General features: G+C 71.8%; 58 protein-coding genes (2 of these 58 cut by a window edge). 28 read left to right on the plus strand and 30 right to left on the minus strand.

Translation table 11 applies throughout. The features are described 5' to 3' along the window. Positions 1-349, minus strand: partial view of a helix-turn-helix domain-containing protein gene (locus ACYVDO_RS17015; RefSeq protein ID WP_460938064.1) — the 5' portion only. It extends 272 nt beyond the left edge of the window; 349 of the gene's 621 nt are visible here — the first part of the coding sequence; the start codon lies at positions 347-349; the stop codon falls past the left edge of the window. Positions 350-584: 235 nt separating this feature from the next. Between ACYVDO_RS17015 and rplM the strand changes: the two genes are divergently transcribed. From rplM to glmM, 3 genes are all read left to right on the plus strand, one after another. Continuing rightward, positions 585-1,028, plus strand: coding sequence for a 50S ribosomal protein L13 (rplM, locus tag ACYVDO_RS17020; protein ID WP_460938066.1), 444 nt, complete (start codon positions 585-587; stop codon positions 1,026-1,028). Positions 1,029-1,040: 12 nt separating this feature from the next. After that, a complete protein-coding gene (gene rpsI / locus ACYVDO_RS17025) occupies positions 1,041-1,556 on the plus strand; it encodes a 30S ribosomal protein S9 (RefSeq protein ID WP_460938068.1) in 516 nt (171 codons plus the stop codon). A gap of 244 nt (positions 1,557-1,800) precedes the next feature. Continuing rightward, positions 1,801-3,147, plus strand: a complete 1,347-nt coding sequence (gene glmM, locus ACYVDO_RS17030; protein WP_460938070.1) for a phosphoglucosamine mutase — start codon at positions 1,801-1,803, stop codon at positions 3,145-3,147. A gap of 51 nt (positions 3,148-3,198) precedes the next feature. Here glmM and ACYVDO_RS17035 read toward each other — a convergent pair whose 3' ends face one another. The 4 genes from ACYVDO_RS17035 to lhgO all read right to left on the minus strand — a co-directional run bounded on the left by ACYVDO_RS17035 (position 3,199) and on the right by lhgO (position 6,509). After that, the gene (locus ACYVDO_RS17035; RefSeq protein ID WP_460938072.1) at positions 3,199-3,891 is read right to left on the minus strand and encodes a hypothetical protein; all 693 of its coding nucleotides are present in this window, start codon (positions 3,889-3,891) and stop codon (positions 3,199-3,201) included. Further along, positions 3,888-4,805: an ATP-binding cassette domain-containing protein gene (locus ACYVDO_RS17040; protein WP_460938074.1), complete on the minus strand. Its 918-nt coding sequence runs from the start codon at positions 4,803-4,805 to the stop codon at positions 3,888-3,890. The genes ACYVDO_RS17035 and ACYVDO_RS17040 overlap by 4 nt, the downstream gene beginning before the upstream one ends. Beyond that, entirely contained in the window at positions 4,802-5,164 is a 363-nt protein-coding gene (locus ACYVDO_RS17045; RefSeq protein ID WP_460938076.1) for a GntR family transcriptional regulator, read from the minus strand. The genes ACYVDO_RS17040 and ACYVDO_RS17045 overlap by 4 nt, the downstream gene beginning before the upstream one ends. 151 nt (positions 5,165-5,315) lie before the next feature. Then, positions 5,316-6,509 (minus strand): L-2-hydroxyglutarate oxidase, encoded by a 1,194-nt coding sequence (gene lhgO / locus ACYVDO_RS17050; RefSeq protein WP_460938078.1) that lies wholly within the window; start codon positions 6,507-6,509, stop codon positions 5,316-5,318. 195 nt (positions 6,510-6,704) lie between these two features. Here lhgO and ACYVDO_RS17055 point away from each other — a divergent pair, with 195 nt between their 5' ends. Continuing rightward, positions 6,705-7,127 carry an Ohr family peroxiredoxin gene (locus tag ACYVDO_RS17055; RefSeq protein ID WP_460938080.1) on the plus strand — a complete coding sequence of 141 codons (423 nt, stop codon included), beginning with the start codon at positions 6,705-6,707 and terminating at the stop codon, positions 7,125-7,127. A 6-nt stretch (positions 7,128-7,133) separates the two neighbouring features. Here ACYVDO_RS17055 and ACYVDO_RS17060 read toward each other — a convergent pair whose 3' ends face one another. The 4 genes from ACYVDO_RS17060 to glpX form a co-directional block, all read right to left on the minus strand. Beyond that, entirely contained in the window at positions 7,134-7,652 is a 519-nt protein-coding gene (locus ACYVDO_RS17060; protein WP_460938082.1) for a beta-class carbonic anhydrase, read from the minus strand. Positions 7,653-7,727: 75 nt separating this feature from the next. Beyond that, positions 7,728-9,464, minus strand: coding sequence for a fumarate hydratase (locus ACYVDO_RS17065; RefSeq protein ID WP_460938084.1), 1,737 nt, complete (start codon positions 9,462-9,464; stop codon positions 7,728-7,730). Positions 9,465-9,514: 50 nt separating this feature from the next. Next, complete coding sequence (locus tag ACYVDO_RS17070) at positions 9,515-10,432, minus strand: carbohydrate kinase family protein (protein ID WP_460938086.1); 918 nt, start codon at positions 10,430-10,432, stop codon at positions 9,515-9,517. Beyond that, a complete protein-coding gene (gene glpX, locus ACYVDO_RS17075; protein WP_460938088.1) occupies positions 10,429-11,472 on the minus strand; it encodes a class II fructose-bisphosphatase in 1,044 nt (347 codons plus the stop codon). The genes ACYVDO_RS17070 and glpX overlap by 4 nt, the downstream gene beginning before the upstream one ends. Positions 11,473-11,570: 98 nt before the next feature. On the opposite strand from glpX, the gene ACYVDO_RS17080 reads away from it, so the two are divergent. Next, positions 11,571-12,131 (plus strand): DUF4245 domain-containing protein, encoded by a 561-nt coding sequence (locus ACYVDO_RS17080; protein WP_460938090.1) that lies wholly within the window; start codon positions 11,571-11,573, stop codon positions 12,129-12,131. 73 nt (positions 12,132-12,204) lie between these two features. Here the strand turns inward: ACYVDO_RS17080 and ACYVDO_RS17085 are convergent, their stop codons facing one another. Continuing rightward, positions 12,205-12,471, minus strand: coding sequence for an exodeoxyribonuclease VII small subunit (locus tag ACYVDO_RS17085; protein WP_460938092.1), 267 nt, complete (start codon positions 12,469-12,471; stop codon positions 12,205-12,207). A gap of 10 nt (positions 12,472-12,481) precedes the next feature. Beyond that, positions 12,482-13,732, minus strand: a complete 1,251-nt coding sequence (xseA, locus tag ACYVDO_RS17090; protein ID WP_460938094.1) for an exodeoxyribonuclease VII large subunit — start codon at positions 13,730-13,732, stop codon at positions 12,482-12,484. Between the two features lie 161 nt (positions 13,733-13,893). Between xseA and ACYVDO_RS17095 the strand changes: the two genes are divergently transcribed. Both ACYVDO_RS17095 and ACYVDO_RS17100 read left to right on the plus strand, forming a co-directional pair. Continuing rightward, on the plus strand, positions 13,894-14,907 hold the full coding sequence (locus ACYVDO_RS17095) for a 4-hydroxy-3-methylbut-2-enyl diphosphate reductase (protein WP_460938097.1): 1,014 nt from the start codon (positions 13,894-13,896) through the stop codon (positions 14,905-14,907). A gap of 58 nt (positions 14,908-14,965) precedes the next feature. Continuing rightward, positions 14,966-16,252: a cytochrome P450 gene (locus tag ACYVDO_RS17100; RefSeq protein WP_460938099.1), complete on the plus strand. Its 1,287-nt coding sequence runs from the start codon at positions 14,966-14,968 to the stop codon at positions 16,250-16,252. Here the strand turns inward: ACYVDO_RS17100 and ACYVDO_RS17105 are convergent. Continuing rightward, positions 16,189-17,385 carry a DNA recombination protein RmuC gene (locus ACYVDO_RS17105; RefSeq protein WP_460938101.1) on the minus strand — a complete coding sequence of 399 codons (1,197 nt, stop codon included), beginning with the start codon at positions 17,383-17,385 and terminating at the stop codon, positions 16,189-16,191. The genes ACYVDO_RS17100 and ACYVDO_RS17105 overlap by 64 nt on opposite strands. 144 nt (positions 17,386-17,529) lie before the next feature. Here ACYVDO_RS17105 and ACYVDO_RS17110 point away from each other — a divergent pair, with 144 nt between their 5' ends. The 8 genes from ACYVDO_RS17110 to ACYVDO_RS17145 all read left to right on the plus strand — a co-directional run bounded on the left by ACYVDO_RS17110 (position 17,530) and on the right by ACYVDO_RS17145 (position 25,414). Beyond that, positions 17,530-18,420, plus strand: a complete 891-nt coding sequence (locus ACYVDO_RS17110; RefSeq protein WP_460938103.1) for an NUDIX hydrolase — start codon at positions 17,530-17,532, stop codon at positions 18,418-18,420. Between the two features lie 121 nt (positions 18,421-18,541). Continuing rightward, a complete protein-coding gene (locus ACYVDO_RS17115) occupies positions 18,542-19,264 on the plus strand; it encodes a peptidoglycan-binding protein (RefSeq protein ID WP_460938105.1) in 723 nt (240 codons plus the stop codon). A gap of 132 nt (positions 19,265-19,396) precedes the next feature. After that, a complete protein-coding gene (locus ACYVDO_RS17120) occupies positions 19,397-21,745 on the plus strand; it encodes a zinc metalloprotease (RefSeq protein ID WP_460938107.1) in 2,349 nt (782 codons plus the stop codon). Between the two features lie 82 nt (positions 21,746-21,827). Beyond that, on the plus strand, positions 21,828-22,691 hold the full coding sequence (locus ACYVDO_RS17125) for a thioesterase family protein (protein ID WP_460938109.1): 864 nt from the start codon (positions 21,828-21,830) through the stop codon (positions 22,689-22,691). An 86-nt stretch (positions 22,692-22,777) separates the two neighbouring features. Then, positions 22,778-23,863 carry a redox-regulated ATPase YchF gene (gene ychF, locus ACYVDO_RS17130; RefSeq protein WP_460938111.1) on the plus strand — a complete coding sequence of 362 codons (1,086 nt, stop codon included), beginning with the start codon at positions 22,778-22,780 and terminating at the stop codon, positions 23,861-23,863. A gap of 137 nt (positions 23,864-24,000) precedes the next feature. Then, positions 24,001-24,333: a DUF3024 domain-containing protein gene (locus ACYVDO_RS17135; RefSeq protein ID WP_460938113.1), complete on the plus strand. Its 333-nt coding sequence runs from the start codon at positions 24,001-24,003 to the stop codon at positions 24,331-24,333. A gap of 116 nt (positions 24,334-24,449) precedes the next feature. Beyond that, a complete protein-coding gene (locus tag ACYVDO_RS17140; RefSeq protein WP_460938115.1) occupies positions 24,450-24,965 on the plus strand; it encodes a helix-turn-helix domain-containing protein in 516 nt (171 codons plus the stop codon). Beyond that, complete coding sequence (locus ACYVDO_RS17145; protein WP_460938117.1) at positions 24,956-25,414, plus strand: hypothetical protein; 459 nt, start codon at positions 24,956-24,958, stop codon at positions 25,412-25,414. Before ACYVDO_RS17140 ends, ACYVDO_RS17145 begins: the two co-directional genes overlap by 10 nt. Before the next feature lie 226 nt (positions 25,415-25,640). On the opposite strand, the gene ACYVDO_RS17150 is transcribed toward ACYVDO_RS17145, so the two are convergent. After that, complete coding sequence (locus ACYVDO_RS17150; RefSeq protein ID WP_460938119.1) at positions 25,641-26,402, minus strand: hypothetical protein; 762 nt, start codon at positions 26,400-26,402, stop codon at positions 25,641-25,643. 477 nt (positions 26,403-26,879) lie between these two features. On the opposite strand from ACYVDO_RS17150, the gene ACYVDO_RS17155 reads away from it, so the two are divergent. After that, positions 26,880-27,389, plus strand: a complete 510-nt coding sequence (locus tag ACYVDO_RS17155) for a hypothetical protein (protein ID WP_460938121.1) — start codon at positions 26,880-26,882, stop codon at positions 27,387-27,389. A gap of 105 nt (positions 27,390-27,494) precedes the next feature. Here the strand turns inward: ACYVDO_RS17155 and ACYVDO_RS17160 are convergent, their stop codons facing one another. Then, positions 27,495-27,701 carry a hypothetical protein gene (locus tag ACYVDO_RS17160; RefSeq protein WP_460938123.1) on the minus strand — a complete coding sequence of 69 codons (207 nt, stop codon included), beginning with the start codon at positions 27,699-27,701 and terminating at the stop codon, positions 27,495-27,497. A 124-nt stretch (positions 27,702-27,825) separates the two neighbouring features. Continuing rightward, positions 27,826-28,014 carry an antitoxin gene (locus ACYVDO_RS17165; protein ID WP_460938125.1) on the minus strand — a complete coding sequence of 63 codons (189 nt, stop codon included), beginning with the start codon at positions 28,012-28,014 and terminating at the stop codon, positions 27,826-27,828. Positions 28,015-28,234: 220 nt separating this feature from the next. On the opposite strand from ACYVDO_RS17165, the gene ACYVDO_RS17170 reads away from it, so the two are divergent. Together ACYVDO_RS17170 and ACYVDO_RS17175 are read left to right on the plus strand one after the other, a co-directional pair. Next, a complete protein-coding gene (locus tag ACYVDO_RS17170) occupies positions 28,235-29,077 on the plus strand; it encodes an alpha/beta hydrolase (protein WP_460938127.1) in 843 nt (280 codons plus the stop codon). A 157-nt stretch (positions 29,078-29,234) separates the two neighbouring features. Next, complete coding sequence (locus ACYVDO_RS17175; protein ID WP_460938129.1) at positions 29,235-29,411, plus strand: hypothetical protein; 177 nt, start codon at positions 29,235-29,237, stop codon at positions 29,409-29,411. Positions 29,412-29,432: 21 nt separating this feature from the next. Here ACYVDO_RS17175 and ACYVDO_RS17180 read toward each other — a convergent pair whose 3' ends face one another. Further along, positions 29,433-30,716 carry a hemolysin family protein gene (locus ACYVDO_RS17180; RefSeq protein WP_460938131.1) on the minus strand — a complete coding sequence of 428 codons (1,284 nt, stop codon included), beginning with the start codon at positions 30,714-30,716 and terminating at the stop codon, positions 29,433-29,435. 142 nt (positions 30,717-30,858) lie between these two features. Between ACYVDO_RS17180 and ACYVDO_RS17185 the strand changes: the two genes are divergently transcribed. Next, entirely contained in the window at positions 30,859-31,830 is a 972-nt protein-coding gene (locus tag ACYVDO_RS17185) for an ABC transporter ATP-binding protein (RefSeq protein WP_460938133.1), read from the plus strand. Continuing rightward, positions 31,820-32,620, plus strand: a complete 801-nt coding sequence (locus ACYVDO_RS17190; protein ID WP_460938226.1) for an ABC transporter permease subunit — start codon at positions 31,820-31,822, stop codon at positions 32,618-32,620. The genes ACYVDO_RS17185 and ACYVDO_RS17190 overlap by 11 nt, the downstream gene beginning before the upstream one ends. A gap of 47 nt (positions 32,621-32,667) precedes the next feature. Here the strand turns inward: ACYVDO_RS17190 and ACYVDO_RS17195 are convergent, their stop codons facing one another. The 12 genes from ACYVDO_RS17195 to ACYVDO_RS17250 all read right to left on the minus strand — a co-directional run bounded on the left by ACYVDO_RS17195 (position 32,668) and on the right by ACYVDO_RS17250 (position 46,150). Continuing rightward, complete coding sequence (locus tag ACYVDO_RS17195) at positions 32,668-33,378, minus strand: VIT1/CCC1 transporter family protein (protein WP_460938135.1); 711 nt, start codon at positions 33,376-33,378, stop codon at positions 32,668-32,670. Positions 33,379-33,388: 10 nt separating this feature from the next. After that, positions 33,389-33,697 carry a 4a-hydroxytetrahydrobiopterin dehydratase gene (locus ACYVDO_RS17200; protein ID WP_460938137.1) on the minus strand — a complete coding sequence of 103 codons (309 nt, stop codon included), beginning with the start codon at positions 33,695-33,697 and terminating at the stop codon, positions 33,389-33,391. A gap of 128 nt (positions 33,698-33,825) precedes the next feature. Then, complete coding sequence (locus tag ACYVDO_RS17205) at positions 33,826-34,995, minus strand: ABC transporter ATP-binding protein (RefSeq protein WP_460938139.1); 1,170 nt, start codon at positions 34,993-34,995, stop codon at positions 33,826-33,828. Beyond that, positions 34,992-36,026 (minus strand): ABC transporter ATP-binding protein, encoded by a 1,035-nt coding sequence (locus ACYVDO_RS17210; protein WP_460938141.1) that lies wholly within the window; start codon positions 36,024-36,026, stop codon positions 34,992-34,994. Before ACYVDO_RS17210 ends, ACYVDO_RS17205 begins: the two co-directional genes overlap by 4 nt. 8 nt (positions 36,027-36,034) lie before the next feature. Beyond that, positions 36,035-37,042, minus strand: coding sequence for an ABC transporter permease (locus tag ACYVDO_RS17215; RefSeq protein WP_460938143.1), 1,008 nt, complete (start codon positions 37,040-37,042; stop codon positions 36,035-36,037). Beyond that, entirely contained in the window at positions 37,039-38,049 is a 1,011-nt protein-coding gene (locus ACYVDO_RS17220; RefSeq protein ID WP_460938145.1) for an ABC transporter permease, read from the minus strand. The genes ACYVDO_RS17215 and ACYVDO_RS17220 overlap by 4 nt, the downstream gene beginning before the upstream one ends. A 98-nt stretch (positions 38,050-38,147) precedes the next feature. Further along, the gene (locus tag ACYVDO_RS17225) at positions 38,148-39,824 is read right to left on the minus strand and encodes an ABC transporter substrate-binding protein (protein WP_460938147.1); all 1,677 of its coding nucleotides are present in this window, start codon (positions 39,822-39,824) and stop codon (positions 38,148-38,150) included. A 207-nt stretch (positions 39,825-40,031) separates the two neighbouring features. Next, a complete protein-coding gene (locus ACYVDO_RS17230; protein WP_460938150.1) occupies positions 40,032-41,072 on the minus strand; it encodes an ABC transporter ATP-binding protein in 1,041 nt (346 codons plus the stop codon). A 4-nt stretch (positions 41,073-41,076) separates the two neighbouring features. Then, the gene (locus tag ACYVDO_RS17235) at positions 41,077-42,210 is read right to left on the minus strand and encodes an ABC transporter ATP-binding protein (RefSeq protein ID WP_460938152.1); all 1,134 of its coding nucleotides are present in this window, start codon (positions 42,208-42,210) and stop codon (positions 41,077-41,079) included. After that, positions 42,207-43,214 (minus strand): ABC transporter permease, encoded by a 1,008-nt coding sequence (locus tag ACYVDO_RS17240; RefSeq protein ID WP_460938154.1) that lies wholly within the window; start codon positions 43,212-43,214, stop codon positions 42,207-42,209. Before ACYVDO_RS17240 ends, ACYVDO_RS17235 begins: the two co-directional genes overlap by 4 nt. A gap of 113 nt (positions 43,215-43,327) precedes the next feature. Beyond that, positions 43,328-45,064, minus strand: coding sequence for an ABC transporter substrate-binding protein (locus ACYVDO_RS17245; RefSeq protein WP_460938156.1), 1,737 nt, complete (start codon positions 45,062-45,064; stop codon positions 43,328-43,330). A 90-nt stretch (positions 45,065-45,154) separates the two neighbouring features. Beyond that, the gene (locus ACYVDO_RS17250) at positions 45,155-46,150 is read right to left on the minus strand and encodes an ABC transporter permease (RefSeq protein WP_460938158.1); all 996 of its coding nucleotides are present in this window, start codon (positions 46,148-46,150) and stop codon (positions 45,155-45,157) included. Between the two features lie 224 nt (positions 46,151-46,374). Here ACYVDO_RS17250 and ACYVDO_RS17255 point away from each other — a divergent pair, with 224 nt between their 5' ends. The 6 genes from ACYVDO_RS17255 (at position 46,375) to ACYVDO_RS17280 (ending at position 53,664) form a co-directional block, all read left to right on the plus strand. Further along, entirely contained in the window at positions 46,375-46,821 is a 447-nt protein-coding gene (locus ACYVDO_RS17255; RefSeq protein ID WP_460938160.1) for a (deoxy)nucleoside triphosphate pyrophosphohydrolase, read from the plus strand. Between the two features lie 64 nt (positions 46,822-46,885). Then, positions 46,886-48,769, plus strand: coding sequence for a translational GTPase TypA (gene typA, locus ACYVDO_RS17260; RefSeq protein ID WP_460938162.1), 1,884 nt, complete (start codon positions 46,886-46,888; stop codon positions 48,767-48,769). 17 nt (positions 48,770-48,786) lie between these two features. Then, entirely contained in the window at positions 48,787-50,532 is a 1,746-nt protein-coding gene (locus ACYVDO_RS17265) for an ABC transporter substrate-binding protein (protein WP_460938164.1), read from the plus strand. Then, positions 50,529-51,482: an N-acetyl-1-D-myo-inositol-2-amino-2-deoxy-alpha-D-glucopyranoside deacetylase gene (gene mshB, locus ACYVDO_RS17270; RefSeq protein WP_460938166.1), complete on the plus strand. Its 954-nt coding sequence runs from the start codon at positions 50,529-50,531 to the stop codon at positions 51,480-51,482. The genes ACYVDO_RS17265 and mshB overlap by 4 nt, the downstream gene beginning before the upstream one ends. Next, entirely contained in the window at positions 51,479-51,973 is a 495-nt protein-coding gene (locus ACYVDO_RS17275; protein ID WP_460938168.1) for a flavin reductase family protein, read from the plus strand. Before mshB ends, ACYVDO_RS17275 begins: the two co-directional genes overlap by 4 nt. A gap of 11 nt (positions 51,974-51,984) precedes the next feature. Beyond that, positions 51,985-53,664 (plus strand): VanW family protein, encoded by a 1,680-nt coding sequence (locus ACYVDO_RS17280; protein ID WP_460938170.1) that lies wholly within the window; start codon positions 51,985-51,987, stop codon positions 53,662-53,664. Positions 53,665-53,671: 7 nt separating this feature from the next. On the opposite strand, the gene ACYVDO_RS17285 is transcribed toward ACYVDO_RS17280, so the two are convergent. Next, on the minus strand, positions 53,672-54,082 hold the full coding sequence (locus tag ACYVDO_RS17285) for a VOC family protein (RefSeq protein ID WP_460938172.1): 411 nt from the start codon (positions 54,080-54,082) through the stop codon (positions 53,672-53,674). A gap of 40 nt (positions 54,083-54,122) precedes the next feature. After that, on the minus strand, positions 54,123-55,166 hold the full coding sequence (locus ACYVDO_RS17290) for a GNAT family N-acetyltransferase (RefSeq protein WP_460938174.1): 1,044 nt from the start codon (positions 55,164-55,166) through the stop codon (positions 54,123-54,125). Between the two features lie 21 nt (positions 55,167-55,187). On the opposite strand from ACYVDO_RS17290, the gene fdxA reads away from it, so the two are divergent. Next, a complete protein-coding gene (gene fdxA / locus ACYVDO_RS17295) occupies positions 55,188-55,514 on the plus strand; it encodes a ferredoxin (protein ID WP_460938176.1) in 327 nt (108 codons plus the stop codon). 16 nt (positions 55,515-55,530) lie between these two features. Then, on the plus strand, positions 55,531-56,248 hold the 5' portion of the coding sequence (dapC, locus tag ACYVDO_RS17300; protein WP_460938178.1) for a succinyldiaminopimelate transaminase. Its footprint extends 401 nt past the window's final position; the window shows 718 of its 1,119 coding nt (coding positions 1-718); it begins with the start codon at positions 55,531-55,533; the stop codon falls past the right edge of the window.

Consider the following 56,248-nt stretch of genomic DNA (forward strand, 5'->3'; position numbering starts at 1 on the left):
AGTCGCGGACCAGCCAGTTGAGGGCCGTCTCGGAGTCCTCGTCCCCGGCGAAGTCGCTGGGGTCGTAGGTGTGGAAGTCGGTCGCGGCCCGCCACAGGCGGCGCTTGCCCTCGCCCTCGTCGGTGTCCTCGACGAGGCCGACGGACTCGAGCTTGCGCAGGTGGTAGGACGTCGCGCCGGAGTTGGTGCCCAGGCGGGTCGCGAGGTCGGTGGCGGTCGCGGGACCGCCGACCCGCAGGGCGCTGAGCAGCCGCGAGCGCAGGGGGTGGGCCAGGACCTTGAGGGCCGCGGCGTCGAGCCGCAGGCCGGTCATGTCGCCGATGCGCTCGCGTGGAGTGGAGGGGGTCATGGGTGCACAATACCTTTGCACAGTTCGTTTGCACAAGAAGTGTGCAGAAGTATTGTGCATGCGCGTCCGCGCAGGTCAGGTGCCGTTTCGAGGCCGGCAGGCGGCGATTTGGGCCAGCACCACCCGGCCCCTAGACTTGAGCACTGTTGTGCCGTGCGCCCTCGCGGGCGAACCGCCAGCGCCTCGGGCGCCCACGGCATACGCACCATCCGACCCGTTGTAAAGGCACAGAACTTTGCGCACCTTCACCCCGAAGCCGGCCGAGGTCACTCGCACCTGGCATGTCATCGACGCGACGGACGTGGTCCTCGGTCGCCTGGCCAGCCAGACCGCGATCCTCCTGCGCGGCAAGCACAAGACCACCTTCGCCCCGCATGTCGACGGTGGTGACTTCGTCATCATCATCAACGCCGACAAGGTCGCCCTCACCGGCGCCAAGCTCGAGCAGAAGAAGGCCTACCGCCACTCGGGCTTCCCGGGCGGCCTGCGCAGCACCTCGTACACCGAGCTGCTCGCGAAGCACCCGGAGAAGGCCATCGAGAAGGCCGTCCGCGGCATGATCCCGAAGACCACCCTGGGCCGCCAGCAGCTGACCAAGCTCAAGGTCTACGCCGGCGCCGAGCACCCGCACGCCGCCCAGAAGCCCGTCCCGTTCGAGATCTCCCAGGTCTCCCAGTAAGGAACGCCCCACGTGACTGAGAACAACACTTCAACGGACCTCGAGACCGTGCTGGACTCGAATGAGCCCGAGCTGACCGAGTACACCTCCGAGTCCGAGGGCCCCGTCTCCGGCGAGTCCGCTCCGCGCCCCACCGCGTCCGCCCCCGGCGGCGCCACCGGTCGACGCAAGCAGGCCATCGCCCGCGTGCGCATCGTCCCCGGCACCGGTGAGTGGAAGATCAACGGCCGCACGCTCGAGGACTACTTCCCGAACAAGGTCCACCAGCAGATCGTCAACGAGCCGCTCAAGGTGCTCGAGCTCGACGGCGCCTACGATGTGCTCGTCCGCGTGCACGGTGGTGGCCCCTCCGGCCAGGCCGGTGCCGTCCGCCTCGGCGTGGCGCGCTCGCTCAACGGCGTCGACGAGGAGCTCAACCGCCCGGCGCTGAAGAAGGCCGGCTTCCTCACCCGCGACGCCCGCGTCCCGGAGCGCAAGAAGGCCGGTCTCAAGAAGGCCCGCAAGGCTCCGCAGTACTCCAAGCGCTGATCCGGCTGGCGCCGGCTCACCGCTTGGCTCCATCGCGCTGATCCGGCTGGCGCCGGCTCACCGCTTGGCTCCACAAGCGCTGATCCGGCTCCTGCCAGGCAGTACCGCCCGGAGGCGGCACCCGGTTTGCCCACGGGTGCCGCCTCCGGCGTATTGGGGGTAGTTTCGCAAGGCGCCTCCCGCCGACCGCGGGGAACCGGTGGGTATGCCGCGGGCGCACGTTCGTTCGAAAGGTTTCCTCTCCATGGCACGACTGTTCGGGACCGATGGGGTCCGGGGGCTGGCCAACGTCGACATCACGGTCGAGCTCGCACTGCGGCTCAGCGTCGCCGCCGCCCACGTGCTCGGCCGGGAGGCGCGGGAGTCGGGGCGGCGCCCCAAGGCGGTCGTGGGTCGCGACCCGCGTGCCTCGGGTGAGTTCCTCAGCGCCGCCGTCGTGGCAGGGCTGGCCTCGGCGGGCATTGACGTACACGACGTCGGGGTGCTGCCGACCCCGGCCGTCGCCTTCCTCACGGCCGACATGGACGCCCACTTCGGCGTCATGCTCTCGGCGTCGCACAACCCCATGCCCGACAACGGGATCAAGTTCTTCGCCGCCGGGGGCCACAAGCTGCCCGACGCGGTGGAGGACGAGATCGCGGCCAGCCTGGACCGCGACGGGGAGCGGCCCACCGGTGCCTCGGTCGGTCGCGTGCACCAGAACCGCGCCGGGCAGGCCCGCTACGTCGCCCACCTGCTCGAGGCCCTGCCGCACCGGCTCGACGGGCTCAAGGTCGTCATCGACGGCGCCCACGGCGCGGCGTCGGCCGTCTCGCCGGAGGTGTTCCGCCTGGCCGGTGCCGAGGTCGCGGAGATCGGCACGGAGCCGGACGGCCTCAACATCAACGACGGCTACGGCTCGACCCACCTCGACCACCTCAAGGCGGCGGTGGTCGCGAAGGGCGCCGACCTGGGGATCGCCCACGACGGCGACGCCGACCGCTGCCTGGCCGTGGACGCCTCGGGGACCGAGGTCGACGGCGACCAGATCATGGCGATCCTCGCCGTCGCGCTCAAGGCCCGTGGCGCGCTCGCCGAGGACACCCTCGTCGCCACGGTGATGAGCAACCTCGGGCTGCTGCACGCCATGCAGCGAGAGGGGGTGACGGTGCGGCAGACGGGCGTGGGCGACCGCTACGTCCTCGAGGACATGCGCGCGGGGAAGTACACCCTCGGCGGGGAGCAGAGCGGCCACGTCATCTTCCTCGACCACGGCACCACGGGTGATGGCGTGCTCACCGGCCTCATGCTCGCCGCGCGGGTGGCCGAGACCGGCCGGAGCCTGGCCGAGCTAGCCACCGTCATGCACCGGCTTCCGCAGGTGCTCGTCAACGTCAAGGGCGTCGACAAGAGCCGGGTCGAGTCCGATGAGGAGCTCCAACAGGCCGTCAAGGCCGAGGAGGAGGCCCTCGCCGGCTCCGGACGGGTGCTGCTGCGCAAGTCCGGCACCGAGCCCGTGGTGCGGGTCATGGTCGAGGCGACCGACCACGAGCTGGCATCCGCGGTCGCGGACCGCCTCGTCGCCGTCGTCCGGGAGCGCCTCGCGCTCTGAACGGGCCTCGTCCCGGGCCCCCCCACCGTGGGATGCCGGTCCGTCAGGGAGTCAGGCTGGGGCGCGGCGCAGGCCGAGCCAGGCGAAGCCCATCGCGGCCACCGCCACGAGCAGGGGGTACCCGGCGACCAGCGCCACCGGGTCGGTGTCGGTGAAGAACCGGAGCACCGGGCCCCACCAGTCGCGCCACCCGATCAGCGCCATGGTGGCGCCCACCAGCACGATCGAGCCGATGCTCAGCCAGTACATCCCCGTCGCGCCCCACCGCTTGAGCACCGTCCCGAGGCCCAGGCCGAGGCAGCTCATCGCCAGGAACGGCACGGCATACACCGCGAACTGGGCGACGGGGTTGTCCTGGTGGACGAAGCCGGGGGTGAAGAACCGCATCGAGATGCCCCAGCCGTCCGTGGCGCGCTCGAGGACGGCCAGGAGGGTGAGCACGAGCCCCGCACCGAGTGCCTGAGCCACCAGGTAGAGCGCCGTGCCGGCCACGAAGGCACGGCGGGTGATCCCCAGCCCGAGGGCGAACGGGAACGACTGGGTGCAGAACGCCATCGTCGCGAAGAGCACCACGCCGTAGATCGAACCCAGGCCCCCGGTGCTGCGGTCCGTTGCTGCGATGTCGGAGAGCGAGAAGATCGCGAGGTTGACCACGAACGAGATGGCCAGGATGAGCCAGGGCCACAGCACGGCCAGCGGGCCGGGGACGAGGTGCAGGCGCAGGACCCTCAGGGCGTGGTTCATGGTCGTCCGATCCTCTCGAGCGTGTCGTCGTGGTTCTCCGGGGTGGTGGCCGCGGTGGTGGCCGCGGTGGTGGCCCGGACCACGAGCTGCTGCAGCGAGACCGGCTCCACGGCGAGGCCCAGCCGCGCCGCCTCGTCGCAGTCGGCGCCCCGGACCGTCAGGCGGCTGAAGCCCCCCAGCGCCTCGCGGTGCAGGACCTCGTGTCCCCGGGCGAAGTCCTCCACGGCGGCACGCGGGCCGCTGACCACGACGGCCGTGCCGCGCAGGGCGTCCGCCTCGCTGTCCACGACGATGCGTCCGTGGTCGATCACCACCACGTGCTCGAGGAGGTCGGCAACCTCGTCGATGAGGTGGGTGGACAGGACGACCGTCCGCCGGTGCTCGGCGAAGTCCGCCACGAGGCGGTCGTAGAAGAGCTGACGGGCGACGGCGTCGAGGCCCAGGTAGGGCTCGTCGAAGAACGTCAGCGGTGCCCGGGACGCCAGCCCCACCACCACGCCGACGGCCGAGCGCTGCCCTCGGCTGAGCCGGCGGACCTGCTGGCCGGTGGGGAGGCCGAAGTCGCCGACGAGGTCGCGGGCGAGCTCCTCGTCCCAGCCGGGGAAGACGAGCTGGGCCGACTCGAGGACGTGGCGCACCTTGTGGGTCGTCGGGTACGCCTGGGCCTCGCTGATGAAGCACACGCGGCCCTGCACCAGGGCGTTCTCGTACGGGTCCTGCCCGAAGACCCGGACCGTCCCCGAGTTGGCGAAATCCCGGGCTGTCGCGACCTGCATGAGCGTGCTCTTCCCGGCGCCGTTGCGCCCCAGCAGCCCGGTGATGCGGTGCTCCCCGAAGGTGACGCTGACGTCGTCCAGGGCGGTCACGTCGCCGTACCCCTTGGTCACGGCCTCGAGCTCCACGACGGCGGTCACCGGTTCTCCTCCCACACGTCGATGAGCTTCTTGACGTAGTCAGGCTCGATCCCGAGCTTGTGCGCCTCCGCCATGAGTGGCGAGACGAACTGCCGGGCGAAGTCCTCGCGGCGCCGTTCCAGCAGCCGCGCCCGCGCCCCGGTGGCCACGAACATCCCGATCCCCCTCTTCTTGTAGATGGTCCCGTCGGCCGCCAGCTGGGCGACTCCCTTGGCTGCCGTGGCCGGGTTGATCCGGTGGAAGGCGGCGAGCTCGTTCGTCGAGGGGACCTGGCTCTCCTCCTCGATCGACCCGTCGACGATCGAGGACTCGATCTGCTCGGCGATCTGCAGGAAGATCGGCCGACCGTCGTCCCTCACGGGAGGCGAGTCCGGTTAGCCGGTTCATTAGTCATGTAATTAACCATGCAACCGGTGTCGCCGCCCTGTCAAGGCCGGGCGGTGACTCTGCGCGCCGCCCCCCGCCGGTGCGCCGCCCCATCGCGTACCTGCGTCGGCAGCTCAGGGGCACTCAGGCGTCCTGCGCCACCAGCCCGGCGATGTGGCGGGCGATCTCGAGCGCGCTCGTCGCGGCCGGCGACGGGGCGTTGAGGACGTGCACGACGTTGCCGGAGCGCTCGATCAGGAAGTCGTCGACGAGGGTGCCGTCGGCCTTCATGGCCTGGGCGCGCACGCCGGCCGGCGCGGGGACCAGGTCCTCGTCGCGGACCTCGGGGACGAGCCGGCGCAGGCTCTCGCCGAACTGGTGGCGTGAGGCGGACCGCACCATCTCGCGCGCCCCCTCGCGGTAGTAGCGGCGGGCGAGGCGCCAGAACCCGGGGTAGGTCAGCGTCTGCCGGAGCTCGCCGGGGACGACCGTCCCCCAGGAGTAGCCCTCGCGGGCGAAGGCCAGCACCGCGTTGGGGCCCGCGTGGACGTGCCCGTCGACGCCACGGGTCAGGTGCACCCCCAGGAAGGGGAAGGCTGGGTCGGGGACCGGGTACACCAGGTTGCGCACTAGGTGCGAGGCCCGCGGGGCGAGCTCGTAGTACTCACCGCGGAAGGGGATGACCTGGGCGGACGGCTGGTGGCCCAGGCGCCGGGCGACGACGTCGCAGTGCAGGCCGGCGCACGCCACCACGGTGTCGGCCTCGAGGTCGCCACGCGTGGTCCGGACCACGGTGGTGCCGCCCTGCTCCTCGGACGACAGCACCTCGGCCCCGAGGAGGAGGGTGGCCCCGCGATCCTCGAGACGGCGCACGAGGGCGGCGCAGACGGCCCCGTAGTCGATGATCCCGGTGGCCGGGACGTGCAGCGCGGCGACGCACTGCACGTGTGGCTCCACCTCGTGCGCCTGCTGCGGCGTGAGCTCCTCGACCACGAGCCCGTTGGCGCGGCCCCGGTCGCGAAGCCGGGCCAGGCCGGGCAGCTCGGAGGCATGGGTCGCGACGACCAGCTTGCCGCAGACCTCGTGCGGGATCCCTTCCTCCCGGGCGAGCTCGATCATCGACTGCGACCCCGCTCGGCACATGAGTGCCTTCTGCGACCCGGGCGCGTAGTACAGCCCCGAGTGGATGACGCCGCTGTTGCGTCCGGTCTGGTGAGCGGCCCAGGTCGGCTCCTTCTCGACGACGGTGACCTCGGTGGCGTGCTCCCGGGAGAGCCGGTCCGCCACGGACAACCCGACGATGCCTCCACCGATGACGACGACCCTGCGCGCGGACATGCCCGTCAGCGTAGGCGTGCCGCCGGCTGCGGGGGGTCGGGCAACTGGTGGAGGTGCCGTTGCCGTGATGCCGTGCCCGACGGCGCGGACACCGGGGGCGTGGCTCCCACCCGGCTCGGCCGGGCCGGGTGGGAGCCCCCCGGAAGCCCGTGGTGGGATGACGAGGACCACACCCCCAGAGCCCGAGGACGTCCCATGCCGTACGAAGCCCTGACCTCGACCCTCTACACCACCGCAGCGACCGCCAGGGGCGGACGCGGCGGTCGTGTGCGCAGCGAGGACGGGGTGCTCGACCTCGAGCTCGGCAAGCCCGGCTCCAGGGCCAACCCGAAGGCGAACCCCGAGACGCTCTTCGCCGCGGGCTACGCAGCGTGCTTCGGCAACGCGATCCTGTCGATCGGGCAGGCGCAGGGCCTGGACCTGTCGGAGTCCACGGTCACGGCGCAGGTCAGCCTGGGCAACACCGAGACGGGCGTCGGTCTGGCCGTCGCGATCACCGCGCACCTGCCGGGTGTGGACCCCGAGTCGGCGCAGAAGATCGTCGACGCGGCGCACGAGCGGTGCCCGTACTCAAAGGCGACGCGCGGCAACATCGACGTGACCGTCAGCGTCGACTGACCCGACTCAGGCGAGCTGCTCGAGCAACCCGCTGTCGACGTCGTAGAGGAAGCCGCCCACCGCGACCGACTCCGGCACCAACGGGTGCGTGCGCACCGCGCGCACGTCCTGCAGCAGGGCGGCCCGCTGGTCGGTGACCACGTTGAACTGCTGCCACGTGGCATCCTGCCCGGCCGAGGCCCCGACGCGCTGGCGCAGCTCGGCCTCGCTGTTGGACGCCATCGCGCAGCGGGTGTGGGGGACGACCAGCACGCGGTCGACACCGAGCAGGTGGACGCCGAGGACGAGAGCCTCGAGCGCGGCCGCGGTGACGCGGCCGCCGGGGTTGCGGAAGATCTTGGCGTCGCCCGGCTTGAGGCCGACGAGGCGCAGCGGGTCGATCCGCGAGTCCATGCAGGTCACGATCGCCACCCCCGCGTGGGCGATGCCGTCGAAGCCGCCGGTCGAGAACTCGGTCTCGGCGTATCGCCGGTTCGCCTCGAGCAGGTCGTCGAATCCCGGTGCGACGGAGGATGGTTCGGTCACGGCAGCGATCTCCTTGGTTGGTCGGCCCGGTCCTCGGGATGGTGGTCGGTGAGCGCTGCGCGGTGCGCGGCCCTGTCAGAGCAGCCCGGGGCGCTTGGGGATGGACATGGCCATGGGCTTGGTGGTGGTGGCGAAGAAGTCGTTGCCCTTGTCGTCCACGACGATGAACGCGGGGAAGTCCTCGACCTCGATCTTCCAGACGGCCTCCATGCCGAGCTCGGGGTACTCCAGCACCTCGACGCTCTTGATGCAGTCCTGGGCCAGGCGCGCGGCCGGGCCGCCGATCGAGCCGAGGTAGAACCCGCCGTGGGAGGCGCACGCGTCGGTGACCTGCTTGCTGCGGTTTCCCTTGGCCAGCATCACCATCGAGCCGCCGGCCGCCTGGAACTGGTCGACGTAGGAGTCCATCCGGCCGGCCGTCGTGGGCCCGAAGGAACCACTGGCATACCCCTGGGGAGTCTTGGCCGGCCCGGCGTAGTAGACCGCGTGGTCCTTGAGGTACTGCGGCATGCCCTCACCCGCGTCCAGGCGCTCCTTGATCTTCGCGTGCGCGATGTCGCGGGCGACGACGAGCGGGCCGGTGAGCGACAGCCGCGTCTTGACGGGGTACTTCGTCAGCTCTGCGCGGATCTCGTCCATCGGCCGGTTGAGGTCGATGCGGACGACGTCGTCCTCGCCCTCGAGGTGCTCGTCGGTCGTCTCGGGCAGGAACCGCGCGGGGTCCTTCTCGAGCACCTCGATGAACACGCCCTCGGGCGTGATCTTGCCCAGGGCCTGCCGGTCGGCGGAGCAGGAGACCGCGATCGCGACCGGGAGGGAGGCGCCGTGGCGCGGGAGTCGCACGACGCGGACGTCGTGGCAGAAGTACTTGCCGCCGAACTGGGCGCCGATGCCGAAGTTGCGGGTCAGCTCGAGCACCTGCTCCTCGAGCTCGGTGTCACGGAAGCCGTGCGCCGCCATCGACCCCGAGGTGGGGAGGTCGTCGAGGTACTTCGCCGAGGCGTACTTGGCCGTCTTCAGCGCGAACTCGGCGCTCGTGCCGCCGATGACGATGGCCAGGTGGTACGGCGGGCACGCGGCGGTGCCGAGCGAGCGGAGCTTCTCGTCGAGGAAGGCGAGCATCCGCTCGGGGTTCAAGATCGCCTTGGTCTCCTGGTACAGGAACGACTTGTTCGCCGAGCCGCCGCCCTTGGCCATGAAGAGGAACTTGTAGGCCGTCTCGTGGCCGGGCGTGGTGTCGGCGTAGAGCTCGATCTGGGCCGGGAGGTTGGAGCCGGTGTTCTTCTCCTCCCACGTCGTGAGCGGTGCCATCTGGGAGTAGCGCAGGTTGAGCCGGGTGTAGGCGTCGAGGACGCCCTGGCTGATGGCGCGCTCGTCGGGGCCCTCGGTGAGGACGTGCTGGCCACGCTTGCCCATGACGATCGCGGTGCCGGTGTCCTGGCACATCGGCAGCACCCCGCCGGCGGCGATGTTGGCGTTCTTGAGCAGGTCGAGCGCGACGAACTTGTCGTTGTTGCTGGCCTCCGGGTCGTCGATGATCCCCCGCAGCTGGGCCAGGTGCGCCGGGCGCAGGTAGTGCGCGATGTCGTGCATGGCGGTCTCGGTGAGGGTGCGCAGTGCCTCGGGCTCCACTTGGAGGAAGGTGCGGCCACCGGGACCCTCGACCGTGCTGACACCCTCTGTGGTGAGCAGGCGGTACTCGGTGCGGTCCGCACCGATGGGGAGCAGGTCGACGTACTCGAGGCCGGGGGTGGGGTCGCGCCGCTCCGTCGCGTCCGTCACGGGTGCTGCGTCGGTGTCGGTCTGCGCCATGGGTCCTCCGGTTGCTCCTTCGTCGTCGCGCGCGGTCCTCGCCGCGCGGGTCACAGCTCGTCGAGGCTGGGGGCGTACGCCCCGGCCCGGCCGACCGTCACCCCGCTGGTGGCCTCGCCGCGCTCGACGGCGGGCCGCACCTCCTCCAGTGTCGCGCGCCGCAGCCGCTCCCGGGCACCCGGGTCCCCGAGCAGCCCGGCGACGACGAGGCCGGACACCAGGCCGGCCATGAACGAGTCGCCCGCGCCCACCGTGTCGACGACGTGCTCGGCGACAGCCGGGACGCGCTCGACCTCCTCGTCGGAGGCCACGCGGTAGGCGACGCCGTCGGCGCCCAGGGTCACCAGCGCCAGCAGGGCGCCGAGCCCGACCCAGTGCGCCATGACCTGCTCGGGCGTCCGGCCCGGGTAGAGCAGCTCGAGATCGTCCTCGCTGGCCTTGACCACGTCGCTCAGCGCCACGAGCTCCTCGACCCGCACGCGGACGGCGGCGAGGTCTCCCATGATGCTGGGGCGGATGTTGGGGTCGTAGGAGGTCGTGCCGACCTCCCGCACCGCGCGCATGACCTCGGTGACGGACGCGGCCCCCGGCTCGAGCACCGTGCCGATCGACCCGGTGTGCAGGTGGCCGGTGCCCTGGGGGAGCGGGAGGGACGGGAGGCTCCAGTGCAGGTCGAACTCGTAGGTCGCCGCGCCGGTCGCGTCGAGCGTCGCCACCGCCGTGGACGTCCGGTCCTCGCCGAAGCTCTCGGGCAGGACCGTGACGCCGTGGCGGCGCAGGTGGGCGGCGATCCGCTCACCACGCTCGTCGTGGCCCAGCCAGCAGGCGAAGTCGACGGGGTGGTCGAGCCGGGCCAGGCCGACGGCGACGTTGGCGGGACTGCCGCCGACGTGCTCGACCGGCTCACCGGCACCGTCCACCACGATGTCGACGAGGGCCTCCCCGACGACGAGCAGCCGGGGGTTCATGCCCGGCCCGCTGCGGCGTGCTCGAAGTCGATCGCGGAGTACGCGCGCAGCTTGGCGAGCTGGTGGTGGCTCTCGATGATGCGGATGGTGCCCGACTTCGAGCGCATCACCAAGGAGTGGGTGGTCATGCCACCGGCCCGGTAGCGGACGCCCTTGAGCAGCTCGCCGTCGGTGATGCCCGTGGCGACGAAGAAGCAGTTCTCGCCGCGGACGAGGTCGTCGGTGGACAGGACGCGGTCGAGGTCGTGACCGGCGTCGACGGCGCGCTGGCGCTCCTCGTCGTCGGTGGGCCACAGCCGCCCCTGGATCACACCGCCGAGGCACTTGATCGCACAGGCGGTGATGATGCCCTCGGGCGTGCCCCCGACCCCCAGCAGCAGGTCGATGCCGGTGTCGTCGCGCGCGGCCATGATCGCCCCGGCGACGTCCCCGTCGGAGATGAAGCGCAGGCGGGCGCCGGCGTCGCGGACCTCCTGCGCGAGCTTCTCGTGCCGCGGGCGGTCCAGCATGACGACGGTGACGTCCTCGACGCCCTCGCGCTTGGCCCGCGCGATCCGCTTGACGTTCTCGGCCACGGGGAGCCGGATGTCGACGACGTCCGCCGCCTCCGGGCCCGTGACGAGCTTGTCCATGTAGAAGACGGCGCTGGGGTCGTACATCGCCCCGCGCTCGGCGACGGCGAGCACCGACACGGCGTTGGACTGCCCCTTGGCCGTGAGCGTGGTGCCGTCGATCGGGTCGACGGCGACGTCGCACTCCGGGCCGTTGCCGTCCCCGACCTCCTCGCCGTTGAAGAGCATGGGGGCGTCGTCCTTCTCACCCTCGCCGATCACGACGACGCCCTTCATGGACACGGTGGAGATCAGCGTCCGCATGGCCGCGACGGCCGCTCCGTCGGCACCGTTCTTGTCGCCGCGGCCGACCCAACGACCGGCAGCCATGGCGGCGGCCTCGGTGACGCGGACGAGCTCGAGCGCGAGGTTCCGGTCGGGCGCCTCCCCACCCACGCGCAGGGAAGAGGGCAGGTGCTGCTCGGACATGCATCGATCCTTCGCGCGGCGTCGGGGAAGTGCGTCCGAGCCTATCGGGGCGTGGGGGCGGTTGGCGCCTGGCGGTCCACGTCAGGGACGATGGTGCCGTGAGCACCCCCGCCCCCCGCAGTTCGTACGCCAACGGGTCCGTGGCCAACATGATCCGCTCGCTGGTCGTCGTCGGCGCGATCGTCGCCGTGCTCATCGCCGTCGTCCCTCGCGTCAACCAGGTCAGCCAGCCGCCGGTGGACGTCGGCTCGGTCGCCACCCAGGTGGCCACCGACACGAAGTGGCCGATCGAGGCCCCCCAAGGCCTGCCGAACGGCTGGAAGGCCACGAGCGTGCGGTACGTCCGCTCCACCGACGGCCTCATGACCTGGCACGCTGGCTACCAGTCGCCCACCGGCAACTACGTCGCGCTCGAGCAGACCAAGGACGCCACGGCGGGCTGGCTGTCGGCACAGACGAACCGCGCCCCCCGGACGGGGGAGGTGCAGGTCGCGGGCCTGACGTGGGGGACCTACGTCCGTACCGGCAAGGTGCAGAACAGCCTGGTGCACCAGGCCGAGTCGCCGGGGCAGCTCACGACCATCGTGACCGGCACCGGGACGTTCGAGGAGCTGTCGACGTTCGCCGAGTCGCTCCGCCCGGTCGCCGCCGGCAGCTGAGACGCCGGGGCCGCGTGCTCGCCGCGGTGACGCGGCTCATCCTGTGCGGAGGCGCCCGGACCGCCTCGGCGGGTCAGTCGCCGGCGAGCGCCTCGTCGCTGTCGGCGAGGGCGGACTCGGCGCCGTCGAGCCACGTGCTGCAGTGCGCGGCCAGCGCCTCGCCCCGCCGCCACAGCCGCATGCTCTCCTCGAGGCCGCTCTGGCCGCCCTCGAGCTGGGCCACGATCGAGATGAGCTCGTCGCGGGCGTCCTCGTAGGACAGCTCGGCGACGTCGGCGAACTCCTCGGTGTCTGAGGCGTCGTCCGCCGGTGCCGCTGCCGCCCGCTCGCTCCTGGCCATGACCGCCACCCTAGGACAGCCCGACGACACGCACGCCGAAGTCCCCTCGGGCCACCCGCACGCGCAGCAGCTCGTCCACCTCGAGCTCGGACTGGTCGAGGACCACGCGTCCGTCACGGTGCTGCACCACGGCATAACCCCGCTCGAGGGTGGACTGTGGCGACAGGGCGCGCACCTGCGCCCGCAGGTGGCCCACCTGGTCGCTCGCCCGGTGGACTGCCGCCTGGACCCGGCGCCGTGCCCGGTCGCGCAGGGCGTCGAGCTCCCGCCGGCGCACCTCCAGCATCGCCGAGGGGTCGGCCATGACCGGCCGTGAGCGGATCGCGACGAGGTGCCGCCGCTCGGCCTCGACGCGCCGGCGCAGGGCCCCTCGGGCGCGCTCGGCCGCTTGTCGTACGCCCTCGCGCTCGGCGTGCGCGTCTGGGACCACCCGCTTGCCCGCGTCGGTCGGGGTGGAGGCCCGCCAGTCGGCGACGTGGTCGAGCAGGGGGGTGTCGACGTCGTGGCCGATCGCGGAGACGACCGGCGTGCGGGCGGCCGCGACGGCCCGCACGAGCGCCTCGTTGCTGAAGGGCAGGAGGTCCTCGACCGACCCGCCACCGCGCGCGATGACGATGACGTCGACCTCGGGGTCGGCGTCGAGCTCGGTCAGGGCCGCCGTGACCTCCTGGACCGCCGTCGGGCCCTGGACCGCGACCTCGCGGATGGCGAAGCGGACGGACGGCCAGCGGCGCCGGGCGTTCTCGACCACGTCCTTCTCCGCGGCGCTGGCCCGGCCGCAGACCAGCCCCACGGTGCGGGGCAGGAAGGGCAGTTGCTTCTTGCGGTCGGGGTCGAAGACACCCTCGGACGCCAGCAGCTGCTTGAGGTGCTCGACCCGCGCGAGCAGCTCGCCGACGCCGACCGGCCGGATCTGGCGGGCGTCGAGCATGAGCGAGCCGCGCTGGGTCCAGAAGACGGGCTTGGCCTGCAGGACGACGCGCGCGCCCTGGCTGAGCGGCGTCGGCATGGCGTCGAGCGCGTTGACCTGGATCGCGACGGAGAGGGACATGTCGACGTCCGGGTCGCGCAGGGTGAGGTATGCCGTGCGCGCACCGGGGCGGCGGGTGAGCTGGACGACCTGCCCCTCGACCCACAGGACCGACATCTTCTCGACGTACTCGGCGATCTTCATGCTGAGCAGGCGCACCGGCCACGGCTGCTCGGGCGAGGTGTCGGCTGCCCGCTCCGGCAGGGGGGCGCGCGGCGCGGGGCTGCTCACGCGCCAACTCTAGGAGGTCCCTGGGACGGTCCTTCGGGAAGAAGTGCCCAATCTCCCCCCAGGATGGGTATCTTCCCCTCGATTCCGGAGAGTGGGCACTTCTTCGCGGGGTGGGGCCGGGCAGTTCTTCGAGGTGGGGACGCTCGACCTACGATGGGGGCATGAGCGAACCGACCAAGCGAGTGCTGCTGGCCGCTCCGCGCGGGTACTGTGCGGGCGTCGACCGGGCCGTCGTCACGGTCGAGAAGGCGCTCGAGCTGTACGGGCCCCCGGTGTACGTGCGCAAGGAGATCGTGCACAACAAGCACGTGGTCACGACGCTGGAGAAGCGCGGGGCCATCTTCGTGGAGGAGACCGACGAGGTGCCCGAGGGCGCGACGGTCATCTTCTCGGCCCACGGTGTGGCGCCGGTGGTCCACGAGGAGGCCAGGACGCTCAACCTCAAGACCATCGACGCCACCTGCCCGTTGGTCACCAAGGTGCACCGCGAGGCGGTCCGCTTCGCCGGTGACGACTTCGACATCCTGCTCATCGGCCACGAGGGGCACGAGGAGGTCGTCGGCACCTCGGGCGAGGCGCCGGAGCACATCACGCTCGTGGACGGCCCGGACGACGTCGCCAACATCACCGTCCGCGACCCGAAGAAGGTCGTCTGGCTGTCGCAGACCACCCTGTCGGTCGACGAGACCATGGAGACGGTGCGCCGGCTGCGCGAGCGGTTCCCCGCCCTGCAGGACCCGCCGAGCGACGACATCTGCTACGCCACGCAGAACCGCCAGCTCGCGGTCAAGCAGATGGCGCCGCAGTGCGACCTCATGATCGTGGTGGGCTCGCGGAACTCCTCGAACTCCGTGCGGCTCGTCGAGGTCGCGCTGGAGCACGGCTCGCGGGTGGGGCACCTGGTCGACTACGCCGACGAGATCGACGAGGCGTGGCTCGACGGGGTGTCCACCGTTGGCGTCACGTCCGGCGCCTCCGTGCCCGAGGTGCTGGTCCGCGACGTGCTGACCTACCTCGCCGAGCGCGGGTTCGCCGACGTCCAGCCGGTCGTGGCCGCCGAGGAGAGCCTCCTCTTCGCCCTGCCCAACGAGATCCGCCGCGACCTCAAGGCCCGGGGCATGAGCGACAAGATGCGCCACGACGCGGCGTTCGAGGAGGCCGGCTCACTCCACTGAGCCGCGGCGCGACCGGATATGCGGTGGATGAGACCACCGGCGCCGGTACGGTCTGACCATGATCGGCTTGGCTGACGCGCGCACCCGGATGACGAGACGGCTCGTCGCGCGGGCGACCGGCGGGGGCCCGGTGGACCTGAGCACCCTCGAGGCGGTGCCGCGCCGGCTGCTGCGGCCGCTGCGCCGCACCGGGCTGGACCCGGTGGCCCGCCTCGGTCGGACCACTCCGGAGCCGGTGCACCGGTTGGCGCACATGTTCGGGATGAACATCTGGCTGGTGTCCGGGCACGCCGAGGCCAAGGCGGTCCTGGCCGACCAGGCCAGCTTCAGCAACGACATCCGGCCGTACGTCGGCCTCGCCGGTGCGCGGGTCGGCGGCCTGGGCTTCACCGACCCGCCCGAGCACACCCGGCTGCGCTCGCTGCTCACCCCGGAGTTCACGATGCGCCGGATCGAGCGGCTGGCCCCGCGGGTCCAGGCCATCGTCGACGCCCAGCTCGACGACCTGGCGGCACGCGGACCGGTCGTCGACCTCGTGGAGGCCTTCGCGTTCCCCGTGCCGTTCCTGGTGATCTGCGAGCTCCTCGGCCTGCCCCCCGAGGACCGCGACAAGTTCCGCGCCCTCAGCCACGCGCGGTTCGACGTCACGGCGGGAGGCTCCGGCGCCTTCGGTGCCATCTCGGAGAGCCAGGAGTTCCTGCTGGCCGCCACCCGCCGTCAGCGGCGCGAACCCGGGGACGGCCTGCTCGGCCGGATCATCGCCGCCCTGGGGGACGACGTCTCCGACGAGGAGATCGCCGGCCTCGCCGACGGTGTCTTCACCGGCGGCTACGAGACGACGGCGAGCATGCTGGCCCTGGGCTCGCTGGTCCTGCTGCGGGACCGACGCCACTTCGACCTCGTGCGCGACGACGACGCCGCCATCGACCGGGTGGTCGAGGAGATGCTGCGCTACCTCACCGTCGTCCAGATCGCCTTCCCCCGCTTCGCCAAGGTCGACGTCGAGCTCTTCGGCCAGCAGGTCAGCAAGGGCGACGTCGTCATCGCCGCCCTGAGCCGGGCCGATCGCGACCACCGCGTCGGACCCGACCTGGACACGTTCGACCCGCACCGGCCGCCGTCGCCCCACCTGGCGTTCGGGTACGGCTTCCACCGCTGCGTCGGGGCGGAGCTCGCGCGGCTGGAGCTGCGGACCGCCTTCCCCCGGCTGGTCCGACGTTTCCCGGAGCTCTCGCTGGCGGCGGACCCGTCGGACCTGCGCTTCCGCGACCAGTCGATCGTCTACGCGGTGGACTCCCTGCCGGTCCACCTCGGGCCGTCCTCAGGCACGTCCAGGCTGAGCTGAGGACGCTCGTCCTGCGCGGTCGCGGCCTCGATCAGCTCCATCGCCGTGAGCACGCGTGGGCCGGCCTCGACCGGGCGCACCACGGGCAGCTCGTCCTCGACCACCTCGAGCGAGTGCATCCGCCGGGCGGACACCAGGACCCGGGACTCCAGCGCACCGACCATCTGGTTGTACGCCTCGACGGACCGCTGGAGCGACCCACCCATCCGTGAGACGTGGCTGCCCAGGGTCCCGAGCCGGTCGTACAGCTCACGGCCCACCGCCATCAGCTCGCGGGCCCCGGCCGTCAGGGCGTCCTGCTGCCAGGTGAACGCGACGGTGCGCAACAGCGCCAGCAGGGACCCCGGACCCACGAGCACGACCCGGCGTGCCATCGCCGCCTCGTGCAGGCTCGGGTCCGCGGCCAGGGCGGCGGACAGCATGGCCTCGCTCGGCACGAAGCAGACCACCATCTCCGGGGAGGTCTCGAACGCCGACCAGTAGTCCTTCTCGGCCAGGCCGCGTACGTGCGACCCGAGGTGGGTCGCGTGCTCGCGCAGCAGACGGGTGCGCTCCCCGGCCTCGAGGTCGTCGGCCTGCGCCCGCAGGAACGCCACCATCGGGGCCTTGGAGTCGACGACGAGGAACTTCTCTCCGGGCAGCCTGACCACGACGTCCGGGCGGACCCGCCGCTGGTGCCTGCTGACCCGGCTCACCTGCTCGTCGAAGTCGCACCGCGCGAGCAGGCCGGCGTGCTCGAGCACCCGGCGCAGCTGCACCTCGCCCCACGCGCCGCGGACGGTGGACGCGTTGAGCGACCCGGCCAGGCTCTGCGTCTGGCGGTCCAGCGAGCTGGTCGAGGCCTGCACCTGCGCGATCGTCTGCTCGAGCGCGGCGTACTGGCTCGTCCGGTCGCGCTCCAGCACGCCCACCTGCTGCTCGACACGACCGAGGGCCTCCCGCAGGGGGCCGAGGGCCGCGGCGGTCTGGGCGTCCTCGGTGACGGCGGCCTCGAGGTCTACCACGCGCTCGCGCAGGAGGTCGGCCTCGGTGCTCGCGGCCGCAACCCGTGCGGCTGCCGCGGAACGGGCCAGCCAGGCGCCCAGGGCAGCGCCGAGCAGGAGTCCGGCCACCAGCGCGAGCACGAGTTCCATGGCCGCGACCATGCCACCTGCCACCGACAGGCAGCCACCGATAGCGTCAGGACATGCCGGAGACCGCAGCCGAGTACGACGCCCGCATCCGCCAGCACTCCGACGGCGGCGGCCGGCTGGACCTGCTGGCCGGCGGCACGGTCCATGTCTGAGACCGTGACGCCGCTCGTCGACGGCGACCTCGCGCTGCACCCCACCGAGGGGGATGCCGGCACCCACGCCTTCGCGCTCGTCTGGGAGGGCGCGCAGGTCGGTCGGGTGGAGCTGCTGGTCGACGAGGAGGATGCCGACGTCCTGTGGGTGGTCGTCCCCGAGTACCGCGCGGTCGGCATCGCCGAGCGCGCGCTGCGCCTGCTGCTCGACTGGGCTGTCGAGGAGCTCGGGCTGGCGAGAATCGAGGCGCGGGTGCCCGACTCCGACCGCGACTCGGTGCGCGCCGCCGTCCGGTCCGGTATGCGACGCGAGGGCATCGCTCGCGCCGCCCGCGTCGGCGGGGACAGCAGGGGAGACGTCGTGGTGCTCGCGCGCGTCGCCTCCGACCCGCCGCCGGACAGCCGAGAGGGCTTCATCGGCATCCTCAACGCCACCCTGCCGACCAAGCGCGCGATCGCCCAGGGGGTGCTCCGTGACGCCGAGGGCCGGGTGCTGCTGTGCGAGCTGACCTACAAGGACGAGTGGGACCTGCCGGGCGGCGTCGTCGACCCGTCGGAGTCGCCGGCGCAGTGCCTCGTCCGTGAGGTGCGCGAGGAGCTCGGCCTCGACGTCGAGGTGCGCCGGCTGCTCGCGGTCAACTGGCTGCCGCCGTGGCGCGGCTGGACCGACGCCACCGTGTTCGTCTTCGAGCTGGGGCTCGAGGACGTCGACGGCATCAAGGACCGGGCGACCCTGCAGCGCAGGGAGATCCGCGCCCTCCACTTCGCGGACGAGGAGGCCTGGGAGGGGCGGGTCGCCGCCTACAACCAGCGCCTGCTGGCCTTCCTCGGCACCCACACCGGCCCCACGGCATACCTCGAGGACGGGCTCCCGGCCCTCTGAGGCGGTCCTGCGAGGAACAAAACCGCAGGTCAGGGGCTCGCTCGGCGTGCGAGGTGGGAGTGAGGGCACTAGCCTCGCGGAGTCATCCTGCCGGGGGAAACCGTCACCAACGGAGTGCACCATGACTGACCCGAACCAGCCGCTGACCGCGGAGGAGCTCGCCGCCGAGGGGGGCACCGCCCTGCCCGACAAGGAGGTCATCAGCCTCCTGGACCTCAACGCGGACCTCGACCTCGGGCTCGACGCCGCAGCGCCGATCGACCTGGCCGTCGCGGCGAACGCGAACGTCGCCGCCCCGATCGAGGCCGCCGTGGGCGCCAACGTGCTCTCCGTCGGCTCCGACGCGCAGGCGCTGGCCTCGCAGGGCGCGCACATCGACCAGGGCATCACCGGCGAGGCGATCGCCCACGGCACCCAGGGCTCGACCATCGACCAGACCGACGCGGCACCCGCGCCCGCCGACGGCACGGACGCGACGGCCCCTGCCACGGACACCACGGCCCCGGCCACGGACACGACGGTCCCGACCGACGGCACCGTCCCCACCGACGGCACCGTCCCCACCGACGGCACCGTCCCGACGGGCGCGGCCGGCCCGCTCGACGGCCCGCTGCTCAACGTCGACGTCAACCTCGCCACCGACCTCAACCTCGCCGCGCCCATCGCCGGTGCGGTCGCCGCCAACGCCAACGTCGCGGCGCCGGTCGACGCGTCCGTGGCGGGGAACATCGGGTCGGTCGACTCGCACGCGGCGGCCCTGGCCCAGCAGGACGTCAGCATCACGCAGCACGTCGACGCCGACGCGAACGCGACGACGGACCAGTCCTCGGACATCTCGCAGTAACCGGGCCGGAACCGCACCACCGTGCCTCCCCTCGAGGGGCCCAGCGCCCCCACCGGGTCCGACGCTGCCCCTGCACCTGCCGGTGCAGGGGCAGCCACCCGGCCGCGCCCCGGGAGCGCGGCCGGTTCCGCCGTGCCCGTTCCCGCCGACGGGGTCCAGCTGCTCGGGGAGGTGCCCGGGTCCGGCTACCGCCAGGCGCCGGCCCTCGTCCGCCGTGGTGACGGGCAGACCATCCAGCTCACCCCGCTGCTGTATGCCGTGCTGGCGCAGGTCGACGGCCAGCGCACCGTCGCCCAGGTGGCAGAGGCCGTCGGGGCGGCGATCGGGCGGCAGGTGCGGCCCGAGGACGTCGAGACGCTGTGCGACGCCAAGCTCCGCACGCTGGGCCTGCTCAAGAAGGCGGACGGGTCCGATCCCCAGCTCAAACGCTCGAACCCGTTGCTGGCACTGCGTTTCCGCTATGTCGTCACCGACCCGAAGGTCACGCGGCGGGTCACCGCTCCGTTCGCGCTGCTGTTCGCGCCGGTCGTCGTCGCCGTCCTGGTGGCGGCGTTCCTCGCCGTCTGCGGCTGGGTGCTCCTGCACAAGGGCCTGGCCTCGGCGACCCACCAGGCCTTCCAGCAGCCCGCCCTGCTGCTGGCCGTCTTCGCGCTCACCGTGGTGTCCGCGGGGTTCCACGAGTTCGGGCACGCCGCTGCTGCGCGCTACGGCGGCGCGACACCGGGGGCGATGGGGACGGGCCTCTACCTCGTGTGGCCGGCGTTCTACACGGACGTCACCGACAGCTACCGCCTGGGGCGCGCCGGTCGCGTGCGCACCGACCTCGGCGGCCTGTACTTCAACGCCATCGTCGCCGTCGCCATGTTCGGCGCCTGGTGGGCCACGGGCTGGGACGCCATCCTGCTCATCATCGCCACCCAGGTGCTGCAGATGGTGCGCCAGCTCGCCCCGCTCGTGCGGTTCGACGGCTACCACGTCCTCGCCGACGTCACGGGCGTGCCCGACCTCTACCACCGGATCAAGCCCACCCTGCTCTCCCTGCTGCCCCGGCACTGGAACCACCCCGAGGCCACCGTCCTCAAGCCCTGGGCGCGCGCGGTCGTGACGACGTGGGTCCTGGTGGTGGTGCCGATGCTGGCGTTCTCGACCGTGATGATGGTGCTGAGCTTCCCGCGCGTCGCCGGGACGGCGTGGGCGTCGGTCGCGCGGCAGTGGGCCCGGATGGAGGGCCAGCTCGCCGAGGGCGACGTGCTCGCGGTGCTGGTGCGGGTCCTGTCGATCGTGGCGATCGCGCTGCCCGTGCTGGGCGTCGTGCTCATCGTGTCGCGCCTGGTCCGCAGGGTCGCGGTGGGCACGTGGCGCAGCACCGAGGGCCGTCCGGTACGCCGCGGGCTGGCCGGGGTGGCGGCGGTCGCCGTGGTCGCGGGGCTGGCGTGGGCGTGGTGGCCCCAGCCGGGCACGTACCGGCCGATCCAGGCCTACGAGCGGGGGACGTTGGGGGACGCGGTGAACGCGACGCTGGCGCGTTCCGGGTCGCCCACCGCTCTCGCCGAGGGACGGCAGGGGACCGGCCGGGCGATCCTGCCGGTGGGCATGCGCCTGCCCACGGCGGACTCCCCACAGGTCGCCGTCGTCATGGTGCCCAGGCCGGGGCAGACCGCGCCGGACGGCTCGGCGCTGCCGACGTGGGTGTTCCCCTTCGACCGGCCAGCACCTCCCGGGGCGGGGGACACCCAGGCCCTGGCGGTCAACACGACCGACGGCACCTCGCTCTACGACGTCGCCTTCGCCCTGGTGTGGGCCGACGAGGACACGGTCACGAACACCAACGAGGCGTACGCGCTCGCCTCCTGCACCGGCTGCCAGGCCGTCGCCGTGGCGTTCCAGGTCGTGGCCATCGTGGGCGACGCCCACGTCGTCGTGCCCCAGAACGTCGCCGCGGCGGTCAACTACAACTGCGTCCGGTGCGTCACCCAGGCGCTCGCGACCCAGCTCGTGGTGACGCTGTCCGGCCCGCTGAGCGCCCAGAGCACAGCACAGCTCGAGGCGTTGTGGGCCCAGATCGCGCAGTTCGGCCGGACGATCCGGGACGTGCCGCTGAGCGAGCTCCAGGGCCGGCTGGACGCCTACGAGCAGCAGATCCTCGCGATCCTGCGCAAGGACCCGGCGTGGGTGGAGCCGTCCGCCGGCAGCACGCCCACGACGACCTCGACCACGGGCGCGCCCACGTCGGGCTCCACGACCGGCGCCACGAGCCCCACGGCACCCTCGAGCGGGAGCTCCGGCGGCTCGGCCACCTCGAGCTCGTCCGGCTCCTCGCCGAGCGGGACGGTCAGCGGCTCCACGCCGCCGCCGTCCAGCTCCTCCCCGAGCGCGACCTCGACCCCTTCGGGCTCCACCGAGGCCACTGCCAGCCCCAGCGCGACATCGTCCGGTGCCAGCGCCGCCGGCGGCGTGGCGGACGCCACGGCCACCCCCTGAGGTGAGGCGCGGCGGCATACGCTCCTGTGGGCGCGCCGGACCCGGCGTGCAGGGACGTGCGCAGCCGACCGGAGGACGAGGGATGGACGAGCGGGTCAGCGAGTTCGACGCGGGCACGGCGGTCGTGGCGCGCCCCGGAGAGCCGGGCACCTGGGACACGGAGCTCGGTGAGGGCTGGCGCATCGGCGGTGGCGTCAACGGCGGACTGCTGCTGGCGCTGGTGGGCAGGGCGCTGGGCGAGCAGCTCGCAGCCACGGACGGGCGCGCCGCGCACCCGGACCCGTTGGCGATCAGCGCCTACTACCTGACACCCGGGGTCCCGGGACCGGCCACGGTGCGCACCGACGTCGTCCGCCGCGGTCGGGCCGTGTCGACTGCGCAGGCCTCGCTCGTGCAACCCGGCCAGGACGGCGCCGACGTGGAGCGGGTGCGGGTGCTGGCGACGTACGGCGACCTCGCCGGGCTCGACGGCGACGCCAGCACCACCGCGACGCCTCCCCAGCTGCCGCCGCCCGAGCAGTGCGTGAGCGCAGCCCAGGCGCCCCCGGACTTCCTCAAGCACGCCTCGCTGCTCGAGCGGCTCGACCTGCGGCTCGACCCGGCCACCACCGGCTGGGCCGTCGGCCGGCCCTCGGGCACCGGCGTCATCCGCGGCTGGCTGCGGATGGCCGACGGCCGCGAGCCCGACCCGCTCCTGCTCCTGCTCGCGGTCGACGCGCTGCCGCCGGTGGCGTTCGAGCTCGGCCTGCCCGGCTGGACGCCGACCCTCGAGCTCACCGCCCACGTGCGGGCGCGGCCCGCCCCCGGCTGGCTGCGCGTCAACCTCACCAGCCGCACCATGTCCGGTGGCTACCTCGAGGAGGATGCCGAGGTCTGGGACAGCGAGGGGCGGCTGGTCGCGCTCTCCCGGCAGCTCGCCCGGGCGACGCCCCCGAAACCGGCCTGACCCGGCGCACCCCCGCCGCTCGACCGGCATACCCACTCCCGCACGTGGTCGGGAGGCTGGAAAGGCGCCGGTAGACTCCTGACCCCGTGGCCCTCACTATCGGAATCGTCGGACTGCCCAACGTCGGCAAGTCCACGATGTTCAACGCCCTGACCAAGAACAACGTGCTCGCGGCGAACTACCCGTTCGCGACGATCGAGCCCAACGTCGGGGTCGTCCCGCTACCGGACGCGCGCCTGGCCAAGCTCGCCGAGATCTTCGGGTCGGAGAAGATCCTCCCGGCGACCGTGTCCTTCGTCGACATCGCCGGCATCGTCCGCGGCGCGTCCGAGGGGGAGGGCCTGGGCAACAAGTTCCTCGCCAACATCCGTGAGGCCGACGCCATCTGCCAGGTCGTGCGCGCGTTCGAGGACGGCGACGTCGTCCACGTCGACGGCAAGGTCTCGCCCGCCTCCGACATCGAGACGATCCACACCGAGCTCATCCTCGCCGACCTGCAGACCCTCGAGAAGGCCGTGCCGCGCCTGGAGAAGGAGGCGCGGATCAAGAAGGAGTCCAAGCCGCTGCTCGACAACGCCGTGGCCGCCCAGAAGGTGCTCGAGGAGGGCCACACCCTGTATGCCGCGGGCGCGGCCGCCGGGGTCGACCTCGCCGAGGCCAGGCAGCTGGGGCTGCTGACCACCAAGCCGTTCATCTACGTGTTCAACCTCGACGAGGAGCAGCTCGGCGACGCCGACCTGCACGCCTCGCTGCGCTCGCTGGTCGAGCCGGCCGACGCGGTGTTCCTCAACGCCAAGCTCGAGATGGACCTCATGGACATGGAGCCCGACGAGGCGATGGAGCTGCTCGAGTCGTTCGGGGCCACCGAGTCCGGGCTGGACCAGCTGGCCCGCACGGGGTTCCACACCCTCGGCCTGCAGACCTACCTCACGGCCGGGCCCAAGGAGTCGCGGGCCTGGACGATCAAGCAGGGCTGGACCGCCCCGCAGGCGGCCGGCGTCATCCACACCGACTTCCAGCGCGGCTTCATCAAGGCCGAGATCGTCTCCTACGACGACCTCGTCGAGGCCGGCTCGATGGCGGCGGCCAAGGCCGCCGGCAAGGTCCGCATGGAGGGCAAGGACTACGTCATGGCCGACGGCGACGTGGTCGAGTTCCGCTTCAATGTCTAGCGTCGTCGGGATTCGCTGGTAGGCGTTGAGGATTGTTCGCTTGGGGTCGAGCTGGTCCGCAGACAGTCCGCACGCCCCTCGACGCTCCGGCTCTTCGGCCAGCCGCTGCTCCGTTCATTCGATGGCACGCTGGTGTCGTGGCACTTCCGGAGACTGATCTGCACCGCATCCGCCTGTGGGCGCGAGAGCGGGTGCCCGAGCACCTGTGGGACGAGTTGAAGGTCGAGGCCGACGTCTCCGATCGACACGTCGACATCGTCGAGGTGCGGCCGCCGTGGGATGGCGTCGGTGAGCACACGCGCTTCCGGATCGCGCGACTGCGCTACACCAAGGCTACCGGCGTGTGGGCGATCTACTGGCGCGACCGCAACCTCAAGTTCCACGAGTACGAGCGCAAGCGCCCGACGAAGAACGTCCAGTCGCTCCTCGACCACATCGGGACGAGTGGTGACCCGATCTTCTGGGGTTAGTCAGCGGCTCGTTGACTATCGATATGATGGTGGATAACCTCAGTTATATGAGAACTGAGGCGCCCCTCCTCGCTCCGATCTTCCGGTCGGACGGTCAGGCACGTCTCCTGTCCACCGTGTTGCTCACCGGCGACGAGCTGAGTCTCACCGACCTGGCCAGGCGGGCCGACCTGGCGTACCCGACCGCCCACCGCGAAGTCGCTCGCCTGGTTGATGCCGGCATCCTGAGCGAGCGACACGTGGGGCGCACCAGGCTGATCGGCGCCAATGGCGAGAGCCCGCTTGTGGAGCCCTTGCGCGAGATCCTCACGGTCGTGACCGGCCCGGTGGTGATGCTGGCCGAGGAGCTTGCCCGCATCGACGGGATCGAGGCCGCGTTCCTCTACGGCTCCTTCGCCGCTCGGCTGCTCGGTGATGCTGGTCCGGCCCCGCAGGACATCGACCTCATGGTGCTCGGTGCGCCCGACGTGGACGCGGTCTACGACGCATGCACGCGCGTCGAGTCGGCGGTGCACCGTCCCGTCAACCCGACGATCCTCAGCCCGGAGGAGTTCGCAGCGTCCTCCGGTTTCTTGGACAACGTGCGCAGCGGCCCGGCAGTCGCCGTCATCGGAGAGCTGCCATGGCACTGACCCCGCTCACGCGCGTCCAGCAGGCAACGGTCCTCGCCCTGGTCGAGACACGACGACTCGACGCCGTGCCCGCAGACCTCGCGCGGGCGACCTCGTTCCTGCGGCGGGCCCAAGATCGCTTGGACCAGCTGCCGCTGCTCACGAGCGTCACGGTCAGGTACGGCGTCGCCTACGACGCCTGTCACGACACCGGTGAGGCGCTGTTGGCGGCGTACGGCTTCCGTACGACCAACGGGCCGGGCCAGCACGAGGCGCTCGGCCGCTACCTGCGCGCCGTCTTCGACAAACCGCCCGCAGAGAAGGCAGCGCGAGAGTTCGACCGCCTGCGACGCGCCCGCAACCAGGACCGCTACGAGGCGAAACCGGTGGGGGCAGCGGCGACCGAGAAGGCCGAACAGGTTGCGCGGACGCTCTTCGACGCCGCCCTCACCAGAGGCCTCTCGACCTGACCAGCGGTCCGCAAACAGTCCGCAAGAAGTCCCGCGGAGACCGTTCGCGGCCAACGACGCCCGACGGCTTGGTCGGCGCATAACCGCAGGTCAGACCGCATTATCCGGTTGTCACCGACGACGACCGGCGACGGTCGAGAACACCGGTTTTCGTTCCGCTTCAACGTCTGAGACAGGACGTCGGCCGCTCGGGTCCAGCGGTGGGATGTGCCGCTCGGCAGGGTGGTCAGGCGGGCGGGCGTCGGAGGGAGTCGCGCACGCCGTCATACGCGTCGCGGAGGGCGGGCAGCATGAGGCTGCGGCCTCGAAAGTCGACGCGGTCGCCCATGGTGACCCGGACGTGCGGGGCCCAGCCGTTCACGGCGGCCGTGAGCTGCTCGCGGCTCTGGAGTGCGGACGACCGGACGTACCGGTGTGGCAGCATGACGGCCTGCTCGGACTCCGCCCGCAGCGCCGCTCCGACGTGGGGTGCCTGGTCGACGAACCGCCCGAGCTGTTCCACGCCCTGCTGGGTTTCCGGGGGCAGGCGGGGCGGCGCAACCCGACGGGCACCGAGGGCCGGACCGGACCGGCTGCTCCGTCTGTTGCTCGAGCCCGTTCTCGGCCCGTCGTGGACGGCCGTGAAGAAGACCAGCACGTCCAGCTCCTGCCACCGCAGCACCGCCGCCGACGTCGACAGCTCGTCGGGTCCGAACCACACACCGCCCGGACCCACGACGACGGCCGGACGCCTGCTCCTGCGCACGCCGTCGGCACCGAACAGGCCGAATCCCACCGCCATGGTGGCCAGGACGAGAAAGCCCATGAGGCCCCCGCCCGGGCCCGACAGCATCGCGAACGCGAGGGCCAGGCTGACCCCGGCAGCCGCGAACCACCACCAGGCGCCTCGCGGGCCGAGGAAGGTGAGGGCGAGCGGATCGAACCGCGTCACCGCGCTGGGCGGGGGACCGTCGTCGCGCTGAGCCCATGGGCCGACGTACCAGGTCACCGATACGCCTCCCCGACCGGCCACCGTCACCACCCCCTTCCACGTGGGTCACAGGGTAGGCCGGCTCGCGCTCGTCCGTGGCCAGATCCGGACAAGTGCTGGGGCCACCACGAAGTGGCGCCCAGCGTCCTGCCGCGTGGAGGGCAAGGACTACGTCACGGCCGACGGCGAGGTGGTCGAGTCCGCTTCACAGTCCGAGACTCGGCGACGCTCGGGTAGCGAACATGGGACTCCCTCGATGAGGAGACCCCCATGCTCAGGGGCCGTGGTAGGAGCGCTCGGCGCGCCGCGGGGGACCGGCGTCACGGTGGCAGGATGTCGAGCGTGGGGAACCAGCAGGCACCTGGGTGGTGGCGGGGGAAGGCTCCTGTTGCCGTGCCCCCCTGGCCGGGGGCAGTCCACCTTTGGGGTCAGCTGGCACAGGAGGACATCCCGGTGCTGTCCTCTTCCCCTCGGCCCGCGGACCTCCAGGGTCTGGTGATCGAGCAGGCGCGCGCGCAGGGGCTGACCATCGCGCTGGACGACCGCCAGCTGCTCGTGTCGTGGTCGGAGTTCGACGACTGCACGTTCACCCAGCGCCTCGGTGGGCGCGTCCTGAACGCGTCGGGAGAAGCGGCCCAGGGCACGTTCGGGTGGACGAACGGCCCCAGCCTCTACCGCCGTTGCCGGTTCGTGGGTGTCCGGTTCAAGGCGCTGGGCGGTTTCGGCATGGGCGCCGCCACCTTCGAGGACTGCGTGTTCGACCGGTGCCGGTTCAACGGCCACTTCGCGGACACGGCCGACCTCGTCGACTGCCGCTTCCTCGGCAGGATCGACGGGTGTGCCTGGTACGGGTCAGGTCCCGAGTCCGAGGGTGGTCGACGCAACGACATCCGCGGGAACGACTTCACCGAGGCGCACATCACCGCGAACGTCGGGTGGCGGGGCGGCTTCGACCTCGGTGCCCAACGGTGGCCGCAAGGCTTCGTCCCGACGGTGGACGGGTAGGACGGTCGGAGCAGATCGGGCCGCCCGCCGCCCCAGAGGCGGACGGGCGCCCCGGCCAGGTGACCGGGGCGCCCGTCCCTCGGGACCCGACGGGGCCGCGCTGTCCTACTCGGCCAGCTTGGCCACGGCCTGGGCCCACAGGAAGTACTTGTTGGTCCCGAGGTCTCGGATGGTGCTGATGTTGAAGGCGGCCTTGAGGTGCTCGGCGTCGCCTGCGCTCACTCCCTGCAGGGCATCCACCGGCGCATCCGCGAGCTCGCTGATGCTGACCGTCTCGTACGCCTTGTCGACCTTACCTGCGATGTCACCCATGGCTGCTCCTACCGGGCTCGTGCGCGCCTGAAGCGGCGCGCGGTAGCCCCATGACTATCACCGAACCCGTGCGGGCGCGCGCTGCCGCGAGCCTGGACCCACCCGCGCCCCGGTCGCCGCGCCGTCAGGGCGAGTCGGGTGACAGACCGAGCTGGCCCTCGACGGCGTCGCCACCCTTCTTGATCTGGTCGTCGAACCGGCCACCGGTGCGCTCGTCCAGGATCTCCTCGGCCTTGTCCAGGGCGGCCTTGGCCTGCTCCGGGTGCTCGCCGGCCAGCTTCTTGGCCTCGTCGACGATCTCGTTGAAGTCCACGTCGGCTCCTCGTCCCGGTCCGCCACGGCGGCGGGCCTCATGCGGCCGACTGTAGCCCCGGCCCGAATGGCCCGCAGGACGAGGACCGCGCAGGCTCGGCTCCGATCCGCAGGGCTCGGACGCCGGTCGCCGGTCCCGATGGAACTCACAGCCTGGTGTGGTCTGCTGACGCCGACCCCGACTGCCCCGGCCGGCAGAACCGACCAGGCCGCTGCCGCCCGTGAAGAAGCGTTACCCCCTGCTGCTCGCCGCTGCCCTCGTCGGAGGCGCCTCGGTCAGCCCGGCGGCCGCCCAGGAGATCGCCGACAACACCGTCGTCCGCACGGCACCCGGAGCCGTGGCGGCCCACGTGCTCGTGGCGGACTCGCACGGCGCCGGCCGCATCATCGAGGTGTTCGGTGACCTCACCACGGCCAGGCACGTCGCCGTCCTCGTCCCCGGGGTGTCGTGGACCGGTCCGCTCATCGCCGACGAGCGCCAGGCCACCCGGCGCCACCCGGCCGTCCAGGCCAGGGCCCTGCTGGCCAGGATGCGCCAGGACGACCCCGGCCACGGTTCGGCCGTGGTCGTCTGGCTCGACTACGACCCGCCGCAGGACCTGGGGGTCGCCGCCGCGCGCTCGGACCGGGCGGTGGCCGGCGCACCGCGCCTGGCCCGGTTCGTCGCCACGCTGCCCCCTGCGGCGAACGTCACCGTGGTGTGCCACAGCTACGGCTCCGTGGTCTGCGGGCACGCGGCGTCCCACCTGCACGTCGGCGACATCGTGGCGGTCGGCTCTCCCGGGATGGACGTCGAGCGGCGGGCCGACCTGGGCACGACGGCGCGGGTGTGGGCCGGTCGGGCCGCTGGGGACCCGATCGGCCTGGTGCCGTACACGCGGTACGACGACCTGGGCCACGGCGCCGACCCCACGTCGGTCGCGTTCGGCGCGCTGCCCCTGCCGGTGGCCGGCGCGCACGGCCACAACGACTACCTCGCCCCGGGGACCGCATCGCTCGCCGCGATCGCCCGGATCGCCGTCGGTCGGCCCACCACGGTCCGGCCCGACCCCGTCGGTTCCTGACCGGTTGCGTCAGGGTCGGTCCGCGTGCGCGACCCGGCAAGCGCGTGCGCGGATCACCACCAACCGGCACAGACCGGGACCAGCGGGACTCGGCCAAATGGTGGAGCAGCGGCTCGTCGCGGCCCGCGCCGGGCCCCCGCGGCGGCACACTGCCTGCGTGATCAAGAGCGTGACCATGGGGGTTCTGATCCTCCTGTCGGCCTCGGCGGTCGTCGTCGGCGTCTACAACTACGAGCTGGCCAAGGCCTACTGCTCGACGATCCGGCAGGACGCCCGCCCCATCTCGGCCGTCCCACCGCGCTTCCTGCCCCCGGGCACGCTGATCTGCGAGTGACCGACCGTCGCTGCCCCCGGCTCAGTCGCCGTCGGTCCCGGCGCTGCGCAGCCGCACCTGGGTGACCGCGTGGTGGGCCACCCGGGTCACCTCGATCGCCCAGCCGCCGACGACCACGGTGTCGCCGGGCCGTTGGGGCACCCGGCCGAGCTGCTTGAGCACCAGGCCGGCGACGGTGGCGTACTCCGTCGACGGCTCGACCGCGAGCTCCACGCCCACGTCCGTGAGGTCGTGGACCGGGAAGGTGCCCGGGACCGTGACCGACCCGTCGTCGTGACGCGTTGCGGCGAGCACGTCGCGGTCGGTCTCGTCCCAGATCTCGCCCACGAGCTCCTCGAGCAGGTCCTCGAGCGTCACGATGCCGTCGACCGACCCGTGCTCGTCGACGACGATCGCCATCTGCTGCCGCTCCTCCTTGAACCGGCGCAGCGCCTCAGAGACCCGCACCGTGTCGGGGAGCATCAGGGCCGGCTGGACCCGGGAGCCGACGGGCTCGTCCTCGCCGTGGACGACCGACCCCCAGTGGACGATGCCGAGGACGCGGTCCAGGTGGTTCCCCCGGGTGATCGGGACGCGCGAGTGGCCCGCCCGGGCCATCTGCTCGCGGGCCTGCCCGACCGGCGTCTCGGCGGGTAGCGAGAGCACCGCGCCCCGGGGGACCAGCACCTGGCGCAGGATGCGCTCGTGCAGCTCGAGGGCGCCGCTGATGATCTCCCGCTGGCCCGCGTCGAGCTCGGGGTTGCTCGTGACGAGGTCTCGCAGCTCGGCGGCGGTCAGCTCCTCGCTCTCGGCGTCGGTCCGGCCCCCCAGCAGCCGGACCACGACGTTCGTGGAGGCGCCGAGGAGGGCGACGACCGGCCGGGCGACCGTCGAGAGCAGGTCCAGCGGCCGCGCCACCGCTGCGGCCCAGGGGAGCGCCCACTGCATCGCGAGCCGCTTCGGGGCGAGCTCGCCGAGCACGAGGGTGAGGAAGGACAGCAGCAGCGTGACCACGGCGACCGAGAGCGCCTCGGCAGCGGACCCGAGGAAGCCCAGGTGCGGGACCAGCGGCTCGGCCAGGGAGACCGCGGCCGTCGCCGAGGCGAGGAAGCCGGCGAGGGTGATGCCGATCTGGATGGTCGCGAGGAAGCGGTTGGGGTCGCGCGCGAGCCGGACCAGCCGCTGCGCCTTCCGGGTCGTCTCGCGTTCCAGCCGGCGCAGCTGTCCCTCGCGGAGCGAGACGAGGGCCATCTCGCTTCCCGCGAAGACCGCGTTGAGGAGGACGAGCACGGCAACGAGGGCGATGTCGAGCCAATAGCCGGACATGGCTGGGTGGGATCACCGGTCCTGGGTCGGGGAGGGCCTGGGTCGCGTCCAACGACCCGATCCCCATGCGAGTTCCGGCCCGGGCCCTTCGTCCCTGTGCCCCGGTTCCCGCACTGGGGAGGGTGTGGTGGAGGAGGCCGCCATGAGCACCGGGAGCCCGCCGACCGTCCGCACGCCCGTCACCGCACCGCCGGTCAGCCGCCGCACCGAGGAGCCGGTCGTGCGGACGACCGGCCTCGGAAAGCGCTACGGCTCGTTCTGGGCCCTGCAGGAGCTGGACCTGCAGATCGAGCCGGGGGAGGTGTTCGGCTACCTCGGCCCCAACGGCGCCGGCAAGACCACCACGCTGCGGCTGCTCATGGGGCTCCTGCGGCCCACCGCCGGGCACGCCCTGGTCTGCGGCCACGACGCCTGGCAGGACTCGGTGTCGGTCCGCCGGTCGGTGGGTTACCTCCCGGGTGAGGGCGCGACCTACCCGCGACTGACCGGGCAGCAGCACCTGGACTACCTCGGCTCGCTGCGCGGCCTGGCCTCACAGCAGCGCGCGCACGAGCTCGCCGAGCGCTTCGACCTCGACCTGACCCGCCGCGGCGGCGAGCTCTCGAGGGGCAACCGGCAGAAGCTCGCGCTCGTGCTGGCGATGATGGCCCCCGTCGAGCTGCTCGTCCTCGACGAGCCGACCAGCGGCCTGGACCCGATGGCGCAACAGGAGTTCCAGCGCTGTGTACGCGAACACGCCGACTCGGGGGGCGCTGTCCTGCTGAGCTCGCACGTCCTCGCGGAGGTGCAGCGGGTGGCCGACCGGGTCGCGGTGCTGCGCGAGGGCAGGCTCGTCGCGGTGGAGGGGCTGGAGGCCCTGCGCGCCCGGTCGCTCCACCACGTCCGGGCGACCCTGGGGACTGCGGTGGACCCGGCGGAGTTCGCCGCCGTCGAGGGGGTCCGTGACCTGGTGGTGGACGGTCACGACCTCACCTGCAAGGCGCCGGAGTCCTCCCTCGACGGGGTGGTCAAGGCCCTCAGCCGGCACCACGTCCGTGACCTGGCCTGCACCGAGGCCGAGCTCGAGGAGGCCTTCCTCGGCTACTACACCGGGGGTGGTGACGATGCTCGCTGACGTGTGGCGCAAGACGCTCTTCGACCAGCGCCGGGCGATGGTCGGGTGGCTCAGCTCGATCGTGCTGGTGGTGCTGCTGTATGCCGCGATCTGGCCGAGCCTGCGCGACCAGCCGTCGATGAACGACTTCCTCGACCAGATGCCCGAGGCCTTCCGCTCGCTGTTCGCCACGGCAGGCGCCGACATGTCCACCCCGGTGGGCTACATCCAGATCGAGCTCATGTCCTTCATGGCGCCGGCCCTGCTGACGATCTACGCCGTCGGGCAGGGGTCCTCCGCCGTGGCCGGCGAGGAGGACCGGCACACCATCGACCTGCTGCTCGGTGCCCCCGTGAGCCGGACGCGGGTCCTGCTCGAGAAGTCCGTGGCCCTCGTCCTCGGCACGGTCCTGCTGGCCGCGGTGACCGGGCTCGCGCTGCTGCTCGAGGGTGCGGCCTTCGACCTGAGCCTGCCCGTCTCCGGGGTCGTCGCGGCCATGGCGCACCTCGCGGCGCTCTGCCTCGTCTTCGGCGGGGTGGCGCTGGCCGTGGGCGCCTCGACCGGCCATGCCGGGCTGGCCAAGGGCGTGGCGGCAGCCGTCGTCGTCGTCGCCTACCTCGTGAACGGACTCGGCCCGATGGTCAGCTGGCTCGAGCCGCTCCAGCGCTACTCGCCCTTCTACCAGTACTCCGCCCACGACCCGCTGCGGACGGGGATGTCCTACCCCGCGCTGGGCGTGGCGCTCGCGACGTTCGCGGCCCTGGTCGCCCTCGCGGTCTGGGGCTTCCGCCGGCGCGACCTGCACGGCTGAGGGCCTTGGGTGCGTGCCGGCCGGGACCAGGGCCGGGTGCCGACCGACTAGAGCTGGGTGCCGACCAGCGCGCCGATGCCGTACGTGACGACCATCGCCAGCACGCCACCGGCGACGTTGCGGATGACCGCGGCCCGCGGACCGGCCCCACCCAGCCGGGCGCTCGCCCAGCCGGTGACGGCGAGGGACACCGCGACCGCCGCGGCGGTCACCCACACGCGGGCGGCGGTGGGGACGACCAGGATGGCGACGAGGGGTAGCAGCGCGCCCACGGTGAAGGCGAGCATCGAGGCCCAGGCGGCGTGCCACGGGTTCGTGAGGTCGTTCGGGTCGATCCCCAGCTCGGCCTCGGCGTGCGCGCCGAGCGCGTCGTGCTCGGTGAGCTGGACAGCCACCTCGCGGGCCAGCTCGGGGGTCAGGCCCTTGGCCCGGTAGATCTCGGTGAGCTCGTCGAGCTCCTCCTCGGGCAGCTCGCGCAGCTCGCGCTCCTCCTTGGCGAGCAGCGCCTTCTCGGTGTCGCGCTGGGTGCTGACCGAGACGTACTCGCCGGCCGCCATGCTCATCGCGCCTGCGGCCAGGCCGGCGGCACCGGCGGTGAGGATCGCGCCGCGGTCGGTGGTCGCGGCGGCGACGCCGATGACGATGCCGGCCGTCGACACGATGCCGTCGTTGGCGCCCAGCACGCCGGCGCGCAGCCAGTTCAGCCGTGACCCGATGCCCTGGGAGTGCGCCTCGCCCGTGTGCGGGATCCTGCTCACGTCGGTCTCCTCACTCACTGGACGTCGCCCCCAGACGGGCGGCTGCCTCGCTGATCCGGTGCGCCAGCTCGACGTCGAGCTGGGTGAGCCCGCCCTCGGAGTGGGTCGCGCACGTGAACCGCACGGTCCGCCAGCGGATGTCGATGTCCGGGTGGTGGTCCATCTGCTCCGCGTCCTCGGCGACGTCGTCGACGAGCCGGATCGCGGTGGGGAAGTCGGGCGCCTCCCAGGCGGCCCGGAGGGCCTCCCCGTCCCGACGCCACCCCGGGAGGTCGCGCAGCTGGCGACCGATCTCCTCGTCGTCCAACAACCTGGCCATGGGCACACTCTGGCAAGGACCGGGCCCACCTGTCATGGAAGGCGACCCTCACCTCGCCCGCGCCCGGACAGCGGTATGCCGCGTGCGCAGGTGCGCACGCGGCATACCGGGGGCATCGGGACCCTCGGTCAGAGGGCCTCCTGCACCGAGGCCGGCCCCATGAAGTCGGCGTCGCCGCCGCTCTCGGTCTGCTCGGTCGCCACGGCCTTGACCTCGTGCGGCTGGATCTCGCAGGAGGCGATCTGCTCGGCCCAGTGGCACGCGACGCGGTGGCTGGCGGTGGCTCCAGGCACCTCGACGACCCGCAGCTGCGGGCGGTCGGTGTCGCACCGCGTCTCCTGGCGCCACGGGCAGCGGGTGTGGAACCGGCAGCCCTTCGGCGGGTTGGCGGGGGAGGGCAGGTCACCGGTGAGCAGGATCCGCTCGCGACGGTCCTCGACCAGCGGGTCGGGGACCGGCACGGCCGACATGAGGGCCCGGGTGTAGGGGTGCAACGGTTGCTCGTAGAGGTCCTCCGCGTCGGCCTCCTCGACCAAGGCGCCGAGGTACATCACGCCGATGCGGTCGCTGATGTGCCGCACCACCGCGAGGTCGTGGGCGATGACGAGGTAGGTCAGGCCGTACTCGTCCTGCAGCTCTTCGAGCAGGTTGATGACCTGCGCCTGGACCGACACGTCGAGGGCCGAGACCGGCTCGTCGGCGACGATGAGCTTGGGGTTCACCGACAGCGCCCGTGCGATCCCGATGCGCTGGCGCTGGCCACCGGAGAACTCGTGCGGGTACTTGCGCAGGGCCGCCGGCGGCAGGCCGACGGCCTTGAGCAGCTCGCGCAGACGGGCCGAGGCCTGCTTCTCGTCCTTGGCCAGGCCGTGCGCCTTCATGCCCTCGAGCAGGAGCGACTCGACCGACTGGCGCGGGTCCAGGCTGCCCATGGGGTCCTGGAAGACCATCTGGATGTCCTGGCGCTTGCGCCGCAGCTCCTCGCCCTTGAGCGAGGCGATGTCGACGCCGTCGAACTCGACGCTGCCGTCGGTGGGCGGCTCGAGGTTGAGGATGGCCCGCCCGAGGGTGGACTTGCCGCAGCCCGACTCGCCGACGAGGCCGTAGGTCTCGCCCCTGCGGATCTGCAGGTCGACCCCGTCGACGGCGTAGACGTAGCCGACGGTGCGGTCGATGATCACGCCCTTCTTGATGGGGAAGTGCACCTTGACGCCCTTGACGTCGACGAGCACCTCGCCGGCGGCAACCTCGCCGGCGGCCACGGTGCCGGTGGTGGGCGTGTCGGCGGTGGCGGTCATCGGGTTGCCTCCTGGTCGGGACGGACGGGGTTGAAGCAGCGCAGGGCCCGGGAGCCCTCCTCGACCAGCTCGGGCCGGTGCTGCACGCACTCGTCGACCGCGTTCGGGCACCGGGGCGCGAACGCGCAGGCCGAGGTCCACGGCAGGTTGTCGGCGACCGAGCCGGGGATCGGGTGGAGCCGCTCGCCGCGGGAGCCGTCGAGGCGGGGGATCGAGCCGAGCAGGCCGTTGGTGTACGGGTGGCGCGGCTCGGCGAACAGCGGGTGCCGGTCGCCGCGCTCGACGATCTTGCCGCCGTAGAGCACGTTGACGCGGTCGACGAGCCCTGCGACGACGCCGAGGTCGTGCGTGATCATGATCAGCGCGGTGCCGGTGTCCTCCACGAGCTCCTTGAGCAGCGCCAGGATCTGCGCCTGGATCGTCACGTCCAGGGCCGTCGTGGGCTCGTCGGCGATGAGCAGCCGTGGCTCGCAGGCCAGCGCCATCGCGATGAGGGCGCGCTGGCGCATCCCGCCGGAGAGCTGGTGCGGGTAGTCCTTGAGCCGCCGCTCCGGGTCGGGGATCCCGACCTTGTCGAGCATCTCGCGCGCGATGGGCCGGGCTGCCTTGCGGGACAGGCCGCGGTGCCGCTCGAGGACCTCGGTCACCTGCAGCCCGATCGGGACGACCGGGTTCAGGGAGGACAGCGGGTCCTGGAAGATCATCCCCAGGTCGCGGCCACGCCGGTCACGCATCTGGTCGACGGACTCCCTGAGCAGGTCGGCGCCGTTGAACAGCACCTCGCCCTCCACCTTCACCCCCCGCGTGGGGAGTAGGCCCATGATGGCGAGGGAGGTCACCGACTTGCCGCAGCCGGACTCGCCGACGAGGCCGACGGTCTGTCCGGGACGGACGTCGAAGCTGACGCCGTCGACGGCGACGAACGGGTCCTCGCCGGACCGCTGGAACGTGACGCGCAGGTCACGCACCGACAGCAGCGGCTCGCTGCCGTCGGCGCGACGGGTCCTGACGTTCTCGATGAGTTCGGTCATGAGGCGGGTTACCTCCGGCTCTTGGGGTCGAGGGCCTCGCGCAGCGACTCCCCCATGAGGGTGAAGCCGAGGGCCACGGTGATGATGCACACGGCTGGCCACACGGCGAGGGCCGGGTGGTCGTAGATGTACTCCTGGGCGGCGCCGAGCATCTGGCCCCACTCGGGCTGCCGGTCGTCGGGGTTGCCGACACCGAGGAAGGACAGCGCGGCGGCATCGATGATGGCGCCGGCGAGCACCAGGGTGGCCTGGACGATGACCGGGCCGAGGGCGTTCGGGAGCATGTGCCGGAACACGATGGCCGACCGCTTCACCCCCAGGGCGCGGGCGGCGAGCACGTGGTCGCTGGCCCGCTGGGCGAGCAGTGACCCGCGCAGGAGCCGGGCGAAGATCGGCACCTGGACCACCGCGATCGCGATGATGACGGTCCACTGGCTCGGCCGCGACGCCAGCGCGGCGATCGAGACGGCCAGCAGCAGGGACGGGATCGACAGCATCACGTCGACGAGGCGCATGACGAACGAGTCGACCCAGCCACCGAAGGCACCCGAGAGCGTGCCCAGGGTGAGCCCGCCCACAAACCCGAACAGGGTGGCGAGGACTCCCACGATGAGCGTCTGCCGGCTGCCGACGATGAGCCGGCTGAAGATGTCGCGGCCGACGGAGTCGGCCCCTAGCGGGTAGCCCGGCTGCGCCCCGGGGATGGGGTTCGACTGGGGTCGGACCTGCTCGATGAGCAGCCGCGCGGTCGGGTCGTGCGGCGCGATCAGGGGGGAGAAGATCGCGAGCAGGACGAAGAGCGCGCTGATCGTCGCCCCGAGGAGGAAGACGGGGTTGCGCCGCAGCCGGCGCCAGGCGCTGGCGATGAGCGAGACCCCGGCCGACTCCTCGACGCGCCCGGCGTCGCCGACCGAGCGGTCCGCGAGGGCCACGCCGCCACCGGCGGTCGAGGCGGCGAGGTCGTCGATCCGCTGCTTCCTGGTGCTGGGGTTGAGGGGGTTGGGCACGGGGGTCACCTCGTCCGGATTCGGGGGTCGATGACGGCGTAGGCGATGTCGACCAGCAGGTTGATCACGACGAAGGTGATGGCGAACATCAGCAGCAGGACCTGCAGCACGGCGTAGTCCCGGCGCTCGAACGACAGCGCCGTGGCCTCGCCGAGGCCGCCCCAGCTGAAGACGCGCTCGGTCAGCACGGCCCCGACGAGCAGCCCACCGGTCTGCAGGCCGATGGTCGTCACGACGGGCAGCAGCGCGTTGCGCAGGACGTGCCGGCCGCGGATGACGCTGCGGGTCAGGCCCTTGGACTCGGCGGTGCGCACGTAGTCCTCGTCCATGACGTCGAGGACCGCGGCACGGGTGATCCGGAAGATGACCGCGAACGGGATCGTGGCCAGCGCCAGGCTCGGCAGGATGAGGTGCTTGACGGCGTCCCAGGCCGAGTCCCACTCGCGCGTCAGGAGCCCGTCGAGCACGAAGAACCCGGTGACCCGGGTGGCGTCGAGGCCCGAGTCCTGGCGGCCCGAGACGGGCAGCCAGTGGAGCTTGATCGCGAAGAAGTACTTGAGCAGGAAGGCCAGGAAGAAGACCGGCACCGCGACGCCGATGAGCGACCCGACCACGGAGACGTTGTCGAACCAGGACGCGCGGCGACGGGCCGCGAGGTAGCCCAGCGGGATGCCGACGGCGATCGCCAGGATGATGGCGAAGAGCGCCAGCTCGATCGTGGCGGGGAACCGCTGCATGAAGATGTCGAAGGCGTCGGTGCCCGCCTGCACCCCCGTGCTGGCACCGAACTTGCCCTGCAGGGCTCGCTTCAGGAACTCCCAGTACTGCACGTAGATGGGCTGGTCGAGGCCGAGGGCCTTCTCCAGCGCGGCGCGGCGCTCGGGCGTGGCCCGCTCGCCGAGCATGGCGGACACGGTGCCGCCGGGGAGCGACCGCAGCCAGAGGAAGACGAGCATCGAGAGCACGATGACCACGCCCACCATCTGGATCAGCCGTCTGAGGATGAATCTGAGCACGGGGGGTCGATCTCCTTCAGTCGCGACGGTGGCCGTCCCGGCGATGGTGCCGGGACGGCCACAGTCTCAGGAACTGCTGTCCGAGGTCAGCGCTCGGCTCACTTGCTGACGGTCACCGTCGAGAAGGTCTCCGCGGTGAGCGGGCTCGCCACGAGACCCTTCACCTTGTCGCTCACGACGAGGGCCGGCGGGGAGTGGCTGATCGCCAGCCCCGGCAGGTACTCCTCCTGGATCTGCTGGTTGATCTTCTCGTAGGCCGCGGCGCGCTGCGCCTCGTCGACGATCGAGTCGGCCGCCTCGAGGTCCTTCGACAGCTGCGCGCCGTAGGAGGTCACGCTGGTGTGGAAGTCGTTCGCCTTGAGGTTGGAGAAGAACGTGCCGATGAAGTTGTCGGCCGAGTTGTAGTCGCCGGTCCAGCCGAGCAGCCACGCGTCGTAGCCGCCGTTGTCGACGGTGTCGAGGTAGCCGCCGTTCCAGGGCTTGGTGCTGACCTGGACCTTGATGCCGACCTTCTCGAGGTCACCACGCAGCGCCTCGTAGATCTTCTGCGGGTTCGGCATGTAGGGCCGCGACACGTCCGAGGGGTAGGCGAAGTTGAGGGTCATGCCCTCGGCGCCCGCCTCCTTGAGCAGCGACTTGGCCTTCTCCGGGTCGTACGGGTACGCCTGCAGGGACTTGTTGTACCCGTCGACGGTCTCCGGCATGAACTGCGTCGCGACCGTGGCGCCCTCGGGCAGCTGGGTCTTGACGAGCTGGTCGCGGTTCATGGCGTAGTAGAGCGCCTGGCGGACCTTGAGGTCCTTGAGCTTGGGGTTGTGCTCCGGGTTCAGGCCCACGTAGAGGATGTTGAACGCGGGGCGGACCAGCAGCTTGTTGCCCGAGTCCTTCAGGCCCTTCCAGTCGGCCGGGTTGGGCAGGTCGTAGCCGTCGATGCTGCCGGCCTCGAGCTCCTGGCGACGGGTCGACTCGTCGGGGATGATCTTGAAGACGATCTTCTTGGTCTTCGGCTTCTCGCCCCAGTACGTGTCGTTCGCGACGAGCGTGACGGTCTTGTTCGCCTCGTCGAACTTCTCCAGCTTGTACGGGCCGGTGCCCACCGGGTTCTTGGAGTACGCCGGGTAGCCGAAGCCGTCACCCTGCTTGGTGACGTTGTTCGCGTCGCCCGCCTTGAGCGCCTTCGGGGACTGCATGGAGAAGGAGTCGAGCGACAGCGCGGTCGGGAACTTCGAGGTGGGGCGGCTGATCTTGACGACCGCCGTCATGTCGTCCTTGGCCGTGCAGCCCTGGTAGAGGGCGTTCTTGGCGTCCGACTTGAAGGCGCCCATCACGTCCGCCCAGTAGCCGGCGGGACCACCCGCGGCGACCTCGTTCTGGTCGAACATGCGCTCGAAGTTGTAGCAGACGGCCGCCGCGTTGAAGGGCTCGCCGTCCCAGAACTTGACGCCCTGGCGCAGGGAGAAGGTCCACTCCTTGCCGTCCGACGAGGACTCCCACTTGGTGGCGAGCTCGGGCTCGATGTCGGCGGTGCCCGGCTTGATGCCCACCAGGCCCTCCATCATCTGCCGGGTGACCCGGAAGGTCTCGCCGTCGGTGGCGTAGAAGGGGTCGAACAGCTCGGGCGCGCCGGCGGCGCCGAACGTGATCGTGTCCTTGTTGTTGCCGCTGCTGCCCGACGAGCCGCTGCCGTTGTCCCTGTTGGACTGGGCGCAGGCGGCCAGGGTCAGGGCGAGCGTCGTCGCCAAGGCGACCGGTGCCGCCTTCCGCGTGAGCTTCATGAATACCTCGCTTGTCTGCGAACTCTGGTCGACCCGGTCGGGCGCCAGGGAGTAGCTGTCCTGCCCCGCTCGGGCATGCCGGAGCAAGTCCCTTCACGGTTGGTCGCCGACCCTAGCGAGAAGTGCGGCGGCTGGGTCGCGGCGCCGCGGAAATTAACACAAGTGAGACCCGTGCCCGAATAGGCCCGGTTCAGGCGGTGACGCCCGTCATGCCGGAGCTGACGACTCCTCGGCGGGGGCTGTCGACGGGGCGTTCTCGGGGAAGTGGCAGGCCACGTGGTGCCCGGTGCCCAGCTCGACGAGTGGGGGCTCGACGGTGCGGCACACGTCCTGGGCCTTCCAGCAGCGGGTGTTGAAGCGGCAGGCCGGCGGTGGGTTGATCGGGCTGGGCACGTCACCCTGCAGCCGGATCCGCTCCCGGTGCTGCCTGCGGTGGGTGTCGGGGATGGGCACGGCCGACATCAGGGCGGTGGTGTACGGGTGCATGGGCGTCGAGTAGAGCGAGTCCCGGCTCGCGACCTCGACCATCTTGCCGAGGTACATGACGGCCACGCGGTCCGACATGTGCCGCACGACCGAGAGGTCGTGGGCGATGACGACGTAGGTGAGGCCCAGCTCGTCCTGCAGGTCCTCGAGGAGGTTGATCACCTGTGCCTGGATCGACACGTCGAGGGCCGAGACCGGCTCGTCGGCGACGATCAGCTTGGGCTTGAGGGCGAGCGATCGCGCGATGCCGATGCGCTGGCGCTGCCCGCCGGAGAACTCGTGCGGGTAGCGGTTGTAGTGCTCGGGGTTGAGCCCCACCAGCTCGAGCAGGTCCTGGACCGCCTTCTTGACGCCCAGGGGCGTCTCGATCCCCTGCAGCCGGAAGGGTGCTCCGACGATCGTGCCGACCGTGTGCCGAGGGTTCAGCGACGAGAACGGGTCCTGGAAGATCATCTGGACGTCGCGGCGCAGCGGCCGCATCTTCGAGGTCGACAGGTGGGTGATGTCGCGACCCTCGAGCAGGATCGTGCCGCCGGTGGGCTCGATGAGCCTCGTGAGCATGCGGCCCGTGGTGGTCTTGCCACACCCGGACTCGCCGACCAGCGCGAGCGTCTCGCCGGCGTGCACGTCGAAGGAGAGACCGTCGACGGCCTGGACGGCGCCGACCTGCCGCTGCAGCAGGCCCCGGCGGATCGGGAAGTGCTTGGTGAGCTCGCGGACCTGCAGCATGGGGTCGTCGGCTCGGGTGGAGTCGGTCGTCACAGTGTCAGCTCCGTGCTCCCAGTGAGGGCTGGATCTCCTGGGACCAGATCTCTTCCCGGTCCTTGGCGTCGAGGTGGCAGGCGATGTGGTGGTCGGTCTCCACCTCGCGGAACGCGGGGCGCTCGGTCGAGCAGGCGGCCCCGACCCGGTCGCGGAACCGGCAGCGGGGGTGGAACGGGCACCCGGGCGGCACGCTGATCAGGCTGGGTGGCGTGCCCGGGATGGGCAGCAGCCGCTCGGTGGTCTCGCGGTCCAGACGTGGCATCGAGCCGAGCAGCCCCCAGGTGTACGGGTGCTGGGGGTGGTTGAACACCGCGTCCGCGGTGGCGTACTCGACCGACCGCCCGGCATACATCACGAGGATGTCGTCGGCCAGCTCGGCGACCACCCCGAGGTCGTGCGTGATGATGATGACCGCCGAGTTGAACTCGGCCTGCAGGTCGCGGATGAGGTCGAGGATCTGGGCCTGGACGGTGACGTCGAGGGCCGTGGTCGGCTCGTCGGCGATGAGCAGGTCGGGGTCGCACGACAGCGCCATCGCGATCATGGCGCGCTGGCGCATGCCACCGGAGAACTGGTGGGGGTAGTCGTCGACGCGGCGGGCGGGCTGGGGGATGCCGACCCGGCCGAGCATCTCGATCGCGTGCTTGCGCGCCACCGCCTTGGTGACGTCGTTGTGGACGCGGTAGGCCTCGATGATCTGGGCCCCCACGGTGTAGAAGGGGTGCATCGCCGAGAGCGGGTCCTGGAAGATCATCGCCATCCGCTTGCCCCGCAGGCTGCGGACGAGCTCACGCGACGCGCCCACCAGCTCGGTGCCACCCAGCAGGATGGAGCCGTGCATCACGACCGAGTCGGGGTCGTGCAGGCCCATGATGGACATGCTCGTGACGCTCTTGCCCGAGCCGGACTCACCCACGATGCCCAGCGTCCTGCCCCGGGCGAGGTCGAAGGACAGGCCGTCGACCGACCTGACCAGGCCGTCGTCGGTGGGGAAGTGGACCTGGAGGTCCCGCACCGAGAGGAAGGCGTCCTCCGGCGCGGCGCCGAGGCCGCCCAGCCCCCGGTGGCCGGTCGTCGTCTCGGTGCCGGCGGACGCGGACGTGCGCCCCGGCGTGCGCCGCAGGCCGGCGCTCATCGACGCACCCTCGGGTCGACCACGGCGTACAGCAGGTCGACCACCAGGTTGGACATCACGATGAAGAAGGCGGCCACCAGCGTCACGCCCAGGATGCGCGGCAGGTCCTGGTTGTCGATGGCGTCGACCGTGTACTTGCCGAGTCCGTTGAGCGAGAAGGTCTTCTCGGTGAGCACGGCACCTCCGAGCAGCAGGCCAAGGTCGAGCCCGAAGATGGTCAGGATGGGGGTCAGCGCGCCACGCAGCCCGTGCCTGACGACGACGGTGCGCTCGGGCAGGCCCTTGGCGTGGGCGGTGCGGATGTAGTCCTCGTTCATCGTCTCCAGCATGCCCGCCCGGGTGAGCCGGGCGTACTGCGCGGAGAACAGGAACGCGAGGGTGATCCAGGGCAGCAGCAGGTCGTACGCCCAGCTGAGCGGGTTCTGCGTGAAGGGGGTGTACGAGCCGCCCGCCGCGAAGATCGGGATCTGGTAGCTGAAGAAGGCCAGGCCGATGAGTCCGGTGAAGAAGATGGGGAGCGAGACGCCGGCGAGGGCGACGGACATCGCCGCCCGGTCGAAGAACGAGCCGCGTCGCAGGGCCGAGACGACGCCCGTCGCGACGCCGGCGAACAGCCACAGGATCGAGGCACCGAGGGCCAACGAGAAGGTCACCGGGGCGCGGTCGACGATGTCGGGCCACACGGGCGTCTTGCTCTGGAACGAGAACCCGAGGCACGGGGCGGGACAGTGCTCGACCTCGGCGCCCATGTCGTAGTCCTGCCCGACGAAGACGGCCTTGAGCCAGTGCCAGTACTGCAGCCAGACGGGGTCGTAGAAGCCGAGCGACTTCGCGGTCGTCTTCACCGTCTCGACCGTGGCGCTGCGGCCGACGTACCTCGTTGCGAGCGTCTCGGGGGTCGCCCCCGCCCACCGGGGGAAGAGGTAGAAGATCGCGAAGACGACCATGCTGACGACCAGCAGCAGCAGGACCGCCGCGATCAGTCGGCGGAGGATGTAGGTCACCACGATGGCTGCCGTGGCGGCCGGCCCGGGTGGTCCCGGGCCGGCCGCCGGAGGCGTTCACCTGCCTTGGTTCGGAGCGGACGGACGGTCAGCGCGGCGTCAGGGCCGCCCTGTCACGGCTTGCCGAGCGACACGTAGTCGTACATGCCGAACTGCGGGTTGACGAACACGTTCGTCAGGGTCTTCCCACGGAGCAGCAGGCTCTTGGCGTAGACGCCGGGGTAGATGACCGCCTGGTCCATGACCTTCTTGTCGATCTCACCCCAGATGGCGTTGCGCTTGGTCGCGTCGAGCTCGGTGGCCGCCTGGTCGAGCAGCTTGTCGACCTCGGGGATCCGCACGCTGGTGTTCGACGAGCCGCCGGTGTCGCGGATCACCCGGCTGTCGGTGATCTGGGACAGGAAGCCGTAGCCGTCGTTCCAGTCGGCGCCCCAGCCGTTGACCACGAGGCCCAGGTCGTTCTTGACCACGTACGGCGGGTTGCCGGCGTAGGTCGAGAAGTAGTCCTTCTTGGCGTAGCCCTTGGGCGTGATCTTGATGCCGACCTTGGCCAGCTGCTGCTGCCAGGCCTCAGCCGTCGCCTTCTCCTTCGGCCGCTCGTTGCGGTAGGCGATGTTCGTGGAGAACCCGTTGGGCTGGCCGCACTTCGCCAGGTACTCCTTGGCCTTGGCCAGGTCGCCCTTGCCACCGGCGCTGGGGTAGTCGTCGAACTTCTGGTAGCCGGGGATCACCGGGGGAAGCAGGGTCGTCGCGAGGTCGCCGCCGGCGAACGGGCCACCGTACGCCGTCTGGTAGGACGTGCGGTCCATGGCGTACTCGACGGCGATGCGGCAGTTGATGTTGTCGAGGGGCTTCACGGTCGGGTTGATCGAGGTGTACCAGAGCCGGGCCAGGGTCGCGTTGTCCGCGCGCGCCTTGAGCGTCGGGTCGGACAGCACACGGCTCTGGGTGGCCGGCGTCACGCCGGTGCCGACGGCCGCGACGTCGAGGTCACCGGCGACGATCCGGTTGTCGATGTCGTCGCTGTTGACGTTCATGTCGTACTCGTAGCCGTCAGGCAGCGCCTTGCGGTTCGGGTCCGTGGAGGCGCTCCAGTTGGGGTTCCGCTTGAGCGTGAAGCTCTTGCCGGACTGGTACGTGTCGAACATGTACGGCCCGCTGGAGACGACGTGCTCCTTGTACTTCGCGCCCGTGTCCTTCGCCTGGGGGACCGGGGCGGTCTGCGGCGTCATCGCGAGGTAGTCGAAGCTCGAGAACGGCGCCTTGAGGTGGAACACGATGGTGAGGTCGTCCGGGGTGGAGATCGCCGAGTCGGTGTTCATCCCCTTCGACTTGTACGGACCGGCCCAGCCCTTCGGCCAGTTGAGCAGCGAGTCGTAGTAGGTGGGGCCGTCGGGGAAGGTGGCCTTGTCGGTCGAGCGCTCGATCCCGTACTTGACGTCCTTGGCCGTGATCGGCGTGCCGTCCTCGAACTTCAGGCCCGAGCGCAGCTTGTAGGTCCACGTCTTGCCGCCGTCGGTGGCCTTGCCGAGTCCCTCGGCGAGGTCGCCCACGAGCTGGTTGCTCTTGTCGCCCGGAGCGACCGTGAACATGGTGAGGGACCGCGTGTAGAGCCGGATGAAGTCCCACATGTAGCCGTAGTAGGTGTCGCCCGGGTCGGTGCTGTCCGGCTCGCCCTCGTCGGCGAACTTGATGGTGCCGCCCTTCTTGTCCGAGGCGTTGTAGATGTCCTTCACGGCGGCGTTGAAGCTCGCCTTGCTGGTCCCCCCGGAGGACGAACCGCTGGACGTGCTGCCCCCACCCCCCGCGCAGGCGGCAAGGCCGAACGCCGCGGCCGCGGCGATCGCCATGCGAGCCGATCGTGCAGTTCTCATGGTGTGTGTCCACCCTTCTTGTGGTGTTTCAAGGGACCGAGCGCCGCGGGTCAGCGGGCTCGGGGGTCAGCGGGCTCGGGGGTCGAGGGCGTCGCGCAGTCCGTCTCCGAACAGGTTGAAGGCGAGCACGGTCACGAAGATCGCGAGTCCGGGCCAGAGCAGGAAGTGGGGCATCGTGTAGTAGGTGACGGCGTCGGAGAGCATGCCGCCCCAGGAGGCGGTGGGCGGCTGGATGCCGACACCGAGGAACGACAGGGCCGCCTCGAACAGGATGTTCGTCGGGATCAGCAGCGTCGCGTAGACCAGGATCGGCGCGAGCAGGTTGGGGAGCACCTCGCGCACGAGGATGTAGGGCGAACGGGCGCCCAGCCCCTTGGCCGCGTCGACGAACTCGCGCTCCCGCAGCGACAGGGCCTGGCCGCGCACGATGCGTCCGATGTACGGCCAGTTGAAGAAGCCGATGATGAAGATCAGCATCACGATGCGCAGCGCGTCGCCGGAGAGGCCGAACGCCTTGTCCGGGACGACGCCGGCGAGGGCGATGGCGAAGACGAGCAGCGGGAACGCGAGGAACACGTCCATCAGCCGGCTGATCGCGGCGTCCGCCCAGCCACCGACGTACCCGGCCACGATCCCCATGGTGGAGCCGATGAACACCGAGAGGAGGGTGGCGAAGAACGCGATGAGCAGGGAGATCCGCGAGCCGTAGACCACCCGGCTGAAGATGTCGCGCCCGTTGACCGGCTCGACGCCCATGAGGAAGTCCCACGACATGCCGCCCAGCGGGCCCTTGGCCCCGAGGGTGCCGTTCTCGGTGTCCACGAGGTCCTGGTGGAACTCGTTCGGCGGGTGGCCCAGGACCTTGACGATGAGCGGCGCGAAGATCGCGACGAGGATGAGGAAGATGAGCACGGCGCCCCCCGCCATGGCGACCCGGTCCCGGCGCAGCCGCCGCCAGGCGATCTGGCCGAGCGACCGACCCTCGATCCGCGTCTCACCCGCGAGCACGTCCTCCGGCTGAGGTGCTGAGCCGGTCGGGCTGATCTCGAGGGGCACCGTCATGGGCGTGGTCAACCTCCGGTCGCGTGGTCGAGCCGCCGGGATCGCGGGCACCCCGGTGAGTGAGCGAGTTGAGTGTGATCCTCTGGCCTCGTCCGGTGAAGCGACGTTTGGCCAGTGATGCCGAATTGTGACGTGCAGGAGACTGGCTCGTTGCGGGCCGTGTCCGACTGAGGATCTGCGGCACACTGGGGTCGCTGCCACACGATCCATCCAAATGGGGACAGATGACCAACGATCCCTCTGCCACAGGCGCTTCCGGCCTGCGTCCCGTCGCGGGGGCGGCCCTGGTGGACGACCTGGGGGCGCCGACCCGCGTGCTGGCCGCCCGCCGCACCGAGCCGCCGGCGCTGGCCGGCGGCTGGGAGCTGCCCGGCGGCAAGGTCGACCCCGGTGAGGGCGTCGTGGAGGCACTGCGGCGCGAGCTGCTCGAGGAGCTCGGCGTCGAGGTGGAGGTGGGGGAGGTGCTGAGCGGTCCGCTGCCGGACGGTCGCTGGCCCCTGGGCGACGCCTACGCGATGACGGTGTACTGGGCGCGGGTGACGGCGGGGGAGCCCGCCCCCATCGAGGACCACGACGAGCTGCGCTGGCTGGGCCCGGAGGAGCTGTATGCCGTCGGCTGGCTCCCCGCAGACCTCCCGATCGTGGACCTCATCGCTGCGCGCCTGCGCTGACCGGGGCGGGCGCCCGGGGCGCCCGTGGTCATCGGGACCTCGAAATCCTGAGAGAATGGACCCCATGCCCATGAAGACCCGCGACGACATCCGCAACGTCGCCATCGTTGCCCACGTCGACCACGGAAAGACCACCCTCGTCGACAAGATGCTCTGGGAGGCCGGCGCGTTCGGCGAGCACCAGCACGTCGACGAGCGCGCGATGGACAGTGGCGACCTCGAGCGCGAGAAGGGCATCACGATCCTCGCCAAGAACACCGCGATCCACTACCGCGGCAAGGCCGCGGCGGACGCGGGGCTCGCAGACGGCGCCACCATCAACATCATCGACACCCCGGGCCACGCCGACTTCGGTGGCGAGGTCGAGCGCGGCCTGTCCATGGTCGACGGCGTCGTCCTCCTCGTCGACGCCTCCGAGGGCCCGCTGCCGCAGACGCGCTTCGTGCTGCGCAAGGCGCTGGCTGCGAAGATGCCGGTCGTCCTGTGCATCAACAAGGTGGACCGCCCCGACAGCCGCATCGCCGAGGTCGTCGACGAGGTCTACGAGCTGTTCCTGGACCTCGACGCCGACGAGCACCAGATCGAGTTCCCCATCGTCTACGCCTCGGCCAAGGCCGGCCGCGCGTCCCTGAACCGCCCCGAGAACGGGGGCCTGCCGGACGCCGAGAACCTCGAGGCGCTGTTCGAGACCATCCTCGGCACGATCCCCGCGCCGACGTACGACGACGAGGCCCCGCTGCAGGCGCACGTCACCAACCTCGACGCGTCCAACTTCCTGGGCCGCCTGGCGCTCCTGCGCGTGCACAACGGCACGATCCGCAAGGGCCAGCAGGTCGCCTGGATCAGGACCGACGGCAGCACCGAGCGGGTCAAGATCACCGAGCTGCTGATGACCGAGGCGCTCGAGCGCAAGCCCGCCGAGTCGGCCGGCCCCGGTGACATCATCGCCATCGCGGGCATCCCCGACATCATGATCGGCGAGACCCTCGCCGACGCGGAGAACCCCGTCCCGCTGCCGGTCATCACGGTCGACGAGCCGGCCATCTCGATGACCATCGGCACCAACACCAGCCCGATGGTGGGCCGCGTCCGTGGCTCGAAGGTCACCGCGCGCATGGTCAAGGACCGCCTCGACAAGGAGCTCGTCGGCAACGTGTCGCTGCGGGTCCTGCCCACCGAGCGGCCCGACGCCTGGGAGGTCCAGGGCCGTGGCGAGCTGGCGCTCGCGATCCTCGTGGAGCAGATGCGCCGCGAGGGCTACGAGCTGACCGTGGGCAAGCCCCAGGTGGTCACCCGGCAGGTCGACGGCAAGGTGCACGAGCCGGTCGAGCGGCTCACCATCGACACGCCGGAGGAGTTCCTCGGCGCGATCACGCAGATCCTGGCCGCCCGCAAGGGCCGCATGGAGCAGATGACCAACCACGGGACCGGCTGGATCCGGATGGAGTTCCTCGTCCCCAGCCGTGGCCTCATCGGCTTCCGCACGGAGTTCCTCACCGAGACCCGCGGCACCGGCATCGCCCACCACGTGTTCGAGGACTACGAGCCGTGGTTCGGCACGATCACCACCCGCACCAGCGGCTCGCTGGTCGCCGACCGCACCGGAGTCGTCACGGCCTACGCCATGGTCAACCTCCAGGAGCGCGGCACGCTGTTCACGGACCCCGGCACCGAGGTCTACGAGGGCATGATCGTCGGGGAGAACTCCCGTGCGGACGACATGGACGTCAACATCACGAAGGAGAAGAAGCTCACCAACGTGCGCGCCTCCTCCTCCGACAACTTCGAGAAGATCGTCCCGCCGCGCAAGCTCAGCCTCGAGCAGAGCCTGGAGTTCTGCCGCGAGGACGAGTGCGTCGAGGTCACCCCCGACGCCGTCCGCATCCGCAAGGTCGAGCTCGACCAGACCCTGCGCGCCCGCGCGGCAGCCCGGGCGCGCAACTCCTGACCGCGGGAGGCCAGCGCGTGCCGAGAGTCCGACTCCCGTACCGCCGCCCGCTGGTCGCGGGCGTCCTCGTGCTGGCCACCGCCCTGTCCGCCGGCTGCTCGCCACGCGACGCGCAGCCTCGCGACAAGGGGTCGGCGCCGCGCGGCGAGCTGACCGTCCTGTCGCTCGGGCCCGTCGCGACCTGGGACCCGCAGCGGATGGCGATCGCCTCGGACGCCGCTTTCGCCGGGCGGGTGTTCCTGCGCACGCTCACGGCGTTCCCGCCCGGCGCCGACGCCGCCGCCCAGCGCTCCGTCGTCGGCGACCTCGCCACCGACCTCGGCACCCCCGACAAGGACCACCGGGTCTGGAGCTACACCCTGCGCGACGACGCCAGGTGGCAGGACGGCTCGCCCGTCACGTGCGAGGACGTGAGGTACGGCGTCTCCCGCTCCTTCGCGGACCCGATGGCCACCGAGGGGCTCAACTACCCGGCGGCGTACCTCGACCTGCCGCGCAAGCCCGACGGCACGCCGGGCTACGCCGGTCCCTGGGCCAAGGACGCCAAGGGCCAGGCGGCGTACGACAAGGCGGTCAGCTGCAAGGGTTCGACGATCACGTTCCGGCTCGCGGCGCCCATGGTCGAGTTCGACCAGGTGGTCGCCTCGCCGGCGTTCGCCCCGGTCAAGAAGGACCAGGACAAGGGCCCCCAGCAGGGCACCTACGCGGTGTTCTCCAGCGGCCCCTACCGGCTCAAGGGGGACTGGGACCCCAACGCCGGCGGCACCTTCGTACGCAACCCCGAGTGGGACAGGGCGTCCGACCCGGTCCGCAAGGGCCTGCCCGACACCATCAGCTACGTCGAGGGCACGGAGTCGCAGGCGGCGGTGCAGCAGGTCCTCGCGGACGACCCGCAGCACCGGCAGACGGTCACGCTCGACCCGGCACCCCCCGCGATGCAGCAGAACATCCTCTCCGACTCGGGGCTGCGGGCCCGCTCGCTCAACCCGTCGGGGCAGTTCGTGGACTACCTGGCCCCGAACCTCGCCAAGGGGGTCATGCGGGACCAGCGGGTGCGCACCGCCCTGGCCCTGGCCACCAACCGCGAGGGCTACGTCACCGCGCTGGGCGGGGAGAGCGCCGCGACCCCGGCGTTCAGCCTGATCGGTCCTGCGCTGCCCGGTCACAGCGACGCCGACCCGACTGGGGCCGGGCCCGGCGGCGACCCGGCAGCGGCCAGGGCCGCCCTCGAGCAGGCTGGCCTGACGCTGCCCGTGCGGATCCGGGTGGCCTACCGGTCGTCCCCGACGGCCGACAAGGCGATGGCGGCCCTGTCCAACGGCTGGACGGACGGTGGCTTCGAGGTCACCCTCCAGCCCATCGAGAAGGACTACTTCACCGCGATCTCCGCACCGGGCCGCGAGGACAAGACCGACGTCTTCTGGGCCAACTGGGCCGCGTCCTGGCCGTCGGCCTCCACCGTCATCCCGCCGCTGCTCGACAGCCGGCTGAACCTGCTCGGCGACAGCAGCGGCCGCGACTACGGGCGCTTCGCCGACGACAAGGTGAACGCCGAGATCACCCGGATCGGCGGCATCGCCGACGCCACCGGACGAGCGGCGGCGTGGGCGCGGCTCGACGCCTCGCTCGCCCAGCGCGGCGCCTTCGTCGCGCTGGCCCAGCGCCGCAACCTCTACGTGGCCGGCAGCGACGTCACCGGCTTCGCGGCGAACGAGGCGCTCGGCGGCTTCGTCGACCTGGCCGGCACCGGGGTGGGCGGGTGAGCCGGCCGCCGCTGCTGTTCGTCCACGCCCACCCCGACGACGAGACGCTCACGACCGGGCTCACCATGGCCCACTACGTCCGCGCGGGGCACCCGGTGCACGTGCTGACCTGCACCCTGGGCGAGGAGGGCGAGGTCATCCCGCCGGAGCTGCTCCACCTCGACGCGGCGCACGACGACGCCCTCGGCCCGTACCGCGCGGGCGAGCTGGCCCGCGCGATGGCCGTACTCGGCGCCTCCTGCGAGGTCCTGGGCGCCGACCCCGCGGCGGGCGTCCTGTCGCGCTACCGCGATTCGGGGATGGCCGGCACCCCCAGCGCGGCCGACCCCGCGGCCTTCGTCAACGCCGACGTCGCCGAGGCGGCCGCGCTCGTGGCCGCGGTGGTCCGCAGGCTGCGGCCCGCCGCCGTGGTCACCTACGACGAGCACGGGGGCTACGCCCACCCCGACCACATCCAGACGCACCGGGTGACGTGCGCGGCCGTGGCCTCCCTGCCTTCCGACGAGCAGCCGCCGCTGTATGCCGTGCTGACGCCCGCGTCGTGGGCCCGCGAGGACCGGCAGTGGCTGGCCGGGCGGCCCGAGCTGACCCGGGGTTGGACCGTGCCGGCGGTCGACGGGGAGTACCCCCCGTCGGTCGTCGACGACGTCCTGGTGACCCACGCGGTGCAGGACGCGCCGGCCCGTGCCGTGCAGCAGGCCGCGCTGTCCGAGCACGTCACCCAGGTGACGGTGCGCGGCGAGGTGTACGCGCTCTCCAACGACATCGCGGCCAGGCTGCCCGGTCGTGAGGGCTTCGCCCGGCTCGACCCCGCGACGGGTCGGCTCGCGGTACCGCCGAGGGTCACCCATGAGCCAGGTCCCCACCCCGGGACGACGGCGGCCGGGGTGCTCGAGACCTCGTCCGGTGAGGCGGGCCGGGTCGCGGGCCTGTTGGATGGGTCCTCGTGACCACCCCCCTCGACGCCGACCACTTCCGACTGGCCATGGGACGGTTCGCCACGGGCGTCACGGTCCTGACCACGTTCGCCGGTGGGCACGACCACGCCATGACGGCCAACGCCGTGACCTCGGTGTCGATGGAGCCGATGCTGGTCCTGGCCTGCGTCGAGGTGGACGCGCGGTTCCACGACGCCATCGCGGACTCCGGCGTCTGGGGCGTGAGCATCCTGGCCGCCGCCCAGCGCCCGGTGGCCGAGTGGCTGTCCACCCAGGGGCGGCCGCTGCACGGCCAGCTCGACCGGGTGGCGCACCACCGCGGTCCCGAGGTCGGGGTGGCCCTGCTCGACGACGCGCTGGCGACGCTCGAGCTGCGCACCACCGACCTGCACCGCGCCGGTGACCACAGCATCGTGGTCGGGGAAGTAGTGTCCCTCTCGAGCAACGACCACCCGGCCGACGCGCTGGTCTACTACCGCAGCCGCTACCAGCCGCTGCGCTGAGGGGAGTGCCCGTGAGAGAGAACGGCTCGGCGGCCCTGCGCGCCTCGGTCGCCCTCACCGTCCTCGCCGCGGGATACCTCGGGCTGGCGTACTTCCTGGGGCAGCACGTCCCGGCCAACACCTCGGTGGCCGGGGTCCCGATCGGCGGCATGAGCCCGGCCTCGGCCGAGCGGACGCTCGACCGGGCGCTGGCCGGCCGGCGGGACGACAAGGTCGTGCTCGTCGCCGGTGACGCCAGGCAGGAGCTCACCCCCGAGCAGGCCGGGTTGCGCCTCGACCTGCCCGGCACCGTGGAGGGGCTGACCGGCTTCTCGCTGAAGCCGGCGGACCTCTGGGCCCACCTCACCGGTGGCGGTGACCAGAAGCTGGCCGTCGAGGTCGACCGCGCCCGGCTCGAGGCGGCGGTGCGCGGCGCCGCGAAGGCCCTCGAGACGCCCGTGACCGAGGCTGCCATCACCTTCCCCGAGGGCAAGGTCACCCTGGTCCGGCCCGTCGCGGGCCGGGCGGTCTCCGTCGGCCGCACCGCTGACGCGGTCGCGGCTCGCTGGCCCACGACGGCGCCGGTGCAGGCTGCGGTCGACACGGTGGAGCCGAAGGTGTCCGCCGAGGAGCTCGACCGCGCCAACCGCGAGTTCGCGACCCCCGCGGTGAGCGCCCCGGTGACCGTGGTCGTCGGCGCGAAGAAGTTCTCCGTCGAGCCGGCCGCCTTCGCGCCCGCGCTCGCCGTCACGGCGGACGGCTCGGGAACCCTGTCACCGCAGGTCGACGAGGCGAAGCTCGTGGCCGCGGTCCGCAAGGCCGCGGCCGCTGCCGGCATCGAGAAGCCGGCCCAGGACGCGAAGATCACGTTCCGGGGCACGACCCCGGTGGTCGAGCCTGCGGTCGTCGGCGCCACCCTCGACGACGCCGCGGTCCGGAGCGCCTTCGTGCCCGCCCTCACCGCCCCCGGCCGCACGGCCACGGTCTCCGCGAAGGTCGTGCAGCCCAAGCTCACGACCGCGCAGGCGGAGAAGATCAAGCCGCGCGAGGTCATCTCGACCTTCACCACGCAGTTCCCGTTCAACCCGCCGCGGACCGAGAACATCACCATCGCGGCGCGCACCCTCAACGGGACCTACGTCGCGCCGGGGGAGACCTTCAGCCTCAACGCGCGCCTCGGGCAGCGGACCGCGGCCAAGGGCTACAACTCCGCCCCCGTCATCGTCAACGGCCGGCTGACCAGGGACTACGGCGGCGGGATCTCGCAGCTGTCGACGACGCTGTTCAACGCGATCTTCTTCTCCGGTGCGCGGATCGAGGAGCACCACCCGCACTCGTTCTACATCTCCAGGTACCCCGAGGGCCGCGAGGCCACGATCTCCTGGCCGGACGTCGACAACAGGTTCACCAACGACACCGGCTACGGCATCCTCATCCAGGCCGGGGTCTCGGGGAACTCCGTCACGGTCACCTTCCACGGCACCAAGGTCTGGGACGTCGAGGCGGTCAAGGGCCCCCGGCGCAACGTCGTCCAGCCCAAGCGGATCACCGACGACCGCGCGTCCTGCGTGCCCCAGACGCCGACCCCCGGGTTCGACGTCACGGTCACCCGCATCTTCAAGAAGGGCGGCACGCAGGTGAAGACGTCCACCTTCAACACCCACTACATCCCCGAGGACGACGTGCGCTGCACCAACCCGAAGGCCGGCTGAGCGGCGCTCAGTCGCGCACGAGGTGGGCGTAGGGGTCCGGCCGCTCGGACTCGCTGCGCAGCACGCAGAACTCGTTGCCCTCCGGGTCCAGCAGGGTCACCCACCCCCCACCGTCGTCCTTGCGCAGGTCCTGGTGCACGGTGGCGCCGAGGCCGAGGATGCGCTCGACCTCCTCCTCGCGGGTGCGGTCGGTCGGGGTGAGGTCGAAGTGGAGCCGGTTCTTGACCGCCTTGCCCTCGGGCACCTCGATGAACAGCACCCGGGTGCGGCCGTCGGGGGAGAAGATCATGCACTCCTCGTGCCCGGCCAGGTTGGGGTCGCGGGGGTCCTCCGAGAACCCCAGCACCTGCCCCCACCAGACCGACTGCGCATGGGCGTTGCCGGAGTCGACGGACGTGTGCGAGATGCGTGAGGTCATGGGCCCACCCTTGCCAAGGGTCGGCGTGCGGCGCCACTGGTTATGCCGGGGGCGGCTGGGTGAGGTAGACGTAGCTCGAGTGGGTGTCGAAGCCGAGCCGGCGGTAGAGCCGGATCGCGGCGGCGTTGTCGTGCTCGACCTGCAGGTGGACCAGGTGGACGCCCCGGGCGCGGGCCGCTGCGGCCAGCTGCGCCGTGAGGTGGGCGGCGAGGCCCCGACCACGGTGTGCCGGGTCGGTCCAGACCGCGCCGAGCCCTGCCCAGCCGTGCGCGATGCCCAGGCGTCCCAGGGCGACCGGGGTGGTGCCGGCGGCGTCGGCGTCGCGCAGCCCGAGCTTCTGCGCCAGCCCGCCACCGGGACGGACCTGTCCGAACAGGTGCTGGGGGCTGCCGGTGACGACGCGCTCGCCGGCGCCGGCAGCGTCCGGCCGGGTGGTCAGGTAGGTCGCGAGCCACTCGGGCGGGGCCACTTCCGCCACGAGGACCTCGGGGCCGCCCGGGTCGGCCGCGGCGACCCGCTCGGTCGCGGCGGTGAGCACCAGCGTCCGGCTGCCCTCGGTGTACCCGCGGCCCAGCAGCAGGGCCCCGAGCGGGTCGTCGCCGGGGTCGAAGCCCTCCGGCCCGGCGAGCACGAGCTTCGCGGGGAGGCCGCGCGCGGCATACCAGGCCTCGACGTGGTCCACCGCCTGCGCGAGGGGCACCCCGGGGTCGCCGGCGGTGACGACCGAGTTGCCCCGCTGGGTGAAGCCCTCGGAGGCGCGCAGCTCCCACTCCCCGAGCCGGTCGCGCTCGAGCGCGCCCCACGAGGGCGCCATCACGCGCTGGAGGTCCTCCACGGAGATCGCGAGGTGCGCCGCGCCCCGGCGGGCGGGACGTGGCGGGACGACCTTCGCGGTGGTGACCCGGTCGCGGGGCACCCGCACCGGACCGCTCCGGGTGTCCACGACCAGGGCGTCCGCGGTGGCCTCGAGCAGGGTGCCGACCGAGTCGGTCAGGGTCGCCCCGGTGGCGGCGTCCGGGGCGTCGAGGCGCCACCGCACGACCACCCGGGACCCGAGGGGGAGGTTGCCGACGTCGCCTGACACACGCCGCATAGTATGGGCGCCATGACGTACGTGATCGCCCAGCCTTGTGTGGACCTCAAGGACAAGGCCTGCATCGAGGAATGTCCCGTCGACTGCATCTACGAGGGCGAGCGCTCGCTGTACATCCACCCCGACGAGTGCGTCGACTGCGGTGCCTGTGAGCCGGTGTGCCCGGTTGAGGCGATCTACTACGAGGACGACGTGCCCGAGCAGTGGGCCGACTACTACAAGGCGAACGTCGAGTTCTTCGACGACCTCGGCAGCCCGGGCGGTGCCGCCAAGCTCGGCATGATCCCCAAGGACCACCCGATCATCGCCGACCTGCCCCCGCAGTCGCACGACGAGTGACGACCGGGGCCGACGCGTGACCTCACGCGCGCTCCCGGACTTCCCCTGGGACTCGCTCGCCCCCTACAAGGAACGGGCGAGCGCCGTCCCCGGGGGCCTCGTCGACCTCTCGGTCGGCACCCCCGTCGACCCCACCCCGGCGGTGGTGCAGGACGCCCTGCGCTCGGCCGCCGACGCCCCGGGGTACCCGCAGACGTACGGCACCCCGGCCCTGCGCGAGGCGGTCGCCGCCTGGTTCGACCGCCGCCGGGGTGTCCCGGACCTCGACCCGGACGGCGTCCTGCCGACCGTCGGCAGCAAGGAGCTCGTCGCCTGGCTGCCCACCCTGCTGGGTCTGGGTCCCGGTGACCTGGTCGGCTTCCCGTCGGTCGCCTACCCGACGTACGACGTCGGGGCCCGGCTCGCCGGTGCCACCCCCACCGTCGTCGACGGGCTCGCCGCCCTCGGCCCCCTGACGCCCGCCACGACGCCGAAGCTGTTGTGGCTCAACACCCCCAGCAACCCCACGGGCAAGGTCCTCGGAGTCGAGCACCTCGCCAAGGTCGTCGCCTGGGCCCGGCAGCACGGTGTCGTCGTCGCGAGCGACGAGTGCTACGCCGAGCTCGACTGGCGGGAGGGGGCGGAAGGGCCGACCACGCCGTCGATCCTCGACCCCCGCGTCACCGGTGGCTCGCACGAGGGTCTCCTCGCCGTGTACTCGCTGAGCAAGCAGTCCAACCTCGCCGGCTACCGCG

It is taken from the genome of Phycicoccus ginsengisoli (assembly GCF_054779295.1).

Coding starts and splice junctions, on each gene's coding strand:
- glmM (WP_460938070.1), top strand. CDS start 1,801: ATGGCACGACTGTTCGGGACCGATGGGGTCCGGGGGCTGGCCAACGTC.
- ACYVDO_RS17035 (WP_460938072.1), bottom strand. CDS start 3,891: ATGAACCACGCCCTGAGGGTCCTGCGCCTGCACCTCGTCCCCGGCCCG.
- lhgO (WP_460938078.1), bottom strand. CDS start 6,509: ATGTCCGCGCGCAGGGTCGTCGTCATCGGTGGAGGCATCGTCGGGTTG.
- ACYVDO_RS17055 (WP_460938080.1), top strand. CDS start 6,705: ATGCCGTACGAAGCCCTGACCTCGACCCTCTACACCACCGCAGCGACC.
- ACYVDO_RS17065 (WP_460938084.1), bottom strand. CDS start 9,464: ATGGCGCAGACCGACACCGACGCAGCACCCGTGACGGACGCGACGGAG.
- ACYVDO_RS17070 (WP_460938086.1), bottom strand. CDS start 10,432: ATGAACCCCCGGCTGCTCGTCGTCGGGGAGGCCCTCGTCGACATCGTG.
- glpX (WP_460938088.1), bottom strand. CDS start 11,472: ATGTCCGAGCAGCACCTGCCCTCTTCCCTGCGCGTGGGTGGGGAGGCG.
- ACYVDO_RS17085 (WP_460938092.1), bottom strand. CDS start 12,471: ATGGCCAGGAGCGAGCGGGCGGCAGCGGCACCGGCGGACGACGCCTCA.
- ACYVDO_RS17095 (WP_460938097.1), top strand. CDS start 13,894: ATGAGCGAACCGACCAAGCGAGTGCTGCTGGCCGCTCCGCGCGGGTAC.
- ACYVDO_RS17100 (WP_460938099.1), top strand. CDS start 14,966: ATGATCGGCTTGGCTGACGCGCGCACCCGGATGACGAGACGGCTCGTC.
- ACYVDO_RS17105 (WP_460938101.1), bottom strand. CDS start 17,385: ATGGAACTCGTGCTCGCGCTGGTGGCCGGACTCCTGCTCGGCGCTGCC.
- ACYVDO_RS17110 (WP_460938103.1), top strand. CDS start 17,530: ATGTCTGAGACCGTGACGCCGCTCGTCGACGGCGACCTCGCGCTGCAC.
- ACYVDO_RS17115 (WP_460938105.1), top strand. CDS start 18,542: ATGACTGACCCGAACCAGCCGCTGACCGCGGAGGAGCTCGCCGCCGAG.
- ACYVDO_RS17125 (WP_460938109.1), top strand. CDS start 21,828: ATGGACGAGCGGGTCAGCGAGTTCGACGCGGGCACGGCGGTCGTGGCG.
- ACYVDO_RS17145 (WP_460938117.1), top strand. CDS start 24,956: ATGGCACTGACCCCGCTCACGCGCGTCCAGCAGGCAACGGTCCTCGCC.
- ACYVDO_RS17160 (WP_460938123.1), bottom strand. CDS start 27,701: ATGGGTGACATCGCAGGTAAGGTCGACAAGGCGTACGAGACGGTCAGC.
- ACYVDO_RS17180 (WP_460938131.1), bottom strand. CDS start 30,716: ATGTCCGGCTATTGGCTCGACATCGCCCTCGTTGCCGTGCTCGTCCTC.
- ACYVDO_RS17185 (WP_460938133.1), top strand. CDS start 30,859: ATGAGCACCGGGAGCCCGCCGACCGTCCGCACGCCCGTCACCGCACCG.
- ACYVDO_RS17190 (WP_460938226.1), top strand. CDS start 31,820: ATGCTCGCTGACGTGTGGCGCAAGACGCTCTTCGACCAGCGCCGGGCG.
- ACYVDO_RS17200 (WP_460938137.1), bottom strand. CDS start 33,697: ATGGCCAGGTTGTTGGACGACGAGGAGATCGGTCGCCAGCTGCGCGAC.
- ACYVDO_RS17205 (WP_460938139.1), bottom strand. CDS start 34,995: ATGACCGCCACCGCCGACACGCCCACCACCGGCACCGTGGCCGCCGGC.
- ACYVDO_RS17210 (WP_460938141.1), bottom strand. CDS start 36,026: ATGACCGAACTCATCGAGAACGTCAGGACCCGTCGCGCCGACGGCAGC.
- ACYVDO_RS17225 (WP_460938147.1), bottom strand. CDS start 39,824: ATGAAGCTCACGCGGAAGGCGGCACCGGTCGCCTTGGCGACGACGCTC.
- ACYVDO_RS17235 (WP_460938152.1), bottom strand. CDS start 42,210: ATGAGCGCCGGCCTGCGGCGCACGCCGGGGCGCACGTCCGCGTCCGCC.
- ACYVDO_RS17245 (WP_460938156.1), bottom strand. CDS start 45,064: ATGGCGATCGCCGCGGCCGCGGCGTTCGGCCTTGCCGCCTGCGCGGGG.
- ACYVDO_RS17250 (WP_460938158.1), bottom strand. CDS start 46,150: ATGACGGTGCCCCTCGAGATCAGCCCGACCGGCTCAGCACCTCAGCCG.
- ACYVDO_RS17255 (WP_460938160.1), top strand. CDS start 46,375: ATGACCAACGATCCCTCTGCCACAGGCGCTTCCGGCCTGCGTCCCGTC.
- typA (WP_460938162.1), top strand. CDS start 46,886: ATGCCCATGAAGACCCGCGACGACATCCGCAACGTCGCCATCGTTGCC.
- ACYVDO_RS17285 (WP_460938172.1), bottom strand. CDS start 54,082: ATGACCTCACGCATCTCGCACACGTCCGTCGACTCCGGCAACGCCCAT.
- fdxA (WP_460938176.1), top strand. CDS start 55,188: ATGACGTACGTGATCGCCCAGCCTTGTGTGGACCTCAAGGACAAGGCC.